Raw genomic sequence first — 57671 nt, forward strand, 5'->3', positions numbered from 1 at the left:
AAGGTCGCGTCGCTGATGCCATGCTCGCGACAGATGTCTCGGACCTTCAGTCCCTGCTCCTGTTTGTTGAGGATAGAGATGATTTGGGATTCGCTGAATCGTGATTTTTTCATAATAGAAAGTAGTGAATTTTCTCTACTTTCAAACGGTCAACTTTCAGGGAAGCTTACAACTCCTGTCAAAATATTTCCTTATTACTATCGATTGGTCTGGTCCTACCCCAGCTTTCATTTCTCCCCAACTTTTATCTTCTCGAAATTCCGAAGAAAATCTTATTGTGTAGTTGTCCTTATCATTAATAACTGAAATTAGATACAAATTTGGACCAACCTCCCAACGCTCTATCTCTAAGCATTTACTATTTCCTCCAATTTTATTTCTCGAAATAGTATTAAAGTTATTTACATAATCAATCGCATCATTTTTAGTATGCTTAAATCCATCCTCCTTCAAAGCAAAAATAAAATTTTCAATTAATTCTGCCTTGCTTAATACTTCCTCAAGAGAAGGTTCCATAATTGTATCTTTTTCATCATCAAGACTGTCTTCAATATTATCTACCAAACTTCCAACTTGATGATAAATATCTTCCAACTCACTTCGATCTGTAACCTTACCGATTTCCGATGCCTGGTATTCTACTTCTGACCTATAATCATTTACTAAACTCTGAGCATTCAAATATTTAAAATGGGTAGCACTGGAAATTAAAATAATGATAATAAAAAATACTCTCATGACGAATTATATCTCTTAAGTATTTAATGATATAGTAGATAAATTCTCTGATATAAATCTCAATAATTATTTTTATCGAACTCAATCACTACAAAATAACTCATTAAATAAGGTGAGAGATAACAACCATTTGTTATTCAACGGGTAAAAAAAACGGACTATAAACTACTCGTTTATAACAATGTTTGTAACATAAAAAATAAACCCTTGCAAGCCAATGACTTATAGGGATTGGAGTGGGTAATGCAGGATTCGAACCTGCGACCCCCAGCTTGTCGAGCTGGTGCTCTAAACCAACTGAGCTAATTACCCGAGAGCGTCTAATATAGTGATCTTTGCCGTGATATAGCAAGCCTGTCGAAAAACTATTTTGGGAGACTGGCGCCGGTGCTCTTTTCATTCTTTTTGCTTTCAGCTGTAGAGCAGGTTTTGTATTTTTACATTTATATAAAATATTCGATAAAATAAATATGGCTCAGCGAAGAGAAGCACGAAAGGCAGTACTGCAGGCATTGTATGCCAATGAAATAGGTAAAGGGCAGTGGACCCACATCATTCAGTCCGTTTTAAAACCAAAGCTTAGTGACACAGACACGTTCAAGTTTGCGGAACGATTGTTTTTAAAAGTCGTTAATAATCAGGAGACTGTGGATGAGGTTATTCAAACTCATATCAACAACTGGAGTATTGATCGATTGAATACCATTGATCTGCAGATCCTTCGTCTGGCTATTGCCGAATTTTTATACTTTGAGCAGATTCCGACGAAGGTGACTATCAATGAAGCGATCGAAATCGCTAAGAAGTTTTCTACCCAAAAATCCGGCAATTTCGTGAACGGCATTCTTGACTCCGCATTAGATCAGCTCAAGAAGGATGAGCGTATCCGGAAAAAGGGCAGAGGTCTTATCGAAACCTCTCTCTGAATCAAAAGAGATTTGAAAGTGTGAGCAAAGAAAAATATATAGCAATTGGAGATATCCATGGGTGTGCTGCAACCATGAAGGCGCTTATAGAGGAGTTGAGTCCTTTTTATGATCGCACATTCGTTTTTGTGGGAGACTATATCGACCGGGGACCGGATTCCCGGGGAGTGGTTGATTTTTTGCTTGAATTCCGGGAAAAAGTAAATTGTATCTTCCTGCGGGGCAATCACGAGCAGATGATGCTGGATGCCCTGGGAGGCGGTGACAGACAGCTGTGGCTGATGAACGGGGGACGCACTACGATCCATTCGTACGACCACGATGGCCAGCAGGTTGAGTTTCCGAAGGAGCATATGCAATTCTATAGAGATACAATACTCTATTATGATACAGAAGATTATTTTTTTGTTCATGCGGGAATTTCCCCGGCAAAGACTATAAAAGAGTCGCTGAAAGACAAAAATGAGATGCAGGATTTTTTGTGGATTCGGTCTCACCTGAAAGCGATTGAAAAACCGTGGGAAAAGACCGTGGTATTCGGACATACCCCCCGACCTCAACCAATCAGGAAAACTAAAATGATCGGTATCGATACCGGTTGTGTATACAATCGCAACGGCTACCGGAAACTTACCGCGGTAAAATTACCGGAAGAGGAGTTTATTGTACAACCCCGAGTGGATTAATATTCATTTTAATTAATATCTATAACTAACTTATATACATGAGTTTACGATGTGGAATTGTCGGATTACCCAATGTTGGTAAATCTACGCTTTTTAATGCCTTAAGTGATGCCGGTGCTGATGCCGCAAATTTTCCTTTTTGTACTATTGATCCCAATGTGGGAGTGGTACCGGTGCCCGACGAGCGCCTTGACACGTTGTTTGAGATAGTGGGTTCCAAAGAAAAATTGCCTACCAGCGTGGAATTTGTGGATATTGCGGGTCTGGTAAAAGGAGCATCCGAGGGAAAAGGCAAAGGAAACGCTTTTCTTTCCCATATCAGGGAAGTGGATCTCATTGTGCATGTCGTGCGCTGCTTTGATGATGAAAATGTTGTTCATGTGGAAGGCGACGTAAATCCGACAAGAGATGTTCACATCATTGAAGACGAGCTCATCTTAAAAGATCTCGAGTCGGTAGAAAAGCGAGTCGAAAGCCTTAAGAAAGAGGCCAAGAGCGGGGAAAAAAAAGTTATCCAAAAACTTGAGATAGTTCAGGAGCTGAAAGAACATTTGGAAAACGGGCACGCAGCGCGAACGTTTGAGGCCGATGAAGAAAAACAAAAGGCGTATCGCGAGCTTTCCCTGCTTTCTGATAAACCGGTCTTATATGCCTGTAATGTGTCTGAAGAGGATCTGGACGGAGGTAATAAATGGGTTGAGGAGGTTCGCGGTATTGCGGATCGATTTGACGATGAAGTGGTCACTTTCTGTGCCAAGATAGAAGAAGAAATAGCCCAGCTTGACGAAAGCGAGAAGCAGATGTTTCTGGAAGAGTTGGGAGTCGAAAGTGCCGGACTGGAACGGTTGATTCGCGCAGCATACAAAGAACTCGGACTTATCACCTATTTTACTGTGGGTCCCAAAGAAACGCGTGCGTGGACCGTCAGAGAAGGAGCTACGGCGCCGGAAGCAGCGGGTGTTATTCACAGCGATTTCGAGCGCGGATTTATTCGTGCTGAAACGGTCAGCTATGAAACATATAAAGAGCTGGGTTCAGAAAAAGCGGTAAAAAATGCCGGTGAGATGCGCCAGGAAGGCAAAGACTATATCGTTCAGGATGGGGATGTTATGCTTTTTCGCTTTAATGTGTAGCCTGCGACTTTCAACATTCTTTAACACGCTAACACATAACTTTTCAAAGTTTTCGTATTCTCTAGTGCATGGGACTATCTCTAATAAAATGGAGTCCACCCGCCATAGGCCCCGAAGCTGTTTACAGCGGAAGTTTTCCCCAACTTTCAACTGTTAATTATGGGCCTCTTTTATGATCCGGTAGTATCTTTTTCGGTTGAGAAAGTAACATCATCGGGCGGAACGTTAGCGGGTACGATACGATCAGGAACGACCCATGCCCCGGGATATTTTTGTTTGATAAGTCTCGTAAAGTCAGCGGCACGGCTTTTGCTCTGGAAGTCCCCGACGTGCACCCTGTAGTATGGCTGTTTAAAAAAAACGTATGCCTCGGGACGGTATCCGAAGGCTTCCGACTCAACCCATTCCAGAAACTGGTTTGACATCGTGTCGGCTTCCTGTACATCGCGGGTAGAGATTAACTGAATCCGGTACCCCTGGTAAGGATTTCCGCTGACAGCTGAATTTGAAGAAGCTTCCTGTTTAAAGAGATTAGGCACCTCTATTTGGTCCGATTCCTCCAGGTCTGCCAGCGTACTCCGGGTTTCATCGAGCAGCTGCTGCAGTGCTCTCGCTTCTTCCGTTGCCAGCACTTCATCCGGAGATTCGGGTTCAGCCGGTCCTCTTTCTGTCACGTCACGAACCGTAGAGCAGCTACTGAAGATAAATGCAATGGACAGTAGTGAAATGATTGTAATATATAGGGATAAATTCTTCATAGGTTAAAATCCAACGGGATGCCAGGTGGTTTTTATTTCCTGAAAGTCAGTAATAAAATAGGGAGATTTTGATTCTTTATCCTCCCAATTATCGACTGATTTCCGGATAATGTGCTTGAGATTTAAAGCGCCATGTTCATCCATTTGTTTCCGCTGTTCCCGATCGATATCGGGATCAGTTACAAAAAAGGCGTTTACATCCATGTGCGAGGTCATGTGCTTAAGCAGCTCTTTGCGAAAACCGGTCAAAATATTGACTACCCCGGCCGGCACGTCAGAGGAATGAAGCACTTCTGCGAAGCTGATGGCGCTGAGTGGATATTTTTCCGAGGAGAGTACCACACAGCTGTTTCCGCCGACAATTACGGGTGCAATGACCGAAATAAGTCCCAGTAGCGGCTGCTCCCCGGGCGCCCATATCGTGACCACCCCCGTGGGCTCGGGCAGGGAAAAATTAAAGTGAGAGCTGGCTACCGGGTTGATGCTCCCGAATACCTGCTGGTACTTGTCAGACCAGCCCGCATAATAGATAAGGCGGTCAATGGAAGCTTCGACTTCGGACCGGGCATCACTGGTTTTGTATCCAATGGTTTCCAGCTCTTCGATAAACTGGGCTTTTCGGGTTTCGAGCATCTCCGCAATACGGTAGAGAATTTGTCCCCGGTTGTACGCCGATCGGTTGCTCCATCCATCAAAAGCATCACGGGCTGCTAACACGGCATCACGGACGTCCTTGCGCGAACACTGGCAGGCATTGGCAAGAATATCCCCGTTGCCGTCGTATACTTTGTAATAACGGCCGGATTCCGTACGCGGGAATGTTCCGTCGATATAGGTTTTGTACGTTTTTGAGACTTCAACACGATCTGACATGAGTATGCTGCTTTTGGGTACCGGGGTTTGATTTCAGTATAATGTTTTAGGTGGTAGAATCGTCAATAGTATCAGTGTAATTAGTTTTATCGGGGGTTGAGTTTTACGTAGGGATAGAGTCCATGCAATCCGCCTTCGCGGCCCTTGCCGCTTTCCTTGTATCCGCCGAAGGGGGAAGTGGGGTCGAACTGGTTATACGTATTTGCCCATACCACGCCGTTGCGGATCCTGCTGCCGACTTTAAATATCTTTGAACCTTTGTCGGTCCACACGCCGCCGGCCAGTCCATAGGGGGTATTGTTTGCTTTTGCAATGCCCTCGTCGGCCGTTCGGAACGTCTGGATGGTCAGAACGGGACCGAATATTTCCTCCCGTACAATGCGGTTTGATTGTCCGACATTCGTGAAGAGGGTAGGCCGACAGTAATAGCCTTTTTCGGGGAGATCGCATGAGCTCTGGTACAGTTCCGCTCCTTCCTGAACGCCCAGTTCCAGGTATTCGTTGATTTTATTGTATTGCTGTTCGGAGTTGATGGCTCCGATATCCGTATTCTTGTCCAGCGGGTCGCCCACTATGAGCGTTTCCATGCGGTCCCGAAGCTTCCGGACGAGGTGGTCGGCAATCCCCTCCTGGACCAGCAATCGCGAACCCGCACAGCACACGTGTCCCTGATTAAAGAAAATCGCATTGATAATACCCTCTACCGCCTGGTCGAGTGGGGCATCCTCGAAGATGATATTTGGTCCCTTGCCCCCCAGTTCGAGGGTATACTTCTTATCCGTTCCCGCCAGCGACTCCATGATTATTTTACCGACTTTGGTCGATCCGGTAAAGGCGATTTTATCAATATCATCATGATTGACTATCAGCGAGCCGGTTTGTCCCGCTCCGGTAACGATATTGACGACGCCCTCCGGCAGGCCCGCATCCCGGCAGAGCTCTGCAAATTTAAGCGCCGTCAGGGAGGTGGTTTCGGCCGGCTTTAGCACAACCGTATTTCCAGTTGCCAGAGCGGGGGCCACTTTCCAGGCCAGCATCAGCAGGGGAAAATTCCAGGGGATAATTTGTCCCGCCACCCCCAGTGGTTCCGCCTTTCTGCCCGGGAAAGCGTATTCCAGCTTATCGGCCCAGCCGGCATAATAGAAAAAGTGGGCGGCCGCAAGCGGGATGTCCACATCCCGGGATTCCCGGATGGGCTTTCCCCCGTCCATCGATTCAATGACGGCGAACTCGCGGGACCGCTCCTGGATCATGCGGGCCAGCCGGAATATATATTTGCCCCGCTCCGCTGCCTCCAGGGGAGACCATCGTTTTTCATAGGCTTTTCGGGCGGCCTGTACGGCTTCATCCACATCCTGCTGGGTGGCTTCGGCTATGGATGCCAATGGCTCTTCGGTCGCAGGATTAATGGAAGTCATGTACCGTCCCTTCTCGGGTTCCCGGAACGCTCCGTCAATAAAAAGTTCATATTGATCCTTTATTTCTACCGCAGCAGTACTTTGGGGTGCTTCGTCATATTTCCAGGGGCCATCAAAGTTCAGTTTGGAAGTGGGAGCGGATGGTTTGAAGGATTCTTCTTTTTGTTCTGCTTCATCGACCGTTTGTTGTTCGTCAGCCATTGCTACATGAGGTTGGTGTTAGTGAGAATTCAGGATAATTATTTGGCTTGAAGCCTTTTTGGGCGGGGACAACGGACAAGCATACGAAAAATTTCCTGTCGCATGCTCCATTAATCAATCCATGTCCCTCAGTCATTACTAAAATAATAGCTGCTCTGATAAACGCCGGTTTTCTGTTTGACGATTTGCAAAAGCAGGTCATTCGCAAGAGAGCTGGCCCCAAAGCGGAAGTAATCGGGCGTCAGCCAGTCGGCGCCCAGCGTTTCATTCACCAGTACAAGATACTGGATAGCCTGTTTGGCTTTGCGGATGCCCCCCGCCGGTTTCATGCCCACCATGCGGTCGGTTTTGTAATAAAAATCACGGATCGCCTCCAGCATGACCAGGGTTACGGGCTGGGTGGCTGCCGGTTTCACTTTTCCGGTAGAGGTTTTGATGAAATCCGCGCCCGCCCGTATGGCGAGGTCACTTGCCCTTCGGACATTCTCGTAGGTTTGCAGCTCGCCGGTTTCCAGTATCACTTTCAGGTGCGCATCACCGGCCGCTTCTCTGACGGCGGCAATTTCATCAAAAACATAGTGGTAATTTCCTTTGAGGAACTCCCCGCGGGAGATGACCATATCCACTTCGTCTGCACCGTCCCCGACGACCTGTTTGGTTTCTTCGATTTTGGCATCGAGGGTGGCAGTGCCGCTGGGAAAGGCGGTTGCCACGCCGGCCACATGGATCTCTGTGCCCCGAAGCGCTTTTTCCGCGACACTCACCATGTTCGGGTAAACACACACGGCTGCAACCGTGGGCAGATCAGGCATATCCGCATGGGGCTCTTTGGCTTTGTGACACAACTGGATGACTTTTCCCGGCGTATCGCTGCCTTCGAGCGTCGTCAGATCAATCATACTCAGGGCCATTTCAAGGGCCGCAACTTTAGATTCTTTTTTGATGCTGCGGCTGTTGAGGCGCGCCACTCGCTGGTTGACGGCCACTTCATCTATGGGAACAATGTCCGGGTACGGGATATCCCGTGAGTGAGAGGAACTATTCATATGCCGGAAAGACTTCGCAGGTTATTGTTCGGATTCGTGTATCAATTATGGGGGGACCTTGGACAAAATGCCAGGAAGGCCTGTCTGCTCACATCCTGGCGGAAGGGAGGGCTTGTATTCCCGCCCCAACGGTACTTCCGCCACCGGTTTTATTGACCGTCTGCCCGCATCCCGGTGATCCGGGCTGCGGAGGGATCCCCTGAGAGTAAAAAGGTAAGGAATCCTGAGAAGTTCCCCTAACTCGTTCCTTCTTTGGTTACCACCAGGAATCTGTTGATTTAATTTATTTTTTAGCCTTAATTTAATAAGGGATCTATCAATTCATTTAACAAAAGTAGAGGGATTGTATTATGGATATGGCGAATATTAATTTTCTGGCCGTTATTGTAGCAACGCTTTCGGCTTTCATGGTGGGAGCACTGTGGTATGGACCGCTGTTCGGGCAGGCATGGCTTTCGGCTGTAGGAATGACGGAGGATGATGTCGAAAAAGGAAATAAAGCCAAACTATTTGGCCTGGCTTTTCTCTTTGAACTCATCATGGCCTTTAACCTGGCGATGTTTTTAACCGGATCGCCGGAAGCCGCAGAACAGATGACGGCCGGAACGGGGGCTTTTTATGGATTCTTAACCGGATTTGGCTGGATATTTTTTGCGTTGGCGGTTAACAGCCTGTATGAAGGAAAGTCGTGGACCTATATTTTTATCAACGGAGGGTATTGGACCGTAACTTTTACCGTGATGGGACTGATCTTGGGTGCCTGGATCTGAATACGTTTAGTTAATCCCGCGCTTCGGGCTTTGAATTTATGCTGAGGATCGGTATCGTTGCCAATATGTTCAGGGATAATCATTTCTGCCTGATCTTTTCGTATTTTAGTGCTTTAATGACTACCTTTTGGGCTATTTCAAATTAAGATTATCTGATGCATATGAAGTATATCGGAGCGCATGTAAGTGCAGCCGGCGGCGTGGAAAATGCCCCGGAGCGAGCACATGAAATCGGAGCGACGGCTTTCGCCCTATTTACGAAGAATCAGCTTCGATGGGAGGGCCCCCCGCTCACCCGGGAAAACATCGAGGGATTTAAGAAAAATTGCGAAAAATATGGTTATTCCATGGATCAGGTGATGCCCCACGACAGCTACCTGATTAATCTGGGTCATCCGGACCGGAACAAACTCCAAAAGTCACGCAACGCCTTTCTCGATGAGATGCAGCGGTGCGAGCAGTTGGGGATCCGCTTGCTCAACTTTCACCCGGGCAGCCATCTCAATAAGATCAGCGTGGAGGGGTGCCTTAAGCGCAATGCCGAATCGATAAATTGGACCCTGGATCGGACGGAAGGCGTGACCGCTGTTATTGAAACAACGGCGGGACAGGGGACCAATACGGGCTTTTGTTTTGAGCATTTGGCAGCTATTATCGAGGAGGTGGAGGACCAGAGCCGGGTAGGCGTTTGTATCGATACCTGTCACGCCTACGCTGCGGGCTACGATTTGTCAACGGAAGAGGGTTTCCGGCGCACCTTTGAAAAATTCGAAGAGACCGTAGGACTTGAATACCTGAAAGGGATCCATCTCAACGACTCAAAAAAGGAGCTGGGCAGCCGGGTTGACCGGCATGATAATATAGGGGAGGGAAAGATTGGGCTGGGAGGGTTTAAAATGATTATGCAGGATCAGCGTCTGAGTGATATCCCGATGATCCTGGAGACCCCGAATACCGAGCGCTGGCCGGAAGAAATTGAGATGCTTCGGACATTTGCCCGTCCATAACGCTCACGGTTCGACTTTCTTCATTAGTCGGAGTTCTCTTCGGTAAGGTAAATGCCATCCTCACGGATATCGATGATATCTTCACGATACAGCAACCCAATAGCTTTTTTGAACGTTTTCTTACTCATCTTTAACCGCTCTCTGATCTCACCGGGATCGCTCTTGTCATGCAGGTCCAGACAGCCGCCCGATTTTTTGAGGCGATGCAGTATGAGGTCGGCCCGTGACTGCACTTTATCATATCCGATGGGACGAAGGGTAACATCAATTTTATGGTCTGCTCGGATCTGCTTGATATAGCCGGTCGTTTTATCCCCGTGGGAGACCTCGTCAAAAAACTCGTTGTGGTATATGAGTCCCCGGTGCTTCCCGTTGATTGCTACATTATATCCCAGATCTGTTTTGTCCAGGATCCAAAGATCAACTTTTTCCATCTCTTCCACGCTGAGCGTTGTGTTATCCAAAAAGCGGTCGATCTTCATGCTGGCGACCAGCCGGTCGGTTTCTTCATCCAGGTACAGGTAGACCAGGCAGGAGTTCCCCTCCCGCAGCTTAATCGTCTGTTCACTGTGGGGCAGAAAGAGATCTTTATCGAGTCCCCAGTCCAAAAAAGCCCCATGCCGGGTTATATCCTTTACGGTTAGGAGTGCTATCCGGTTCAGGGTTATCTTCGGATCCTGCATGGTGGCTGTGATTCGTTCTTCCCCATCCTTGTAAATAAAGACCCGGGCGTTTTCTCCCTTCTGAAGCTCCCGGGAAGCCAGGTTTCCGGGGAGCAGTACTTCAGCTCCCTTATCTTCCTTGAGGATATAGCCGTGATCAGTTTCACGGGCCACGCTTAGTGTCTGATACGTTCCTAATGTTAGCATATAAATAAATAGATTGTAAAACAGTTTGTATTAAATACCGATGTGTTTGGAAAATATATCCAAAATATAAAGCCTGTTCGCACTTTAACAGGTGAGAAAGACTGAAAATGTGTACCTTTGGCAGACCCGATGTAATGAAGAACAGGAGCCGGACGGGATACACAATTCAGGGTAAACGATAAAACATGCTATCTGTCATCGGCTTTAAAGAGGATGGTCACCAATAAAACACTGTCCGTCTTGGCATAGAGCGCATGCGGTTGATTATGGCTCAGATAAAGCCAGTCGTTTTCCGTTAATTCTCTTGCTTCCCCTTCCACCTGGAAGATAACATGTCCCTTTAGACACTGTACGGATACTTCACCTTCCACGCTGTGCTCCATAATGTCTTTCCCTCGTGGCAAGACCATACGGATAACCTCCATATCATCCGTCTTGACCAGTGCAAAAGTAGAATCTCCCGGCATACCATCTCTCAGTGTACTCAAATTAATTACTTCGCCCGATTGTACATGACCCTGGTTCATAATTTTTTCCTCCGGTAGTTATGCAATGCGATTTGTTATGGATGACTGGGTAAGTTAACATTGCCAGAGCAATTTTCAAGATGTTGACCGGCTGATTTTTGTAACGGTATTTCCAACCGTCAACTCTGCCTGCCCCGCAGGATGGAAGGGCATGCAAGACGTACAATTCCCGCCCGAAAGAAATATTGTAATGAGCTACATCAAATTAACGGTGGGAATCGTCGGTGAATCAAAGCATTCCTAAATAAAAATCCCCTCCCAACCGGTTCAGATGTGCGGAGGGTCGGGAGGGGGGAGGTCTTAAGCACGTTCAAGGGTCCTGGAACTTCAAAGCTACTATAAAAAAGAGGGCGCCCTGAATTTAGTAGATTTGTCTCGTAAACCTATAACTAAATCCAGAGACATCCTCTCGGCTAAATTTAGCATGGTCAACAGAGCATCAGGCTCTGTGTTGCATACTTCAGACTCAAGGCCTTCTGAAACCCCCGAAGAATAGCGAAATGACGAATAGCACTAAAAAAATATAGAATAATATTTGTGCAATATCGGCTGCGCCCTCTGCGACGCCTCCAAACCCGAAAATGGCTGCTATTATTGCGATAATTAAAAATGTTACGGCCCATCTAAGCATAAGTTATCCTCGTTTATTCGTTTATTATTTAGTAATACGAGCTATCAGGAGGCCTATGATCAGGACAACAAGTGATATGATCATGGGCACCGGATCCCCTTTTGATACGGCGATATCGAGTCCAAAAACTCCAAAAGATTCGGAATTGTTGATATAGGTGATACCCGTATAAATGAGGGCGATTAATCCCCCCACAGAGATTATATATCCTAATAGTTTCATATATGATGGTGGTTTTTGATAAAAATATTCTAATGCATTTGGATTATTCTGAGAGCGGAAGGAGCACGTCCCTGGCTCACCCTTTAACCACTCCACAGTCAATAGTATCTTTGTGAGGTATGTGAATTAATATTGGTCGGTCACATATCCATGCCGGAGGAGGTAATTTGTCCGCGGATTTCCCCGGGCTTGTTTTCGGTGGAATGTACATTAATATAGAGGCTGTCTGCCATTAGCGCCGACCGGTGATCATCTTCCAGCAGGTAGGATGCATCCCAGGAGCCAGAGGTTTTATCATTTCCCACCTCAGGTTCAAGCGTTATAATTGGGTCGCCGTTCTCACCTTCCGCTCCTTTATGGATGTGTGAAGCCGTGTATTCGGAGCCCAGATCAGAAAATTCGCCTTCGACATGAATACTGTCGCCTTTTAACGTAACCGTGGCACTGCCACTGGCGTCGGTTGTAACTTCCGGCACTTCGTTCGAGCCCTCGAGAGAAACCTCGAATGACTGTTCCTGACCCCTGTTAGTATCATAGTCCTCATTATAAGCCCGATCCGGCTGAGATTGGGGTGTTTCGTTCATCTCAGTATTTTCCATATCTGGATCGCTGTCTCTATCGCCACAACCCGTTATTAGACCGATACTCAGGGTGAAGATGAGAATTCCCATTACATAAGCTTTAATTGACTGGTGATGTTTCATATTAACACCTCTGTGAATTAACATTAACCTTTGTACTGTTATCGTTTCCTGTCGGCTTTTCTTTTACCGGATGTGATGCTGTTATCCGGACCCGGGACAGAGTTATACGGTATAGGATATGCTACCGGATTCAGCGCCATAATGGCCAATCGAACTCCTGAATCTGAATGTTAAAGTTTAGGATTAACCGTCCTGCGCTCATAACCGTAATAATCATACACTGAGTTTAAAAACTCATCGGTGGGCTGCATCGGCCAGTTATCTTTGTCAAAACCGGGCGCCTCTTTCAGGGTTTCTTTATCGATATCTATTTTAATAAGCTCTTCTTCTTTTTCACTGAAAATGAGAGCTTCCATAGGGATAGCGAAATAGTCGTCGCCCATGCCCATGAATCCCCCGAACGAAAGAACGGTGTAGAGAACCTGACCGTTTTCCAGGTCAATCATAAGATCTTTGATATTGCCGATATCTTCGCCCTGGAGATTTTGTACATTAGTGCCGGTAATGGAAGTTGCCGATAGATTGCGCGGTTTCATATATATTTAGATTACGTTTGAGTTTATGTTTTTTCGATGAATATCTTTTCATCGATCAAGTACCTCTTCTGCTATAACCAATCTGCTGAATAGGCAGAGGAACACAAATAGTGATTCGTGTGATCTTTCTGTAGTAGCTTTTACTACCTTCGGGATAAGTCTTACAATCGGTATTAGCAGGTTGTCGTACAGAAATGTCCGCTTGGACCTCTCTTGCAGAAGAACTTGCAAAACCAGCCTTCTGCCCGGTCCTGCTGTTGCCGGTCCAATGAAGTTTTCCAGGGTGGGCAGAAGGCTTCGATTATAACCTTCCTCCGGCTTGAACTCGAAAACTCCTTGTTTTCAAGCCCTCATTTAGTGTATACCGGGTATTAAATTTTAAAACCGAGAGAAAGACGGTTTTCTGGACGGTAGATTAGATATAGCTGAAAAGTCGTTATAGTTGCCACAAAAAGACCACAAAGCGTACTACAATATCTCTCTGTGAGAGCATATACATTACTTTTTAATTCTAATAATAGCATTAAATCGTTATGCCGAAAGACAGCTCAAATCGAATAAAAGATGAAGAAAAATATGAAGAGCTCAGGGATCAAGGCATGAGCAAGGAGAAAGCGGCCCGTATCGCCAATGCCGACGATGCCTCCGAAAAGGGCGGTAAACATCAAAAGTACGAGAAGTGGACCAAAGATGAATTATACGACAAAGCCGAAGAAGTAGGAATCGAAGGCCGCTCTAAGATGGACAAGGAGGAGCTGATCAAGGCGCTTAGGAATCATTGAGTAGAGGGCTTGTATTAACAATATTGCGTTTAATTCCCATAGATAAATATTCTAACCCTTAATTATTTTTCCCTAACTTTAATCTAAAAAATAACACTATGTCTATAGCAAAAGTAATAGAGATCTTAGCTGAAGGAGAAACCATAGAAGAAGCCTTTGAAAATGCCGTGGCCGAAGCCTCGCAAACTGTTGATTCAATACAGTCCGTATGGATGAAGGACATACAGGCCAAGGTAGAAGACGAAGAGATCCAGTTTTATCGTGTTACGGCAAAGGTCACCTTTGCAATAAATAAATCATAATTTCTTTATCAGCTTATAAAGGTTTGTCATTTGAGTCGGCATAAATATTACTCCTGTTTGCCGGATGTTCGAGCACATTCCTGCGGATATGCTATGCTGTCTGCTGGACATATAGACGAATTTCCCGATCTGGAATACGGATTAAATATTTCCTGTGATTACGAGAACATATATCCTGAAAGCATTGAAAGTAGGGCTTCACCTGTGCTCTTTTTTATATATGACCTCGTACACGTTTAACGATGTAGCTAAATTTGGAACATGGTTATCATATAATGATTTACGCTGTGAATAATGCGGTTCTCATACATTTAACCTGTATGGTAAAGGCCGCATTCTTCCTGCCAAAGTAATTTATTTACATACTGTAGGCATACCTGTGACAGGAGGTAAGCCTGTGGGAGGCTGAAAAAAATATAAACACAAGCAAAGCGTGTACCGGATCTGAAATGTAGATAAGGACGAATGTATCATAAAAAATGTTATTGTTTCTATAAACAGATTTTTGTAGAGTCATAGAAGGTTAATATCCGGCCGCCCGCAAAACAGGTAGCTTTTTTAAGAAAAGAATTGATAAGCACCCCGAGGGTGAGAAGAGCAGGGTTTGTATTTGAATACAGTGCATGTAATGTATAACAATCATGGCAAAAGCTATTATGAGTACCGTTTGTATTTAACTTTGGGTCATTAGCATCAGGTGATGCTTATTATGAGTGATAACTCGCATATATGGTTAGAAAACGGGGGGGAGATGGGGATACGCCTCCGTAAAAAGAAATGGGATAAGACTCCTCTGGGCCGCACAGAACAATGGCCCTCGTCGTTGCGGGAAGTAGTCACCGTAATAATGGGAACACAATTGCCAGCTATGATTTTCTGGGGAAAAAATCTAAGTCTGGTCTATAATGACGGTTGCATCCCGTTGTTGGGAGGAAGATCTGATCTGCTTGGGCGGCCGTTTCTTAAAAATGGTCCCGATATTAGCGAGAGAGTTGAACCGTATGTAAAAAAAGCTCTTTCGGGAGAATCCTGCCGTATGCATGATGTAGCATTATCATCCGTATCAGATAAGCAACCGGATCAGGTCTGGATTGATCTCTATTTCAGTCCCCTGCGAGACGACAGCACCGAGATTAAAGGGGTCTTATGTTTCTGTGTTAACAAGACTGAGGAGGTAAGGCGCCAACAGGCCCTGAGTAAATCGAAAGAACGTTACCAGTCACTTTTCAACTCGCTGGATGAAGGTTTTTGCGTAATCAAAATACTGTTTGATGAACACAAAAGGCCGGTTGACTATATTTTTTTGGAAACCAATCCAGCTTTTGAGAAACAGTCCGGTATCGAGAACGCAACCGGGAAAAGAAGGCGCGAAATATATCCGGAGCTTGATAAAGACTGGTATGAAATTCTCGGTAATGTTGCCTTAAAGCAGGAGTCGATTCGTTTTCAAAGGACTGCCAAAGCCTCCGATCATTTCTATGATGTATATGCCTTTCCCCTGGATGGGGCAGAAAGTGAAAAAGTAGCTATTCTATTCCGGAATATTTCAAAGCGCAGAGACACTGAACAGGCGCTGCATGAGTCCGAGAAGCACCTGCGGTTAGCTACGAAGGCTGCCGACATGCATTTATGTGAGGTTGACTTAAGTAAAGGGACGCTCAAGTGGACCAATAACATAGAGCATAATGTTGGTTTTCCTATGCCTGAGTCGCTGGCTGAAGCCCGGGATTTATTACATCCCGGGGATGAGGATGAAGTAATGGAGGTATTTGAGCAGGTAATAGCACACCAAAGCGATTTTGAAATTGAATATAGAGTTATTGATCCGACAACGGATAAAGAAATATGGGTATACTCTGCCGGTGCGACTGTAGCTGATGCAAGCGGCGAATACACCCGTATCGTTGGGGTGACAAAGAACATTACAGAGCGAAAAATTGCCGAGCTGCGGGAGCGATTTCTTACCAGGTTGGGTAATAAATTGCAGAAAGTCGGCGACCCGGACAAGATTATGGAAACAACGGTCGAACTGCTTGGCAAGCACCTTAACGTCGATCGTTGTACGTATGCAGAAGTAGAGGCAGATGAAAATCATCTCCTCATCATGGGGAATTACACCCGCAACGGGATGCCGGAAATGGGAAGTGAAGGAGTGATGTCTGCCTTTGGAGAGAAAGCTCTTTATTTGATGCGCAGTAACAGGTCTTTTATTGTTAATAACATAAGAAAGGATGACAGGATTACTTCAGAGGATGAAGTTGCTTACCGGCAGAATCAGATTGAATCGTTGATTGCTGTCCCTTTGCATAAAGACGGAAAATTTGTAGCCAAAGTGGCTGCCCACCAGCGAAATCCAAGAGAATGGATGCCTGGGGAGGTTGAAGTGGTAAAAGCGGTTACCCAGGATTGTTGGGAAGCTGTAGAACGGGCCCGGCTTACTCGTAAACTCCAAAGAATGAATAAAACACTCGAAGAACGGGTAGAAAAACGGACAAAAGCATTAAAAGTCTATCAAAATCAACTGCGTTCACTGGCATCGGAGTTGAATAAAGCTGAAGAACGTGAGCGGCAGCGTTTAGCTTCGGAGTTGCATAATAATCTGGGACAAATGCTTGCTATAGGTAAAATGCGACTTGATACGCTGAGTACCATACATTTGCCCGAAGAAACGATCGATGAGATAACAGGATTGACAGAGCTCCTGAACGATGCCCTTAATTATACGCGTGAATTGATGTCGGACCTAAAACCTCCACCGGCTCTCGATAAAGAGAATTTTAACGAAGTTTTGATCTGGGTAGCCAATAAGATGGAGAAACACGGGCTGGAGGTGAACCTTGAAATAGGAGATGATCCGAGACCACTCAGCGAAGAAGTCCGAACTACCCTTCGCCGCTGTGTACGAGAATTATTTTTTAATGTTATTAAGCATGCCGGTGTAAATGAAGCCCGTGTAATTACATCCTACCATGAGAAGGAGATTCAGGTTACTGTGGAAGATGAAGGCCGGGGATTTCGCATGGAGGAGGAGAATCCAACCCCTACGGAAGAAGGAGGCTTTGGCCTTTTTAATATCCGGGAACGAATGAATTGGCTGGGAGGGAGGCTTAAGATTATCTCCACACCGGGAGAGGGCACGACCGCTACGCTCTATGCTCCTTTAAAAGAAGAATTTAAATTTGCAGCTACAGGTGATAAGGCTAAAGAGGTAAGTACCGGTCCGGCCAAAGCAGGTGCTCAAAAGGAATTATGGAAAAAAATAAAAGTGCTTCTGGTTGATGATCACGAAATGATGCGGAAAGGACTTAGAAAACTGATTGAAGAGCAGAAGGATCTCACCATAGTAGCAGAAGCATCAGGAGGCGGGGAGGCCGTAGCATTAGCAACACAACATGCTCCGGATGTGATCGTCATGGATGTAAACCTCCCCGATATGGATGGTATCGAAGCCACCCAGAAAATTGCTGTTGCAAGTCCGGATATAGCTGTCATTGGATTATCACTTTATGACAATGAAGAGGTGGCGAGGGATATGAAAAATGCCGGAGCCTCTTCGTACCTGACCAAAACAGAGGCTTTTGAGTCTTTATGTGCAACCATACGGAAAGTTGTCTAAGGTAGGGAGAAATAAGAAGGGAAGCGGATAGATATATACTCCTTCAAACATTCAGGCCCATATTCAGGAAAAAGTTTAAGTCGGTAATTATGGTTGCTTGTCATTATAAAGCATTAAAGCTGATCAAATAGTCCTATGTTAAAACTAAAATGAAGTTAGGTGAAGTAGTCACGATGAAATCTGACAGTTTAGTTAGGGTATGAGTATCGAATCGTAACTTATTTCAACATCGTTTTTAACTTATCCATACTCTTGCCAAGGCCTTTTGCCTTTTGTTGAAAATAATCCCAGCTGTCGTCTTTTTGGGATAGTCGCCGGAAAGTATTTTTAATATGATAGGACTGAGAGGTTAAATTGTCCCTGTCGAGTTCTCCCCAGTCCAGCGGTGTGGCCACAGGAGCTCCCTCCAGAGTTCTTAGCGAAAAAGGAGAGATGGAAGTCTGTCCGTACGCATTACGTAAATAATCAACAAATAACCGTCCCTCTCGCTTTTTCTTACGCGTTGCCACGGTAAAAGTGTCAGGTTGTTCCCGAGCCATATATTCGGCCACATCTCTGGCGAATGAGCGAATTTCATCAAATCCTTTTTTCACCCGAAGAGGACAGAGCACATGCAGTCCCTCTGAGCCTGTTGTCATCACAAAAGCGTTTAACCCGAGCTGCTTTTCCAGAAGAGATCGCAGGAATTTTGCTCCTTCGAGAACCAAATCAAAATTACCTTGAGGCGGATCGAGATCAAATACCAGCTTATTCGGCCTATTGAGGTCTGTTGTGGTGCTTAACCAGGGATGAAAGCTGATGGTCCCCTGGTTAACCAAATAGATCAGCGTGGCTTTATTGTTGCAAATGACTTGTTGAATTTCCCCTCCTTCTTTTTTCGTGACTTCTATAGACTCAATCCAGTCGGGAAAATAGTCCGGCGCTTCTTTTTGGTAAAATCCGTCTTCGTTAATACCATCGGGAAAGCGACTGAGGGTAAGAGGGCGGTCTCTCAGAAAGGGCAGAAGGTAATCTGCAATTTTATCGTAGTAATCGATTAAATCGCCTTTGGTTATATTATTTTCAGGAAAGAATACTTTGCCTCGCTTTTTAATATCGATGCTATATGGACCGTATTGCATAACTGTCAGTTTTTTTCTTTTTGTACATCCGTTGGTTCTTTATCCGGGCGCAGCCCCAAAAAGCGGGGATGACGCAACCTATTATCATTAGTCCATTCGGTAAATCCCACCTCGGCTACCAGCTTTGGCGTCACCCAATGGACATCCGTATCTTTTATATCATCCTGTTTATAAGGATTTGTTTTTCGTTCCAGCCTTCATCATCAAAATAATCTTCGGTAAGTGTCGCCAGCATAGGTTTTTTCCATTCGGGGAAAGAAGCAGCACGTATTTTTTCCTGTTGATTATCAGGCAATTTTTCTAAGAGTTTATTCATCTTCTTTATTGTCATTGCGAATTTGCTGCATGGTGCGTCCCGTTTTAACAGACTTATTTTCCGTGCTGGTAGGGTTGCGCCGCGCATCCGCCTTCTCATCATCCATCTTGATTAGCAGCCAGTTGCCGTCCATATTGTTACTGCTGGGTTTGAAGAGGGCATATCCCCCCTTGATTTTTTCTCCCTCCAGCTCAACTCCAATGTTTCCGGTTTTATAACTCTCATTCATGGGTACCGTGTGATCGTCCTCCATATGAATGTTTCGGTAGGTGCCTCTGTCCCATACCATTACCGTGCCGGCACCATACTGACCTTCGGGAATCACTCCTTCAAAATCAGCATAATCCATGGGATGATCTTCGGTGGGAATAGCCAGCCGTTTCTGGGAAGGATCGGTGGAGGGACCCTTGGGAAGGACCCAGGACTTTAAAACCCCTTCAATCTCAAGGCGAAAATCGTAGTGCAAATTGCTGGCATCATGCTTGTGAATCACAAATATCGGTCCGTTACCCGAAGATTTGTCTCTCCCCGGGGAAGAAGGCTCCGGCGTTTCATCCATATTTCTTTTTTCTTCATACGATTGGTCCTTGCTCATGGCGATAACCTTGAATTAAGGTAAAGTTTGAGTTTGCTACCGATTGACATCTTCCATTATAATTGCTAAAAGATGGCTGAAAGCATATAGCTGTTCACATGGTTTAGCTGTGGTGAAATTTGTTACATCAGCTTTTTAGAGGTTATTTTTTTCATATCAAGGGTGATATAATGAGTAATCACTATATTACTCGGATTAGCGAGGGGAAATCAGTCTCTACCAGTCATTTCATTTAAAGAAAGGGCATGCCAAGTAAATTGTCCCCGTAATATATTCAGTATAATAAGTTCTGTATGAAAAAAGTAAAGCCCCGGCATCAGCTGGAACCGATGGAGATACCGGGGCTCCCTCTCTCTTATATCATATGTCGTATCAGATATACGGGAAGGTTTGAGAAAGTGTATGTTCGTTAACGGCGTCATGGATTCCTGTAAACCCCTATGGCTACAGTCTTTTGATGAGCCGTTTTACCTCTTGTTTGGATTTTCCCAGCTTCCGCTGTATTCGGCCGATCAACTTTTCTTCCTCTCCTTGTTCATAGATGAGATCATCATCAGAGAGAGAGGAATACTGTTTTTTAAGTATTTCCTTTTTCTTGGTCCATGGTTTTGGATTCTTTGTTGATCTATTCATGAGTGTCACATTTTATACGTTATTATTTTCCCTGTGGTGATGTCCTGACCCTAAGAGCTCCTGGAGCTGTTTATTATATGTTGCATCAAATTTTTCGAAGCATATTCCGTGTCTCTTCCCGGGAAGTACCCAGTCGCCGGTGAATACGATCAATCAACTCGTCTTCTTCGCCTATCACATAGGTAAGATCGTCGTCCGTTAATTCTTCATACCTGGTTTGGAGTTTCTTTTTCTTTTCTTTCCAGTTTTGGTACAAGTTTAACTTATTCATACTATTTTATTTAGTTTATCAATCTTTTATAATCCAGTAACCAAAAAATGCGCGTATTTTTTTAAAAGCTGAGCAGTCCTGAGGTTGGGATTTCTGGATGTGTGTGTGCTTTTAAATCATACGTAGCGAATTATTTTTTGGGCAATTTCCCTTGGCACGTTCAGTCGCTGCTGAATCCGTCCAACGAGTTCCTCTTCCTCGCCCTCCGCATAGCTTAGGTCATCATCCGTCAAGACCGAAAACTTTTGTTTTAAGCGGTCTCTTTTTTGATGCCAGTTTCCATTGATATTCAGATTGTCTGTGGTCGTTTTGTTGGGTTTCATGGTGTATAGTTTTGGGCTGTTTTCGGTTTATTTTATTTCTTTGAATAATCCGGATTGCTGGCTTTTTCCACCAACACCCGCTGTATTTTTCCTCTTATGCTTTCGATCAATTCCTCTGAGGTCATATCGGGGGCAACCTGGTTATCGCTATTGTTTTTTGCTTTTTTGTCCTTGTCTTTTGCCTGATTATCGTCCATAGGATCTTCCTGATTTTATTTTAGCTATTTGAGTGTGCCTGCGGATTTACGCTTCTTCGGCAATGGTGTTGAGTATTGGTCTGCATTTTTTTCTTCATTCAGAGACTGTGTGAGCCGGTCATCGTGCTTGAGCATTTGTGAGAGTGAAGAGACGTACCATAAGCTGAAGAACAAACAAGCTTTCAAGATCTTTGAGCTGTTCCATAGCAGCTGTAAGAGTTAATTCAAATATTTACGGCATTGCTCTTCGCATTTGCGGCACGCCCGGGCGCACTGCCGGCAATGGTCATGATCATGCTTCTCGCACTCCTCAGCACAATCGGCGCAAATTTGCTCGCAGAGTTCAATAATGGGTTGCATGTAATCGGAATCCCTGACGACCAGGCAGAGCGTCGTTGCACAGATATCAGCGCAGTCCCGGTCTATTCTTATACAATCGACCATTTCAGAGAGATTATCTTCATCCAGACAGGCGTCTGCACAGTTTTCACACGCGGTTATACATTTCTGAAGAGATTCAATAAGTAAATTATTTCTATCATCCATAACAGTTATTTCCGATTAAATAGAGTCTGTATTCTTAACTAATGCTACTTTCTTTCGCCTGTTAAATAGTACTGAAGCTCGATATTGACCTAAATAGAATATCCTGTGATATTCCTGTAATGAGTTTTGCTACAGTGGGTTTTAGAGAATTGCCCGGATATTCTGCAATTGCATTAGATTATAAATGCCGATATTTCAGTGCTTGCCGGAGACTGAGCCGGAGGTTGTACTATGCAACCGTTTTAAAAATAGACACTATGTATGCAAGAACAGTGGCCAGTGGAGAAGGCGGGGTGTCTCTCTGTAGAGACGAGGCAATCTCAATAATTTTCTTTTCTCACCGCCAGCAAGGGAGTCTGTTTAAAGACATCGGCGGACCTCTCTCTATTTTTTAATGATTTAATGAAACATCCTGTTATGCGGGTACTAAAACTTATAGATAGCATATACGCAGTCCGTCTGCCGAAGGTCATTTATAATGTTGCTCTTTTATTTATGAAATAATATGGGGATATTTCTACTCTGTTTTAAATGGATGAGAGAGGTTTTATTATGGAATCTAAACGTAATGAGAGTACTGATGAGCTCTTAACCGTAGGATTAGGTGCTTCTGCCGGAGGATTGGAGGCGCTAAAGCAATTCTTTCAAAGTCTCCCGGGGGAGACCGGGATAGCTTTTATTGTCGTCATGCATCTTTCTCCGGATCGCGAAAGTAATATTGCGGATTTGTTGCAGGCACACACCTCGCTGCATGTCTCAGAAGTAAACAGGCATGAGAAAATAAAGCCGGATCATGTGTATGTTATTTCTCCAGATAAAATACTAACAGTTGAGGAAGGTTACCTCGAATTGTCTGAGCCGGACCGGGAAAGAAAGGGGCATGCGACCGTAGACCTGCTGTTTCGTTCGCTGGCCGGATCAAAAGGAAAAAAATCGGCCGGTATTATCCTGTCCGGGAGCGGATCGGACGGGGCCGTGGGCATCAAGAAAATAAGGGAGCAGGGGGGATTAACGATAGCCCAGAAACCCGGCGAAGCCTCTTTCAGCGCAATGCCGCAGAGCGCAATCGACACGGGCGTGGTTGATTTAGTACTGCCCGTAAAGGAAATTCCAGAAAAGCTGCTGGCTTACAAGGAAAGCTTATCCAGAACTGATTTCCTGCGAAAAGAGGAGCGGAAAGATGGGCTCCAGGTGATTTATAAAAAGCTCAGATCTGCAATCGGTCACGACTTCAGTTATTATAAACAAGCTACTCTCCTGCGCCGTATCGAACGGCGTATGCATCTCACCAACTGTTTTACGTTTGAGGAATATGTTGATTACCTGGATGAACAACCAAAGGAGATAGAAAATCTATTCGGGGATCTGTTAATCAGCGTGACAAGATTTTTCCGGGACGCTGAGGTCTTCGAAAATCTTAAGGAAAATGTGATTCCAGGCCTGTTTGAGGAAAAAGGCCCGGAAGACCAGGTCCGTGTGTGGGTCCCCGGATGCGCAACGGGTGAGGAAGCCTACTCGATAGCTATTTTGTTGCAGGAATATGTGCGGCAGAGCGAGCATGCCCCGGAAATTCGGATTTTTGCCTCAGATATTAACAGGGACGCCTTGATGTATGGCCGCGGGGGCGTATATCCGGAATCCATCGAGGTCGATGTACCGGACTCACTGCTCGATCGCTATTTTGTAAAAACAGAACACAAATATCAGCTGCGACCAGTGATTACTGACATGGTTCTGTTCGCACACCAGGATTTGCTTACCGATCCACCATTTTCAAACCTCGACCTGTTGGCCTGCCGCAACTTGTTAATTTATCTCAAGCGAGAAATTCAGACGGAGGTATTCAACCTGTTTAATTATGTATTGCGTCCCGGCGGTGTTCTTTTTTTAGGGCAGTCTGACTCCGATCTCAAAGCTGCGGGACTGTTTGACGTGGTAGATAAAAAGCATAGGATATACCGGAAACCCGTGTCCCCGGACTCGCAGGCAAATGTACCGAAGTTGCCTTTAAAGTACCAAAAGAACCGTCACAGAGTGCAGCGATCCCGAAGTAAATTTCCGCAGAAAAAAAAGAGCATCAAAGAATTTCATCAGAATTTGCTGATGCGGTTGTATGCTCCCCAGAGTGTGATTGTCAATGATGTATATGAGGTAATTCATGCCACCGAGGGGATCCAGAAGTACCTTGAGTATGGAGGCGGGGAACCGAGTGCAAATATCCTGGATATGATTATCCCCGAATTGCGGGAAGTGGTAAGAGCTCTTTTATACGAATTAGAACACGGCAATAACGCTACCAAGCGAAAAACAACCGCTTTTGGGCCGGAAGAGGAACGCAGGAGCATTGAGATAATAGTACACCGTTTCGACAGCTCTGAATTTCCGGATCGTTTTATACATGTTGTCTTTAAAGAATTAAAACCTGCCGAAGATCTTAACACTGACAGCGATGTTGTTGACTCCCCGGAAATAGCAGAAGAGGAAGTTGAAGTCATAGAGCGATTGGAAAAGGAGTTGCGAGACAATAGAGAGCGGCTTCACCGGACAGTGGAAGAATATGAAACCGCCAACGAAGAACTGAGGTCATCGAACGAAGAGTTACAGTCAATGAACGAAGAGCTTCACTCTGCCACTGAGGAACTGGAGACGAGCCAGAATGAACTTAAATCTGTGAACCGTGAGCTGGAAAGCAAGGTCGAAAAACTAAGACAGGCCAATAATGATCTGAAAAACCTGATGAAAGTTGCAGAAGTGGTAATCCTTTTTGTGGACGATGAGTTTCGGGTTCAACGGTTTACGGAAAGCGCATTCGATGTTTTCAATCTAATACCCAGCGATACAGGCCGTCCAATCAAACACGTAACTCACCAGCTCAATTATAATAAGCTTGGGGAAGATCTGGAATACGTGTACAACACCAGGGAAGAGATAGAAAAACTGGTGACCAGCGTCAATAACCACACCTATATGATGCGTCTGTGTCCCTATCGTTCTGTCGAAAATAAAGTTGAAGGCGTGGCGCTTTCCTTTATGGATGTCACCAAGCTCAAAGAGGCTGAGGAAAAATTACAGCAACAGAAGCTCCAGGAATCACTTGCGCGGATGGGGACGTATGCGCTGGGGGTAGACGATCTGGAGTCTATTATAGATCGGGCTCTCCAACAGATCTGTTTGGCGTTAGATGCAGATTATGCGTTGCTGCTTACCTGGCACCCGGATGAGAACACCCTGAAGCTGACTCAGGCTACCGGCTATGAACCGGGTGAGGAGGGCATTACAGAAATGGAAGCCGATCCGAAATGGGATGCGGGGTATGCCTTTCAAAAGGAGAGCCCGACAGTGATTTCCGACTACCAAAATGAACAGCGCGTTAGATTAATCCCCCTGCTCGCCCATCTGGATATTCAGAGCGGTTTGGCTGTCAGGGTGACCGAATCCGATGAAGTTTGCGGAGTATTGGGCATTTACTTCAAAAACAAGCGCACCTTCTCGAGGGATGAGCTTAATTTTGTACAGATTGCCTCGAATATCATTGGCATGTCCAGCGAACGATCAAAGAATAAACAATCGCTGGAAGAAGCAAATAAACGTCTCAAAGAGGAAGTACAGCGTTGTAATGAGTATCAAAAAGAAATACTGCAAACCAATATCGCGGAGCGCTGGAACCTGGGAGGCTATCTGCATGACAACCTGGCTCAGACTCTGGCATCAATTAAAATTACCGCCAGCAGAATCGGAGCCGAAATAGCGGATAGTGATCTCAACTTGTCCGCAGAGATAGATTCCATATTGGAAAATATCGACGAAGGTATCGGCAGCATCAGGAATCTGACCCATGAAATCATCCCCATTGATATAGAGGAAGGCGGAGTAAAGCGGGCCCTCAGGCTGCTGGTTCGGCAGCTCAGGAAAACGCATGGCGTGAGCTGCAGTCTGGAAACCGGGGATATTATCGAGAGTATAAATGATAAAAAAGTGGCAACAAATCTTTATCATATTATCCAGGAAGCGGTAAAAAATGCAGCTATCCATGGTGAGGCAGACAACGTGGAGATAAAGGTTTTAAGGGAGAAGGACCAGTTGAAACTGCAAATTACGGATGACGGCATCGGCTTATCAAAAGCAAAAAGCGATGGTGACGGTGGGAGCGGCACTAATATCATGCGGCACCGGATTGAAATAATAGGGGGTTCGTTTAACAGGGAAGAGATTGCCGAGGCGGATCACTCAGGTACCCGTGTACTCTGTAAACTGCCTTTAGAGTGTTTGAATGAGACCGATAATGAGCGCTGATAGGAATATATACGTTATCTGCGTTGCTGGAGCTTTTCAAGCAATTCTTTTCTGTCCAATTTTTCGTAATTGTCTTTTTCTTCCTGCCTTTTTGCTGTAAATCCTGAAGCGGCCATTCCTCCAGCTTAAGCTTTGTGGGGGCGCTATTTTCTTCCTTCTCTTTTTCTCTGAACCCGTCATTTATGAATTCTTCCTACGCTTCCTCGTCTTTCGCTGTTCTTCGGTTATCTTGCATAACACTTACATATGAATGCTTAAAGTCTTTTGAGCTGTTTAATTACTATATGTACTTTGCCGTCAGATTTCATACCGGCCTGTTTCTGCCTTCATACCGTTGACGAGCCAAACACGCTAACAATAGCATCGTTTGTACATCAGGCCGTTTGCTGGCCTATGAGGAACAGCAGGTTTTGCTATTAAGTGGGAATGGCAAGAAAACATGAGCTATTTATGAATAAAAAACCCTCAACTATCATTGAACTGTTAGATCAAATTGAGAAAGCGGCGAAGAACGACAAAGAGCAAGTTTCACTGAATGAAATTCTGGATACCGTGGGGCACCGTTCATTCGGTCCCTTATTGCTGTTAGCCGGCCTGGTTACGCTCGCCCCCATTATAGGGGATATACCGGGAGTCCCTGCCATTATGGGTGTATTTGTATTGCTGGCAGCGGGACAGTTACTGTTGCGGGAGCAACATATTTGGCTACCGCGGTGGCTGCTTGAGCAATCTATACATAAAGATAAAATATTCAGGGGTATTCAATGGATGCGCAAACCCGCCCGGTTTCTGGATCGCTGGTTACGCACCCGCCTCACATTATTTATACAGGGGACCGCAGTCTACATAATTGCGGTGGTATGTATCTGTATTGCTGCTGTTATGCCCGCCATGGAAGTCATACCCTTCAGTGCCAATGTTGCCGGCGCGGCTCTCACCGCTTTTGGATTGTCACTGATAACGAAAGACGGACTTATGGCACTGATCGCCTTTATATTTTCGGCAGGTACTTTTGGTTTGGCCCTATATCATTTCATTTGATTTTAAAGAATGTGACCGGATCCAGCTGTTGTACTCTCTCGCTTTGCAATGCCTGGTGGATATAGGAATCCGTATACTCGGAGCTTAACCCCTAAAACTGTCCCTCTATATGGATACTGTCGCCCTCTAAGGTTAAGGTAACGGAACCGTTACCCTCCGTATCCTCTTTCGCCTGGTTGGATGCTTGAAGAGCAGCCTCAAAGATCGGGCTTTCTCGATAGGTGGTGTCTTTACGTTCTTCAATCAATTCCCGTTGCTGCTCCTGTTGCTGTTGCAGTCTTTCGCGTTCTGCTTTGTTAGCGCCATTATTTTGACATACCGCTGCCAGGTAAATACTGATAAAAAGTATGATACCAGGTATTCTGAAGCGCTTTATATAATTTTTCTTTTTCATGTTCCTTTTCATGCTGAGTTAAACTTTAAAATTACTTATGATATACTCTCAATAATTTAAATAAGTCATTGTTGTAAAAAGAGTTACAGTTTTTTTGAAAAAATACTTAAAACAAGTTTGGTTCCGAAGGAGTCACATTAGCTACATCTATTATATTTATAGTTTCCATAAATAATGAATCTATTGGAATAGTGGCTTTTTGGATCTTCTTGTGGCTGGTTTTGCTATATTTGAGAAAAAGGAGGGTATAATAAATATGGGTATAAAGATGTGATTGAAAACGCATCCGGGGGATGAGCGACTTTTTTGCCGGGCCCGGGGATTGTTGAGTATGGGTATATAGATTATAGATGGTAACGGGTGTTGATCATTCTCGCCTTTACTATTAAAAGCAAAATTTTACTACAGCAAATGAGCCAAAATTGCTACAAATGAGTAAGTCTTCAGGATTTATTTTCATGATTTCATGCTTCTACTTGTTGAGAATATATGAGTATATAGAGGTTAACAGAGTCAAGAGGAACGGCCAATGGCAATAGGAAAAGACAAAGAAAAGAAATCCCGGTTGGATACCTGGTCGATGGGTATTGAAGAGGTAAAAGTAGATTTAAAACGAGCCTTGTTCGGCGGTGGAATTTCGGTTGTCATTATTCTGGCGGGAAGCTGGCTGGTGGGAGAGGCGAGTGGATCAGAGGCATATCAGCTATTCAAATCCACTCTTCCCGCCACCCGTTCTTTTTTCGGCACGTTATTGCTTGGGCTTGGAAACATCCTTGCATTGATGCTTACATTGCTTAGTCTCAGTAAAAGCCTGGAGATAAACATCAAATGGACACATTACCAACGGGTCAAGCAAATTGCCCTGACGGCTACCGTTACTCTTGTAACCACTACCGTACTGTACCTTTTATTGAATATTCCCCTTTTCGAATCCGATTCCGCTTCCATTCGGTGGTTCACCTACATTTATTATATAACGCTGATCACTTCTTCGATTGTCGGGGGTGCTTTTATAACGATCATACTGCTCCTGTATAATACCGTCAGAGACATGATTGGGATCCTGCACCCGGATCGTTCCCATCAATTGCACCACACGGAAGAAGAATGAAATATCATTACCTTTCCAAACACCGCCGGCTATTTGATGCACTTTTACGAAACGCAGTCGCACCTGCTTGAATGTACTCCAAACTTGATAGCAGACGAGGAATCTGCGCTACAATTTGCAGAGGACGAAAAATCATCTGATTAACAGACAATTCTAATTATTTACTTTGATATTATGGATTACAGCTGGATTAATACTACCTGGACCGCGGTGCTGATGGCTTCACTCTCCGCCATTGGAATCTATGTTTCGCTTATACTTTTTACCCGGATAGGGGGACTCCGTTCATTTTCGAAGATGTCGAGTTTTGACTTTGCTATTACGGTAGCTATTGGTTCCGTGATCGCCAGCACTATTTTATCCGACAGCCCACCGCTGTTTCTGGCGATTGCTGCCCTTGCTTCCTTGTATATTTTACAAATAGTGGTTGCCGGTTTACGGGGACGTTCTTCACTGGTGGATAAAATCGTGAATAATGAACCGCTGCTTCTCATGAGAGGAGCAAAAATCCTGGAAGAAAACTTAAAGGAAGCGAAAGTTACCCATGCCGACCTGCGTGCCAAGTTACGGGAGGCAAATGCCACACAACTCAGCCAGATCAAAGCCGTTGTGATGGAATCTACCGGTGATATAGCGGTGCTTCACCATGAAGACCCCGACCATGAGGTGGATGATATATTATTACGGGAAGTACGGGGATGGGACGAAAATTGATTACCTTGTCGATTAGTGTGTTTCCGCTGGAGAAATATACTCAACATGACTAAAAAGCGGAGAATATCTTGAGACCTGTTTACAGGAAACTTTTGCTGCTTACGGGACTATAAATAAAACCCCTCGTCTGGATATCTGCACAGGGAGAGGGGGGCGTCCGGATAGCAAATTCAAATTAAGGTTCCATTATGAGTACTCTTATAACATCAGATAATTGGGATGAAATAAAGAACAAACTTATTGAAAATCATTCTATATTAACGGATAAGAACCTTACCTATGAAGAAGGTAAAGAAGAAAAACTGCTTGCCACACTCCAGCGAAAACTGGGAAAATCAAAAAAGGAAGTATCAGCGATGATCCGTGGCTACACTAAACATTAAAATAAAGGATAATAAATACACGATCGCTGAAATTATTTTACTGATATCTATTGTTTAGGTTAAGTAGGTATTTAACTTGTTATTATCATCAATCAAATCCTTAATATTATGGGAACAGACAATAAAGAAAAAGTGATTTTAGCTACGCTAACGGGAGTCGCGAGTGGTGTCATATTAGGACTGCTTTTTGCACCTGAGAAAGGGGAGGAGACGAGGAAGAAGATCGCTGAAAAGCGTGAGGAATATCTTAAGGATATAAAAAATGAGATAGAAGAACTGCGCCAAAGTCTTAATAAGGGACTTGAAGCCGGAAAAGAAGAAGTAAGTGAAATCGGACAGGAGGTTAAAAAGAAAAGAGATGATATACTCGGAAAGGCAAAGAAGTTTACTTCTTATGACGAGTGGACGAAAGATGAACTCTATGAAAAAGCAAAAAGACTTGAAATTGACGGGTATTCAACAATGAATAAAAGCGAGCTGATAGAAGCGCTGCGAAATCATTGATTTCCTGTCAGCCCACAGGGGTATGCGACTATTAATCCCTCAGGATTTCTGTAATCCCGGGGGATTTCTATTTTAAAGCTTGTTTATTTGATACGGGGTGTGTATTATAATACACACGAAACATTCACTAACAGCCAGCTTTTGCTTACAAAATCTTTTTGGGATAGAATAGGGGTGGGCCTTTCCGGCCTGTGTGCCATCCACTGTTTGCTGGTACCCATTTTTGTATCCCTGTTACCGCTTTACCCGGTAGCCGAGTACATTCATGAGTGGACGCACCCCGTTTTACTTATGCTGATCATTCCCGCTGTATATTTTTCAATCAGACCTGGATATGAATATAACTTTATAACTGCCTTGCTTTTATCCGGATTATCTATACTTTTTCTTACATGGGGATTGCATGATTGGTTGAGTCAAAAAGAAGAAACCTGGGTTACGTTTTTGGGAAGTATGTTGCTTATAGGTGGACACTGGTTGAATTATAAAAGTCACTCCGCAAGAGCCTGCTCGGTAGCTGAAGAGTACTGATTAAATTATTTTCGGAGGACTTTAAAAGATCCTTATCCAGTAAAAAAGTTATGTCTGACAAGTCGATTGTTTACACCAGCCTTTTTCTGTTTTGCCTACTTACTTTTTTGGCCATTCTTCAATCCAACTGGAAAATTATAGGCATATCCTGGATCGCATTCGGCGCAATGGCGCTGGCCATACCGATGGGGATCCAGGCTGCCGGGCAGCGCAAACTGAATTACCTTATTGCCGGCTATGGACTGGCAAGCGGGGCCATGATAACCAGTGCCGCTATATTCTTGGTTCCCACTGCTATCAATCATCACCCTGTTTATGGCGGGTTGGGAATTGCAGCGGGTATTATAGCCGGCTTCGCTATTCACACCCTCAATCATGGACTCACGCACACCAGGACTTCGATTGATCCGGTAGTACTGGAGTTGACGTCGCATGCCCTGTCAGCGGGACTGATTATCGGGATGGTTTATGCTGCTATGCCGGAACTCGGAGTGCTGCTTGGTATTGCTATTGTCTCTCATAAGGGTCCTGCCGGCTACGCCGCATCCCGGAGACTTACCATACAGGGGAAATCGGCCCTGCCGGTATTGTTACCTGCAGCAGCAATCGGACTTACGGCACTGCCGGTGAGCCTGTTAAATCTTCCGGGGCATCATATTATAAATGCACTTATTTTTGGATTTGCCACCGGGGTTTTTTTCCATGTGGCTATTGATTTTCTACCCGAATGCGAGGTAGGAGGGAAGATTCACCAGGAGACAGACCTGGAACATGATGAGCACCATAAACTGGACCAATACCGTCGCCGGGCGGTTCTCTATACTTTTTTGGGGGGACTGATTGTTTTTTTGGCATGGTATGCAGCCTATTAAATAACAAAATTCTGGTTGGCGATTAATCCGGATTTCACATTACTCAAACGTACTGCAATGAAACGCCTGAATTTTACATTGGACAACGAAACGGTGGAACTGCTTGGGGAACTCTCCGAGAAATATTACAGAGGCAATAAATCGCAGACTGTGCGTGCGGCCCTTGAAAGTCTGGCCGTTCATGCCGGACACGAAGGCTGGGTGATTACCGGCTATACCCCCAAGGAGCTGGACGATAATATTAGTTGTCATACTTGTGGTGAAGCGCATGAAAAGGGGGAAGTACTCTACCGGCCGGTTTTTGAAAGGGGAAGCAGCCCTGCTGCACTATCCAGTATTCCCGCCGAAAGCTGGCTCGACTGCCCGAGGTGTGCAGAAGAGAAATTCAGTTAAAGGCATTTAGCTATTAGAAGCCTATGAAAAACCGGGAATTTTGCTCAAGATCAAAGTCAGAGAAAGGTTGGAATCCAATATATGCCCATACGTGAGAATTTCAACCGACCGATAATGCCGGCATTGGCCGAAAGAACGGTTTTGCGAAAGCTTTTATTAATACAGGTCGTATCAGGGCTGTTACCCGGATCCATACCTTTGGGGATGCGTACAGGCTTTATCCGTACTTCCCTGTAATAGCTGATCGTCACCCTCTTTCCACTCACCCGAAGATTCGCTTGAACAAACTGAAATCAGGCGTGAATTTTTCCGTTCCTTTGGTCCCCAGCAAAAAACCGACGGGTTTTAAGCTCTCGATATTCTCACAAACAATTTTCAGCATAGCCAGGTAGGGGATCACCATAAACATACCCGGCAGTCCCCAGATCATTCCGCCTGCGATGAGTGAAAGAATAGTTACCAGCGGATTAATTTGTACATAAGACCCGGTAATATTGGGCGTGAGAATATTATTCTCAATAAATTGAATCACAAAAAACTGTCCGATCACTCCCAGTGCAAGACCGGGTGTTTGAGTCGTTAAAACGAAAAGAAAGGCGACCAAATAGCCGAGTACCGTACCCAGATAGGGAATCAGGTTAAAAAGTGCAGCTATAAAGCCCAGCAAAAGGGCGTATTCTACTCCTATCAGGTAAAATCCAAGGCTGTTCAACCCCACCAGGATAAAACATACAATAAACAGCCCCTTCAGGTATTTAGGTACGATTTTAGCAGCCTGATCAATAATATTCTGTGCAACTTTTTCTTGTTGCTCCGGGATCAGCATGGAGACAAATGTTCGAAATTTATCACGGTAAAACAGAAGCAGGAAAGTATAAACCGGCAGAAGTCCGATCGTTAAGATGGTATTGGCCGTCCCCGTAAAGAATTCAGATAGATATGCTCCCGATCCACGGATACTTTCAATGATAGAGTCCAGCTGCTCGGCTGTAACCCCGAAGGTGCGTCCCAGTGCCCAGCGGAACCGGGTAATATTCGTATCCATCTGTTCTTTTATTCGGGGCAGATCTTCTGAAAAGGTAATCACCAGCAGGGTGATGCCATAAATAATACCCGTCAACAAAGCAAACGAGCCGATAATCAGCAGAAGATTTGTGGCAATCCTGGGGATATTCCATTGCTCCATTTTTTGAGCGGTGGGAAACAGGAGATAGGCAAATAAAATGGAAAGAAGAAGCGGAACCAAAAGCTGGCGGGCGACCAGTAATGCGGCTATGACAGCAAATAACAACAGGAGCCGTATGAGATAGCGAAGTGCAATGGGGTATTTTTCCATGAGTATGATTCTTTAAAATATCGTACGGCCGACATGATTGAACGCCCGGTCGGTAAGAGCATAAATTTACAGGATATGTTCGAATTCTTCTAACAAAAGCTCCTGCAGCCGCGGCTTATTTTTCGAAGTGATGCGGCTTGCCAGATCCAAGGCACATCCCCAGGAAAGCGTTGCACCCGCACCACCGTGACCATAGTTATGATAGACCGTTTTGCCGTACATTGTTTCGTGATCGAGACGCAAACCTTCCTCTTTATTTCGTACGTATCGGTAACCGATGAAAGGATACAGCTCGTCAGAGGGACGGAGCGACTGGTGATAGGTTGTTTCCAGAATATCTTTGTTTATATCAATAATAGCTGAGGGTATGGCGAGGCCGCCAATCTGATAACTTTCAGCATTTTTTTTTGAGAATTCTGTGGTTGGGCTGCTCAGGTAACCGGTTTCGCGGCTTCCACCTAACATCCAGCCGTCTTCGCGGGGGTAGCAATAGACATCACAGGCTTCCCCCGAAGGATCGGAATAGACAGAAGCTTTCGGCGTATAGTTGTAGGAAATGATATTACCGCCGGCCCCTATGATCAGCGGAGCTCCCGGCTTGTGCAGTAAATGTCCCCGCATGACAAGCTGCTCATCCAGCGGATCGTCGAACAGCTCCAGGCTGCCCGTCCCGCTGCAGTTGACCAGAATATCCGCCGGCAGGGTGGGGAGGTCTTCGGTTCTCACTGTACGCCGGTTAATGTGGCCGCCCGATTGTTTATAGCATGCGGTCAAAGCGGGAAAGTACCGGGGCCAGTCGGCAAAAATACAGTTGAAGGCCCAGCCGTACAGGTTTTGCGAGCAGGACCGGCGTGGAATTTCCTGCGGGGAGAGTTCCATTACGGGATGGAAGTCAAGCATCCAGTTGCGGTATTCGGGCTCATCCTGTTCAAACTCAAAAATTTCAAAATGCCGGTGGATCGATAGACCGGAAAAGAACCGTTTACGGAGTTCGTAGAAAAATGATTGTGAGGTACGAAAGAGCTCTTTCAGCTGGTCGGAATAAAAGGAATGGGGAATGACCGAAGCGGCCGGGAACAGGCTGGCAAATTCGGGATGAGCATTTTTATCTGAAATTTGTCCGGCTTCTTTATCCGTATAGATCACTGTTTCATAACCCAGAAGCTGCAGCGTAAGCGCGGTCGTCAATCCCGATACCCCGCTGCCGATGACAATAATTTTATCGAAATTCATAGGGGAGTAAATTTATATATGCAGAAACCTTTGCAAAATTGTTGTCTTTCCCATGGCTTTATGTTCGCAATTTCAACCTCCCATAGATGGTATATCTATATACTGCGGTTTTAATATCGCTTAGGGTTTAGTAATGAACCAATCCCTCTGATTTTCAAATTCCTCGCCTAACGAGCTAGTGGTTTGCATTTCAGTCTGTACCATTCGCATTGTCATTCCATGGTAAATGATCGAGGTCCATATTTCCGCCGCTAATGATGACGCCCACCCTTTTTTGTTCGATATCGATCCGGTTAAAAACAGCGGCCACCGGTACGGCCGAAGAGGGTTCGATGATCATTTTCATCCGCTCCCATACAAAACGCATTGCATCGAGAATCTCCTGTTCATTAACGGTGATGATATCATCCACATGTTGTTGAATACAGCGAAAGGTCAGTTCACTAAGCGATGTTCGCAGTCCGTCCGCCACGGTTTCGGTGCTCTGCACAGGGTGCAGCATACCGGTGTTAAAGGACAGGCAGGCATCGTTGGCTACTTCAGGTTCAACGCCTATTATGGTGGTCTCCGGGGACAATGCCGATGCAGCAATAGCGCTGCCGCTAATGAGTCCACCGCCCCCAATGGGAACCAGCATCATATCCAGCTCCGGCTGTTCCTGCAGCAATTCCAGCGCTGCAGTTCCCTGACCCATAATAATATGGGGGTTGTCATAGGGATGGATAAAGTCGGCTCCCGTCTGTTGAACCACCTCTTCAAGGGTCGTTTCCCGTGCTTCCTGGGTAGCTTCGCAAAAAGTAATATCAGCCCCGTACTCCCGGACCGCATTTACTTTCACCCGGGGAGCATTCTCCGGCATCACAATATGAGCAGGGATATTCCTGACCCGGGCTGCCAGGGCCACCGCTTGCGCGTGATTGCCGGACGAATGGGTTGCAACGCCTTGGGGATTACCCGCAGGTAATAATTCTGCGACGGCATGGGTGGCCCCCCGGTATTTGAAAGCCCCGGTTTTCTGGAAATTTTCGCACTTAAAAAAAACGGCTCCACCGGCGCGGTCATTTACTTTTTCACTGCTTAACACCGGCGTTCGATGAGTATAGGAACCAATGTTTTGGTAAGCATGCCGGATGTCTGAAAATGATGGAATAGCCATGGGTGGGACCGATTGGTTGCGTTCTTTTTTCATTAACTATATCGTTTGTAATCATGAGTCGTTTTTTCTCAATTCGAAAATAACAAAATTTGATAATGAATGGCATGTTTTTGGGCAGAAGGGGATATAAAATTCAATACCGTCTTTTGGTACAACAGTATCGTGATTTTGCACAAGCCGGGATCACATTTACAAAAAAATATCACCGACATAGGTATGGTGACGGTTCACCGGTGCCGGGATGATCGGCTATATCTTTAACGGGTGTTCAAAGGAGGATGGTTTTCTTATAAAAAGGGGAATATACTATTGCAATCTCATTCGTAGAGGCATATGCTATTTTTTCCGATTTGGTGTGTAAATAAGGAGAAATTTACTGCAAAAATTTATTATAATTTAAAAAAAATTGAATAAGTGTATAAAATACCAGATAATACAGGTAGCAATAGTTCAACGGATATGGGAATAAGTTGCACAGTATCAGCAAATATGGGTAGGTAAATGGGAAGAATCAGAGGATATCGTTCATTTCTTAAAACCTGTTTACGCACAGGGAGCAATTAGTCAGTGCAAAAAATTACCCTCCAGAGAACAAATAACATACAGCGTTAACGTTAACTTAAGAAAGGATTATGATGGATATTAAAGCGATACGGAAAACAGTCGCATGGCCGGACAGCACTTCGGTTTTTAAAAGGTTTGTTTTCAGGTACAGGTCTTTATTTTGTAACGGCATGCTGGTGATGGCATTTCTACTGCTGGGACTGTTAACTTCAGTTCAGGCCCAGAAGGCAACGGTTTCCGGAACCGTTGTCGACGGGGAGGGGGAACCACTGCCAGGCGTTAATATCAGTATTCAGGGGACCACCCAGGGGACGACTACCGGTTCTGACGGCCAGTATGAATTAGACGTTCCCTCCCTCGAAGAGACGCTGATATTTTCTTTTATCGGTTTTCAGCGGCAGGACGTGAAAATCAACGGGAGAGAGACGATTGATGTGCAACTGGTTCCGGAAACCTACTCGGGCGGGGAACTCGTGGTTGTGGGATACGGGACCCGGGAACGGGAAACCCTGACAGGATCCGTGAGTGCCGTCGGGGGAGAGGAACTTCAAAAAACCCCGGTGACGAATGTCTCTAATTCCATAGGGGGACGCCTGCCGGGAGTTGTAACGGTCACCAGCAGTGGTGAGCCGGGATACGACGGTTCTACGATCCGTATCCGGGGACAGCAGACCCTGGGTAATAACAATCCCCTGATTGTCATCGACGGGGTTCCCAGTGACGCCGGTGCCCTCGACCGGCTGAATCCCCGCGATATTGAGGATATGAGTGTGCTTAAGGATGCTTCGGCAGCCATTTACGGATCACAGGCCGCCAACGGGGTCATCCTGGTTCAAACAAAGCGGGGAAGTGCGGGCGACGGTCCCCAGCTGACTATCGACTTCAACCAGGGATTCAACCAGCCTACCCGTATTCCGGATATGGCCGATGCCCCCACCTACCTTCAGATGCTCAATGAAATTAACATGTATGACGGTGAGGATCCCCGGTATACCCAAGAGCATATACAAAACCACCGAACCATCGGGGAACAGGACCCCTGGCTGTATCATGACACCGACTGGTTTGATGAGGCCCTGAAAGCGGTCTCCTATCAAACCCGTGCTGACATTGCCATGGCCGGTGGCAGCGAAAGCATGCAGTACCGGCTTTCCCTGGGTGCGCTAACCGAAGACGGCTACTATCAAAACAGTGCTACGCGGTATAACCAGTATAACTTCAGAAGCAATATCGATGGCCAGGTCAATGAGCATATAAACCTGCAGTTTGACGTGAGCGGACGCTTTGAAGATCGTAATTTTCCGACCCAGCCGGCGGGCGCTACGTTCCGCATGCTGATGCGGGGGAAACCCCACCTTCCGGCGTACTGGCCCAACGGACAGCCGGGTCCCGATATTGAGAACGGTCAAAACCCGGTGGTAACGGGGACCGATGCTACGGGATATGACCAGGACGACCGGTATTATCTCAATACCAACCTGGTAGCTGATATTGATATTCCCGGGGTAGAGGGATTGGGGGTTCGGGGGACCTTTTCCTATAACAAGGAAATGGCGGAGCGCAAAGTATGGCTCACTCCGTGGACCTTGTACAGCTTTGACGCTACGGCCTACGAATCCCAGGGCGGGGACCCTGCGCAGTATTTGACGGGGGCTTCAAGACCCAGCGGGCAGGAACCGCAGCTGGATCAGATGAGCGGGGACAGCTCCAGCGTGCTGGTCAACGCGGTGTTGGAATACCAGCGAGATTTTGAAAATCACTCCTTCGGCATAATCGGGGGAATAGAGCATCGCAGGAGCACCAACGCCTGGTTTGACGCATTCCGCCGCAATTATATCTCTCCTGCTATTGATCAGCTGTTTGCCGGGGGAGAAGAACTGCGTTCCAATGACGGAAGCGGGTATAACGAAGCATGGTTGAGCTATTTCAGCCGTATTAATTACGACTATCAAAGCAAGTATTTGATCGAGCTGGTGGGCCGGTACGACGGCTCGTATAAATTTCCCAAGGGCGATCGCTTCGGTTTTTTTCCGGCGGTGTCTGTAGGGTGGAGGTTAACAGAGGAGGAATTTTTTAGAAATAACGTAGGATTCTTTGATAATCTCAAAATCCGGGCGTCGTGGGGACAAACCGGTAATGATCGCGTTGATCCTTACCAGTATCTTGCCAGCTATGGGTTCGGTGACGGGTACATTTTTGGCGGGGGAACGGAAGTCCCGAGTTTGTACCAAACGCGTACGCCCAATCCGGCCATTACGTGGGAGGTTGCCAATCAGTTTGATATCGGCCTTGAAGCGGCCATACTGGATAACCGGTTTTCGTTCGAGATCGATTATTTTGATTACCTGAGAACCGATATTCTGACCCAGCGAAATGCTTCCGTACCCCAGACCTCGGGACTTACGCTCCCGGAAGAAAATATCGGCGAAGTCTCAAGCTACGGCGTGGACGGTTCGATCGCATGGAGAGATCAGGTAAACGAAGATTTCATTTATGATATAGCCCTGAATGCCGGGTGGTCGACCAATGAAATCAAATACTGGGATGAACCCCCGGGGGCACCGGAATGGCAGCGGTCTACCGGGGCAAAGATGGAAACTGATTTGTATTATGTGTCCGACGGCATTTTTCAGGACCAGGCAGAGGTAGAAAACAGCCCGACGTTTAATGACGATGTACGACCCGGGGACATCATTTTCAAAGACGTCGACGGGGATGGAGAAATTACGGCTGACGACCGTGTCCGCGTAGAAAGGAATGATATCCCGGAATGGACGGGGGGCGTTACCTTCTCGGGCAGTTATAAACAATTTGACTTCACGGCCTTCTTCCAGGGAGCCGCAGGCGCTTCACAGTATATCCAAACCGAGTCCGGCGAATTTGGAAACTATTTTGCCGAATTTGCGGAGAAGCGGTGGCGGCCAGATCCTGAGAATCCGATGCAAATGCATCCGGACCAGGATTATGCAGAAGGGCCCCGAGCTTTTAATCGTGTGGAAGAGTATTGGATAGCTAATCAGAACACTTATTTCTTCAGAAAAACGGATTACCTGCGCCTTAAGACGTTGGAGGTCGGCTATAATATGCCGGCGGATTTGACCAGCAGCATAGGAATCCGGAATATGCGTATCTACCTGAACGGATTTAATCTGTTTACATGGGATTCCTTTAATCTGATGGATCCGGAGTCCGATAATGACAGTGGCGCCTACTATCCGCAAAAAAGGGTGTTTAACGCCGGAATTTCCCTGACATTTTAAGCACTAAATATTTTCTGATTATTATGAAAAACTTAAGTTATATATCAACCTTATTTTGCCTGATCCTGGTGACTGCAACGGCCTGCGACATGCAGAGCGTATTGGATGAGGAGCCGGTAGATCAGATCTCCGAGGAAGCGATCTGGGACGACCCGGCCCTCATCGAGGCCTATATCAACGATATTTATCTCGGTATGGGCCATGGCCTGTATGAAGTCATGCTTTCATCGGCTGCTGATGAAACACACTTTACTCATGGCTACGGGGTCCCGCAAATCGTAGAATCAAATGTGTCCCCGAGCGACCGGGGGAGTTTCGGAAGCCGTGATGATTATAACCACTGGGACTGGGAGGATCTCTATTTTCGCATTCAGCAGGTGAATACCTTGCTGGCAGAAATAGAAGATTCCGCTATCGAGGACCAGGCTGTCATCGATTCCTACATCGGGCAGGCTCATTTCCTGCGCGCCTACTTTTACCATAACCTGTTGCGTATCTACGGCGGGGTTCCGATTCTTACCGAACCTGCATCTTTAAATGATGAGGATTTGACTCCTCCGCGCAACAGTTTTGCCGAAACGGTCGACTTTATTGTTGCAGAAGCTGATTCGGCTGCCGCATTGCTTCCGCCTGAACAGACGGGAGAAGATTTAGGCCGCGCCAGTGCAGCGGCAGCATTGGCTCTTAAATCACGAATCCTGCTATATGCCGCCAGTGACCTGGCCCATGAAAATCCCGGCGGCGTGGAGGTGACCGGCTATACCGGTGGAGCAGACCAGCAGCAGATGTGGCGGGAAGCCAAAGAGGCCGCCCGGGCGGTCATGGATCTGGGGATCTATAGCCTCTATCTACCTGAGCCCGAAAACCAGGAAGCAGCTGCACAAAATTATTACCAGCTGTTTCTTACGGAAGCTCCGGAAAACCCTGAAACCATCATGGAACGGTATTTCCTGGAAACACGGGACGACGGGCACAATCCCGGCCTGGATAACGGTCCCAACGGCTACTACAACTGGGCGGGAAATACACCGGTGCAAAACCTGGTAGATGATTACCAGATGGAGGACGGTTCTGAATTTGACTGGAATAATCCTGATCATGCTTCAGATCCATATGAAGACCGGGATCCCCGTTTTGAAGCATCCATCCTTTATGATGGTGCCGAATGGATGGAACGACCCGATGACGCTTCCGCCGCCTTTGATGCGGACGGGGTTATTCAAACCGTTATGGAGCTTGATTTGGGCGATGCCACGGTAGCAGGGGTTGATACCCGGGGCGGGCCTATAGAAGACTGGAACGGTACATACACCGGTTACTACCTCAAAAAGTTTATCCGGGATGATATGCACCACGGACAAAATAACAAACAGGAGGGGTCGTGGATTTTCTTCCGGTATACCGAGATCTTATTAAATTATGCGGAGGCTTCTATTGAATTAGGCGAATACGGGGATGCCCGCAGGGAACTCAATAAAATCAGAACCCGTGCCGGCATGCCGACTTATACTTCAATCGCCGGGGAGGAGCTGATGGAGGAATACCGGAATGAACGGCGGATTGAGATGGCTTTTGAAGAGCAACGCTATTTTGATGTCCGACGGTGGATGATCGCTCCGGAAGTGATGGATGAAGATGCCCGGCGCATCTATATTACGGCTGACGCAGAAGAGCAGTCCGATCGCAGTACGTATTCGAATTACGAGTACGAAGTACGAACGGTGGGACCCGGGAGCCGATCCTGGGATGATAAGATGTATTTCCAGCCCATACCCTTTGAGGAGATGAACCGGAACGATGAGCTGGAGCAAAACCCGGGGTATTAACTATGGAGTTAACTATGTATTTGAGGTATCGAAAACAAGGGGGGGGTTTTGTTCAATACCAACCCCCGAGCGATGTCAAAACCACTGTGTATAGATTACACATGAGGATGTCAAAATCGCGAAAATGTAAAGATTGGGCAAAACAACGATTTTGCAAAGGCCTCTGTCAAAACATGAGGCTCCATTAATAACTTCACTATCCGTTTATGGAAGATAATTCGCTCTTCTTGTTATTTCATCCGGTACGGTGAAATTTCATTAGTGGCTCTAAAGAGTAAACCTTTTGTTTAGTCTATGTGGATGAAGGGACGCTGTTTCCGATATCTTCGCTACGCACATCCGGAAACAGGGCAGGGATAGACAGAGGTAAAATAATCTTTGTGAAATCAGATGCATATTAGCTTCATCGGGAACTCAACCTTATCCCTTTTGCCCCCGTTTTGGATAAAAGATGTTTTTAAATAGATTATTTCTTTTATTCATTAGCGGGGACATAAGCAGGTAGTGTGAATCCGTTCTGTGGTTGATTGACGTGAAGGTCTCTTGACTTAGCCATGCTTTAAGGTCATGGGACACGGGAAGGCAATTTTAAAACCAACCGCAGATGGCATCAGGATTAATTGTAGGGTAGATGGCAACTTCATTATTATAGGATGTAACCTTCATAATCAGGAAAAAAGCAGGTAACGATGGACCGAAAAAAATTCTTACAGCGAAGCGCGATGGCGGGGGCTTCGGCGCTGGCGGCCGGGCCGGCGGCACTGGGGCGAAGCAGGAGCCGGGCGGTGCAGCCGGACTCCCGGCAGGATACCTTTAATTTGAACTACGCGCCTCATTTCGGCATGTTTCGCCACCACGGGGGCGAGGACCTGATTGACCAGATAAAATTTATGTCGGATGCCGGATTCACCGCCTTCGAGGACAACGGGCTGATGGGACGATCGCCGGCCACTCAGGAGCGAATAGGGGAGGAACTGGCCCGCCAGGGCATGCAGATGGGCGTTTTTGTTATAGACAAGGGAGGCAACGCGGCGAATTCCTTTACGGCGGGCAAGCCCGAGCATACCGAGATTTTCGTGGAGGCCTGCCGGCAAGCGGTTGAAGTGGCCAAGCGCGTGGACGCCACGTGGATGACGGTGGTTCCGGGCAATTTTACCCGGGAGCTGCCGATCGGTATCCAGACCAGTCATGTGATTGACACGCTCCGCCGCGGGGCCGAAGTGCTGGAGCCCCACGGGTTGGTGATGGTGCTGGAGCCGCTGAGCGATACCCCGGACCTTTTCCTTCGTACTTCGGATCAAACCCACATGATATGCCGGGCTGTCGACAGTCCCTCCTGCAAGATCCTCTACGATATTTACCACATGCAGAAGAACGAGGGCCGGCTGATCACCAACATCGACCGGTGCTGGGACGAGATTGCCTATTTCCAGCAGGGGGATGTCCCGGGCCGAAACGAACCGGGCACCGGCGAAATCAACTACCGGAACGTTTTTGCCCACATTTACCAAAAAGGTTTTGACGGCATCCTTGGGATGGAACACGGCAACGCGAAGGAGGGCAAGGAAGGCGAGGCGGCCGTTATCGAGGCCTACCGGTCGGCCGACAATTTTCGTTGACGGGACCGCGCAGCTGCTGCACTATATAAAGCGCCGGGAAGGTCCGGGCGTTTGACGATATAATGATTAATTAATATAACGGGAAGAAACATAATGAGTACAATAACCGACAAGCAGACAGATAACAACCAACAACAGAAGATATCACGCAAAGATTTTGTGAAGGCTTCTTCGCTGGCGGCCGGGGGACTGATGGTGGGGAGCTTGCCTTTTAGCGGGCGAGCGCAACAAGCAGGGGCGGCGACCCTGAAAGTAGCGCTGGTGGGCTGCGGGGGACGCGGTACGGGTGCTGCGCGGCAGGCGCTGAGCACCGGGGAGGGCGTGCAGCTGGTGGCCATGGCCGACGCCTTCCGCGACCGGCTCGATGACAGCTTCGAGACACTGACCAACGTTTTTGCCGAAGAAGCCCCCGAGAAGATCAACGTGCCGGAGGAACACAAATTTACCGGTTTCGATGGCTACAGGGAGGCAATCGGCCTGGCCGATGTGGTGATCCTGGCAACCCCTCCGGGCTTCCGTCCCTACCACTTTGAGGCGGCGATCGATGCGGGCAAGCATGTCTTTATGGAAAAGCCGCTGGCAACCGATGCCCCGGGCGTACGCAAGGTCCTGGAAGTGGGCGAAAGGGCCGACCAGAAGGGCCTCAATGTGGTGGTGGGACTGCAGCGGCACTACCAGAACAGCTACCGCGAGGCGATACAAAGAATTGACGACGGGGCGGTCGGGGATATCCTGTCGGGACAGGTGTACTGGAACAGCGCGGGCGTATGGGTGCGGCCGCGGGAGCCCCACCAGAACGAGATGGAATACCAGATGCGGAACTGGTACTATTTTGTGTGGCTGTGCGGTGATCATATTATGGAGCAGCATATTCACAATATAGACGTGGCCAACTGGTTTATCGGGGAATATCCGTCCAGCGCCCAGGGCATGGGGGGACGAGAGGTCCGCACGGGCCGTGAGCACGGGCAGATTTTCGATCATCACTTTGTGGAGTTCACCTACCCGAGCGGGGCGGTTGTGGCCAGCCAGTGCCGCCACCAGCCGGATACGATGAACCGGGTGGCCGAATTCTTCCAGGCTACCGGGGGCACGATCGATACGTCCGGGGACCGGGCCGTGTTGAAAAGCCGGGACGGGCAGACCCTTTATGAGCATAATGCGGACGAAGACCCTAACCCGTACCAACAGGAACACAATGAGTTGTTTGCAGCGATCCGCAACGGGGAGCAGATCAATGATACCGAAAATGGAGCCAAAAGTACGCTGACGGCGCTGATGGGCCGGATGGCGACTTATTCGGGAAAAGTGATCGGCTGGGAGGAAGCGCTGAATTCGGAGCTGAGCGTAATGCCCGAGGAATTCAGCTGGGAGGCCGCCCCGCCGGTGGTGCCCGATGAGAGCGGATTCTACCCGGTACCCGTGCCCGGACAGACGGAAGTGCTGTAGGTAAGCGCGGAAGAACCGAAAAGGCGATGTCCCCAATCAGGGATATTGCCTTTTTTATTCGTACAAGGGCCTGTCCACCCGGCTGATGACAGGTGATAAAGCAGGACAGAAAGTATATGATTGCAGCCAAAACACTGGTAAATAATACCGGAATTTTCTGGATAATCGCGCTTCTCTTTACGGGCTGTACAACCTCTGAAGATTTGGAGTGGCACCGGGAAGAGGGCTACCGGTGGGCGGAATTGACTCCGGGTTTTTTTGGGAGCACTGGTTTCCAGAAACTGGATTCCACCGATACCGGTATCCGGTTTCGGAATTCCGTGAGCCGGGAACGCATTGAAGAAAACCGTAACTTTTTAAATGGTTCAGGCGTTTCCACCGCTGATGTGGACGGAGATGGCTGGGTGGACATTTACCTGGCCCGGCTCGAAGGTCCCAATAAGCTGTACCGGAACCGGGGAAACTTTGAATTTGAGGACATAACTGAGAAAGCTAATCTTGCGCATGAGGGGTATCACTCTACCGGGGTCGTCTTCGCAGATGTCAATGGTGATTCCCATCCCGATCTTTTGGTTACTTCCCTGGCTAAAAGGAACGAACTCTATCTTAATGATGGAGAGGGACATTTTACGCTAAAGGAAGACAGCGGACTGGGCCCGTCAGAAGGCAGCAATACCATGGCGCTGGCCGATATAGATAACGACGGTGATTTGGACCTGTATATTACGAATTACAAACTGAGGACCGTCCGTGATATCTACCCGGCAGAGGAGTTGTCCACCGAAAATACGGTACGCAGGGAGGGCGACTCACTGGTGGTGATCCCGCCGTTTGACAAGTATTATGGCATTATTGAAACTGAAGGACAATCGTACCGCAATGAATACGGGGCCAAAGATGAACTGTATATAAACCAGGGAGGGAGTTCGTTTCGGAAGGCGGTTAATGACAAAGATTATTTTTTAGCGGCCGATGGAAGCCAGGAGGGACTTTCGAGGGACTGGGGACTGACGGCGAAGTTTCAGGATGTGAATGGGGACGGTTATTCCGATTTATATGTTGCCAATGACTTTTGGACGCCCGACCGCATGTGGATGAACCAGGGAAACGGGACGTTTCGGAGCGTAGATCGTAATGCGATCCGCAACATGAGCTTTTCTGCCATGGGCGTTGACTTCTCTGATATCAACAGGGATGGAGCGGTTGATATTTTTGTCTCTGAAATGTTGAGCAGTAGCCACCAGCGGCGCTTGCGCCAGCTATCCGAGCATTTGGATCCAATAGAGGGACGTCCCCAGTACAACCGTAATTCGCTTTATCTGAATCGCGGAGATCTTACGTTTGCTGAAATTTCGAGTTACAGCAACGTCACGGCTACCGAGTGGTCGTGGGCAACCAATTTTTTGGATATCGACCTGGATGGTTATGAAGATCTGATTATCACGACGGGCTATGCCTATGATTACCAGGATATTGATACCCAGATACAGCTCAACAGTCGGAGCGGTTCCCCCGGGAGCATGCAGCGTAGAAACGATATTATAACCTACCCGCGGCTGGCTTTGCCCAACCAGATGCTTCGGAATAACCGGGATCTTACCTTTTCCGATAAAAGTGTGGACTGGGGATTTTCTGAAGATGATATTTCGCTGGGCCTGGCCCTTGCTGATCTGGATAACGACGGGGACGCCGATTTTGTGATCAACCGGTTTAACCAGGCGGCGCTTGTCTACCGGAATGAGACGAATGCGCCTCGTATAGCGGTGCAGCTAAGCGGAGAGGCGCCCAACACCGGCGGGATCGGGGCGAAGGTCACCCTGACAGGTGCATCCGTGGATCAGCAAAAAGAAATGAGCGCGGGCGGCAGCTATGTTTCCGGTCCCCAGCCGATGCTTTTTTTTGCAGCTGAGTCCGGGGACAAGCTCCATGGGCTGACCGTTCAATGGCCTGACGGCTCGACCACTCACATTGACAGCGTGAAGGCCAACAGGGTGTATGATATCGAACAATCCTTGTCCCGGGCAAATGTTAAAAGTCCCTCGAAAGAAAAAGAAACGGAGTCGGCTACTTCATTATTCCAGGAGGTATCGGATGAAATAGGATACATTCACCATGAGGATCCCTATACCGATGTCAATGTGCAGCCGCTTTTGCCGGTTCTGCTGAGCAGGCAGGGCCCGGGCATCGCCTGGATTGATTACGAAGGGGATGGAGACGATGATCTGTTTATAGCTTCTGGCAAAGGGGGACGGACGGGCATCTTTGAAAATACAGGTGAGGGAGAGTTTGAACCGCTTGTACCGGATGGTCCGCGTTCCACCGCCCCGGGTGATCAAACGACGATTTTAGGCTGGCATACCCGGAAAGGACTACATCTCATAACAGGCAGCGCCAATTTTGAGCAGGGTGATCCCCGTGTCCCTTCTGCGCTGTCCTATATCGTAAATGGGGGTAATGCCCCGGATATGGTGCAGAAAATCCCGGGTATTTTGTCCACTACAGGACCGCTGGCTGCTTCCGATTATGATGGGGACGGGGATGTGGATCTTTTTGTAGGAGGACGTTTTAAACCGGGGGAATATCCGAGGGATGCTTCTTCGAGACTCTTTCGAAATGAAAAGGGACGGTTTGTGCCGGATCGGGTAAATTCAAAAAAGCTTGATGAAACAGGATTGGTGTCGGGGGCCGTGTTTACGGATTACGACGGGGACGGGGATCAGGACCTGCTGCTTAGCCGCGCCTGGGACTCCATACTGTTGCTGGAAAATCAGAATGGACTGTTTGTCGATATAAGCTCGGAAGCCGGACTACAGAAGTTCAAAGGCTGGTGGAACGGGGTGGCGACCGGGGACTTTAATAATGACGGGCGTCCCGATATCGTTGCCGGGAATATCGGTAGCAACAGCGTTTATCAACCTGACGAAGAATACCCGTTGAAACTGTACTACAGCGACTTTGACATGGATGGCACCCTGGATATCATTGACAGCTACTACAATACCACGCTGCAGGCGTACGTGCCTCGGCGAAAACTGTATGATTTCGATTCCATGCCGTCGGTATTGGGAAGGATTAATTCTCATAAGCAATTTGCCCGCTCATCCGTAGGCGAGATAACAGGCCAGGATGTGGCTACCATCCCCTCCAGGGAAATAAACACCGTCGAGCAGATGCTATTTATAAATACAAAGGAAGGCTTTGAGGCGGCTCCGTTGCCTGTCACGGCTCAATTTTCTGCGGCTTTCCATACCGGAATTGCTGACTTTAACAGTGACGGGAACGAGGACCTGTTTCTGAGTCAAAATAACTTTGCCTTCCCGGATAACATTCCCCGGCTGGATGCGGGACGGGGCCTGTTGCTGCTGGGAGACGGCGACGGGTCATTTGAGGTGGTAAGGGGACGGGAAAGCGGTATCATGATCTATGGCCAGCAGCGAGGCGCTGCCGTAAGCGATTTTAATGGCGACGGGCGTCCCGATTTAGCGGTAACCCAAAATGAGGGCCCGGTTAAGCTCTACAGGAACCGCGGGTCGAAACCGGGCATTCGAATCCGGCTCGCCGGTCCCCCTGAAAACAGGGACGCCATCGGCTCCGGGATGAGAGTACGATATGAGGATGGCAGCAGGGGACCCCTGAGAGAAGTACAGGCGGGGACGGGCTACTGGTCGCAGCACAGCACGACCCCCGTTATGGGTGCGGCGGGAAAAGCGGTGGCATTGGAGATATACTGGTTTGACGGAGAGACGGATACGGTGGATATATCTTCCGGCGCCGGGAGCGAAAAAGAATATATTATTCGTTATTAAAAAAGCACATATGGTTGTTATTAGCTTGTGTTTCTCCCAAATATTTATGGTAAATGGATGGGACCTGTTGATCTATCGATAAAAAAGATTTATATATCATATATAATATATTATTGCTGTGTTTATGAATAACTCATTTCGTTCTCAATCTGTGGTGGATCACCCTGCCGTACCGGCTCAAAGAGTATGCCTGTACTTGCTCCTTGTGATGGTCGTTGTCGGCTTCGGCTGTTCATCCCCCCGTCCGATAACAGGCGGAAAGGAAGCCGATAAGCCGGAAGAGCCCGTGAAGCCCACGGCGCCGGAAGAACCGGAAGTCCCCCCGTACCACCCACCCGCAATGGCAGAGGAGATAAGTCCCTACCTGACTTATTCAATCGAAACACCGTATGCGGATATCCCCGATACGCCCCGTGAATTCCGGGGCGCGTGGATTGCTACCGTCGATAATATTGACTGGCCTTCCGAACCCGGTCTTCCCGTCAAACAGCAAAAAATGGAGCTCACAGCGATGATGGACCGCGCAAAATCGTTACGCATGAATGCGATTATCCTACAGGTGCGTCCCGCTGCCGACGCCTTCTATCATTCCCCTTTTGAACCCTGGTCGGTGTACCTCACCGGACAGCAGGGTAAAGCTCCGGAGCCCTTTTACGATCCGCTGCAATTTGCGGTTAAAGAGGCCCACCGGCGCGGGTTGGAAATACATGCCTGGTTTAATCCTTTTCGGGCGTATCATCCTTCCGCTGACGGGGAAGGGGGACTGGCTCCGAATCATATTAAAAATCTGCATCCCGAGATGGTGGTCCGCTATGGGAGTTATTACTGGCTCGATCCCGGACAGGAGCGTGTTCAGCAGTATTCTATCAATATTATTACGGATGTCGTCCGGAGATATGATATTGACGGCGTGCACCTGGACGATTATTTTTATCCCTACCCGCTGCGTAAAAGCAATGGCGAGCACCTCACCTTTCCGGATGCGAGATCCTACGGCCAGCAGGGACAACGGAGGAGGATAGAGGACCGCAGTGAGTGGCGCCGGCAAAACGTCAATAATTTTATCCAGCGATTAAACACGGAAATCAAGCTCATTGATCCGCATGTCCGCTTCGGAATTTCTCCTTTTGGGATTTGGCGCCCGGGCTATCCCCGGCAGATTAAGGGTTTTGACGCCTTTAACAGGATTTATGCCGATGCCCGCAAGTGGCTGCAGGAGGGATGGGTTGATTACCTTGCTCCACAGCTATATTGGCCCATTGAAAAGCAGTCACAGAGTTTTCCGGTCTTGCTGGAATGGTGGCACCAGCAAAATGAGAAACAGCGCCATCTCTGGCCGGGTATTTATACAAGTAAACTGAACGCGCGGGCTGATGCATGGACAGTACAGGAAATTGAACGACAGATTGAAATTACAAACCATCACCGGGGAGCGACCGGCAGCATTCACTTTAGCATGAAGGCTCTTATGGAGAACAGGGACGGGAGGGATGCACTCTCCGGGTTATATCCGGAGGAAGCGCTGATACCTGCTACGCCCTGGCTGGACGATCACCCGCCGCCACGTCCCACCGCCGAGGTACTGGAATTAAGCGATCGCTATGTCATACAGGTAGAACCGAAGAGAGATAGGGGAAAAGAAACGGCTGTAGATATGGATCCCAGGCACTGGGTCGTAAAGCAGCGTTATGGCGACCAGTGGGAGACCAGTATCCACCCGGGATGGAAGGAACGGATTACGCTGCCTCCGTCAAATGGACACAGGCCCTTTACCGGTGCCGCGATCACTTTGGTCGATGAGCTCGGGAATGAAAGTGAACCTTATTTGGTCAGGGAAGTAAAAATTGTTACAGAGTGACCTGATCTGAACAAAAAGGGTGCCCATCATTCACCTATAGAAACCTTTGAAAAACCAGGAATTTTGTTCAGGGTCAGGGCCCCAGGAAGGTTGCCCTCGCAGCATATAGGCCATAGGTGAGAATTTCAAGCGACCGACAATGCCGACATTGGCCAAAAGACGGTTTTGCAAAGGTTTCCTGTAATCATGACCAGGCGCGGCCTACTTCGGAATAGGGCATGCAGGCGTTGTAGTGTCCGGGGACAATATTGGATTTGAGTTCTTCGGAGGCTCCGATTTCAGAGGTGTAATAGCCGACGACTGTGAACTCCTTCATCATAGGGAAGAACGGCTTAAGGTCCGAATCGGGCACGGGGTTGGGATTATCCTTTGCCTCCTGCTCCAGTTCTTCCATAAGAGTGATCTTATCCGCCTCCCCCAAATCAACAAAATTATTATCAAACCGGTTGTTACTCCGTTCGTCCACCTTGTCAAGCCCCTCAAGAAAATGCTCTTTTTCTTCTTCCGTGTTCCAGTTCGTGAGCATATGATCTATGTACTGATTCACCCTGGCAGCTTTGGCTCCGGGAGTATCGGTAGCCGGTATAATACGCTCCGCAAGCTGAGTCACCAATTCATTCTGGGCATCGGATAATGTTTGAGGCGTGAAGCTGCCGGTGCCGCTCCCGTTTTCAGCCGTACAGCCTCCCACAATCCCGGCGACGGTTGACAGGGAAAGAGCTCCTCCACTTAGAAAGGCGAGTTGTTTGATGGCTTCGCGTCTGTCCATAATGTATGTTAAGTCGTTAGTCCTGAGTCGCGAACTTCGAGGTTCTGCTCACCGGCCACAACGCAGGACGGTTAGATAATGATTACAGGTTTCTTTTATTCAGTTCATTAACCGCATAGTCAACTGCGCGGGCTGTTAATGCCATGTAGGTGAGTGAGGGATTCTGACAGGCGGCTGATGTCATACAGGCGCCGTCCGTTACGAAGAGGTTCGGCACATCGTGCGTCTGGTTATGGGCGTTTAAAACCGAAGTTTTGGGATCGCGTCCCATTCGTGCCGTTCCCATTTCATGGATGCCTTCACCCACCAGGTATTCCCCAAAGTAGGGGCTGACATCCTTTCCGCCGGCCGCTTCCAGCATCTCAACGGCGGTTTCAGCCATATCTTCCCGCATATTCTCTTCATTTTCCCTGATCGAAGCATGAATTTCAAGCTGTGGGATGCCCCAGTCATTTTCCTTATCGGCACTTAATTTAACGAAGTTGTCTTCGTAGGGCAGTATTTCTCCGAAAGCCGTCATGCCGAAACTCCAGGGACCCGGGTCTCTGAGTTTCTGCTTAAACTCTTCGCCAAATCCCTCCATGCCGGTACCGCGTCCCCAGCTGGGACGCGATGCACGACCCTGGAAACCGTAGCCGCGGACAAAATCTTCCTGTTCGGTTTGCTCGTTGATATTTCGAAATCGGGGAATATAGATGCCATTGGGACGGTTACCGTGATAATAGCGATCCTCATATCCTTCGAACGTCCCGGAGGCCCCCACACGGAAATGATGGTCCATCAGGTAGTGTCCCAAAACCCCGCTTGAGTTGGCAATACCGTTCGGAAAAGCGTCGGATGTCGAGTTGAGCATAATCTGGGTACTCCCGAGGGCAGAGGCGTTCAGAAAGATCACCCTGGCATAAAACTCTTTGGATTCATTGGTAAGGCGGTCAATAACGCGCACGCCCTTGGCGCGATTGGTTTCCCTGTCATAGATAATGCTGTGGACAATGCTGTTGGGACGCAGCGTGAGATTCCCCGTGTTACGTGCCGCGGGCAGGGTACTGCTCTGGCTGGAAAAGTAGGCGCCAACACTGCACCCCCGTGAACAGGGCCCGCAATAGTGACAGGCCCCGCGTCCCTTGTGAGGCTCAGTCAGCACGGCGCACCGGCCAATCGTCAAATGCCGGTACTCGAAATTATTTTCAATTTTTTCCTTGACCTCTTCTTCAACGCAGTTGAGATCCATGGCCGGCAAAAAATTACTGTCCGGCAGGTGCTCCAGTCCCTCTTCCTGTCCGCTGATGCCAACAAACTCTTCCACATAATCGTACCAGGGTTCGATGTCTTCATAGCGGATAGGCCAGTCCACGCCGATTCCCTCCCGGGCGTTGGCTTCGAAATCGAGATCGCTCCACCGGTAGGTTTGCCGTCCCCACGTCAGTGAACGTCCCCCTACCTGGTAGCCCCGAACCCATAAAAAAGGATTCTCATCATCGGTCTGGTAGGGATGTTTTTTGTCGTTTACGAAAAAGTGGTAATTGTACTCATTAATCACATCCGACCGGAGCTGCATGGGATACTCCTCCTCAAAAAGCTTCCGGTTGCCCTGTCCCCTGAATTCAGCCTCCCAGGGAGGCATGTGCTCAGTTATATAATCTTCACCGTGCTTTACATCGCGGCCTCGTTCAAGCACTAAGGTTTTAAGTCCTTTTTCCGTCAGCTCTTTTGCAGCCCAGCCCCCTGAAATACCAGAGCCTACAACAATGGCATCATACTCTTCCGGGGGATTTGAGATATTGTAGTCCGTGTTTTCCATGATCCTCTGTTCAATTATATATCTTGCTAAGCTAACATAGATGAGTGAAAGGAGATATGCAAGAAACTTGCATATCTTTAATCTGTTTTTCCCGCCGGTTATTTTTTTGCAATTTAATTTTCAAAAGTGCTTATTAAAAAACAGATATCACAAATTTTAAAGAAGTCATAAAACAGATAATTGCTATGGATATAGACCGAAAGATTCGATACGGAATGGTCGGCGGCGGACCGGGCGCCTTCATTGGAGAAGTTCACCGTATGGCGGCGGCCCTGGACGGTAAAATGAAGTTAGTTGCCGGGGCTTTTTCATCGAAACCTGAGAAATCCCGGAAAATGGGCAAAAAGCTTCATTTGAAAAAAAACAGGGTGTACGACTCTTATGAGGTGATGGCAGAGAAAGAGGCCTCGCTGCCTGCAGATGAGCGCATTGATGCTGTAAGTATTACCACTCCCAATCATATGCATTACCCGGTAGCTAAAGCTTTTATCGAAGCCGGTATACATGTAATCTGCGATAAGCCGATGACAAATACGATCGAGGAGGCGGAGGAGTTATGCCGGTTGGTCGACAAGCATAACGTGGTTTTTGCCCTGACCCACAACTATACCGGCTACCCGATGGTTAAGGAAGCAAAGAAGATGGTGGCCGACGGAAAACTTGGGACGCTTCGCAAAGTGGTCGTTGAATACCCGCAGGGGTGGCTTTCTGATACCGGGGATGACGAAATCTGGAGACTGGATCCCGAGAAAGCGGGCATTTCATCGGCCGTGGGCGATATCGGTACTCACGCTGAGAACCTGGTAGCGTATATTACCGGCTTGCATCTGAAAGAACTCTACGCGGATATCCACAGTTTCGGAGAGGGACGGGAGCTGGAAGACGATGCCAGCATGCTTGTTCATTACGAAGATGGATTGCGGGGCATTTTATATGTTTCCCAGATTTCCGTGGGCGACGAAAATGATCTGAATATCCGTTTGTACGGAGATAAAGCAGCATTGGAGTGGTACCAGGAGGATCCCAATTACCTGCACGTTAAATATCCGGATGGACCGGAAGAGATTTATAAACGGGGCAATCCCTATCTTTCGAAGGCAGCCGAGGCCGGTAACCGAATACCACCCGGACATCCGGAAGGATTTATCGAAGCGTTTGCCAATATCTATTCCAATGTCGCGGACGTCATCGGAGCCCGACTGGGCGGCAGGGAGCCCGAGGCTTTATCCCTGGACTTTCCCACGGTGCAGGATGGCGCACGCGGGGTCCACTTTATCCATAAAGCCATAGAGAGCGGCAAAAACAGGTCCTGGGTCGATATGTCTTACGAGCCGCCTGTCAGCTCGTAGCTGGAATTATTTCAGGGGCACAAATGAAAACGAAAGGCGGTTGATCCGGGAATCAGCCGTCTTTTTTTTTGCCAGGAATCCCGGTCTATGAAGGCCGGACGGATTCATCTTTTTGGGGTTTTGGGTGAACATACGCCGGTTCTTCGGACGGAGAGAATGAGAATCAGACAGGAATAGATTAGTTTGACACAGCCAGCATCCCCAGCAGTTTTTCAGCCTCGCCAGCGTGATTACTGTCTCCATATTGATCCACAACGATCCGGGCATACTTCTCAGCTGCTTCGGGGTTACCGGCGTCATGGTAGACTTGGGCTGCCTCAAGGTAGTTATAAGGCGTTGTGGAATCATTTTCGTCCCACTCTGCCGCTTTAACATATAACTCGGCAGCTTTTTCATAATTACCGGCATCCGTCGTCACTACAGCGTGGAAGGAGATGGGACCAACGCCTAAAATACCATCAGGGATATCATACTCTTCCATATAAGAAATGGCTTGCTGTACGTTCCCGAGATTATACTCGCAAACGGCAGCGTAATACCGCGCAAGGTTGGCGGCATCCGTTCGCGGATAATTATTGATGATCTGCTGAAAACCGACCGTAAAATCAGCATCCGAGCCGCTCAGCGCTCGCTCGTAATCGGAATTCAGGTAAGCGGTGGTAGCGTCAGACATAAGCTGTTGCGCCTCTTCTGCCTGCGCCGAAGCATAGTAGTAATAGCCTATGCCACCGCCGACAATGACAATGACAGCCACAATGGCTCCGATGACGGTGGATTTTCTTTGGTCATAGAAGTTTTGGGCTTTGGAGAAGGTTTCCAGCAGCGGATCGGATTCTAAATCTTCTTGTACTTGTTTCCTGGACATGATCTATTGTTGTTAATCTTATTGAAAGCTTTATAAAACCGTTATTTCAGCCAATTTCTGTGTTTATGTGTCACATACGCCTTAATATACGGGTGTTTTTGAATTCGCTCTGGCTTTGATACCGCTATTGATCAACATTCCTGGTTATCCAAAGCCCTTTTATTTCAGTCGGTAAAAATATGATTGTTTTGGGTGATAGCAAAATTTAAAGTGGATGCAGCTTGCCGTGAGAAAGTTTGTAAACCAGATCGGAACGCTCCGCAATATTTTTTTCGTGGGTGATTAATAAAATACTGAGTTCCCTTTCTTCTCTCAGGTTAAATAAAAAATCCAGCAGAATTTCGGTATTGCGTTCATCCAGGTTTCCGGTGGGTTCGTCCGCTAAAATGAGTTCGGGATCATTCAACAGGGCGCGGGCCATGGCCACCCGCTGCTGTTCGCCGCCTGAAAGTTGAGCGGGACGGTGTTCCCCGCGTTCGAGAATCCCGAAATCGCGGAGCAGTCCCTCCGCCTTTTCTTTGGTTTCCTGCTGGGCATCCCCCCGGATCAGCCCGGGCATCATGATGTTTTCAAGGGCCGTGAATTCCGGGAGCAGGTGATGGAACTGGAAAACAAATCCCAGTTGTCTGTTGCGAAAGCCTGCGAGTTCCTCTCGTCGCATCCCATAAATAGAGCGGCCTTCCCAGGAGACGGTCCCGCCATCCGGCTCATCCAGTCCCCCCAATATATGGAGGAGCGTGCTCTTGCCGCAGCCGCTGGCGCCGACCACCGTGACGATGGAACCCTTGTCAATGGCGACGGAAGCCCCGTCAAGCACGGTCAGGGGTTTGTGACCATGCTCATCATCAAACGTCTTCGTGATATTCTGTGCTTCTAAAATGGGCATCGATATGGTTTATTGCTCCGTCTTGCTTGTATTAAAAGAAGGATAGACGATCGGCTCAATGTGATGGCAGTCCCCGGTCTGAGTATCAACTTTGGCCGTGATTGCACAGAGATGATTATTACCGTCGGCTAACTTGTACCGGTGAGGCGTCCCCAGCATAAACCGCTTCATAGAGGTATTCTTATCCATGCCCAAAACTGAATCAAAGGAGCCGGTCATACCCACATCACTGATATATCCCGTACCCCTGGGGAACAGACGCGCATCATTGGTCGGGATGTGCGTATGTGTGCCTACGAATACGGAAATTTCGCCATCCAGATGCCAGGCCAGCGCCAACTTTTCGGCGGTGGCTTCGGCGTGAAAATCCACAAAAATAAGATCCGTCTGTTCTTTCATTCGTTCAATAACCCAGTCGGCCGTGGAGAAAGGATCATCGATGGGATTCATAAACGTGCGGCCCTGCAGATTTAAAACGCCAATCTTCTGATTAATCTCCGGAATGTCATAAATCCCAAAGCCGTACCCGGGGTTGCCGGTGGGATAGTTCATGGGACGGAGGATATTTCCATCTTCCTTCATATAGTCGAAAACTTTCCATTTGGCAAAGGAGTGATTTCCGCCGGTAATAACGTGGACTCCCAAATCATAAAGCCGCCGGATAATGGAGCGGTTGATCCCCTTTCCTTTGTGAGAGTTTTCGCCATTGGCAATAACGAAATCCGCTTCGTGCTTTTTTATCAGACTGGGTAAAATTGTTTCGAGGAGACTGAGACCGGGTTCTCCGACGATGTCGCCTACAAAAAGAATATTCACTAAGTTTTTGGACATGCTGAGTTGTTAAGGCGAAAAAGCTTCTTAATTAAACTGTAAAGGTAAGGAATAAAACGCCTTTCTCAGAAAAAAATATCAGGATGTTATTTCATCCACAAAGTCATCGAGTGATTCATTGACTTCTTTCATTACTTTTTCTTCTTGCTGGTTGAGCTCTCTGTTTTGTTTTCGCTCCTCAAATAGTTCCTCAGCGATAGCAAGAGCGGCAAGCGACATGACGGTCGTATCGGGTTGTTTGTTGAGTTCCTGCTTGTACTGGCGAAACTTGTCATCCACATAGCGCGCAATACGCTTAATGGTCTCCTCTTCCGAATCCTCAACTTTCAGCGGGTATTGTTTACCTAAGATCGTGACTTTAACTGATTTCATCTGTTATCCTCAAGGTGATTGTCAATTTTTGAAATCAATCCCAATACCTGATGGCGTATGGCAAGCCGCTCCGATTCTGATACCTCGGAGAAGATATCGGTCTGACCTTCTTCAATTTCACGAAGCTTTGATTTGAGCTGGCTGTTTTCCTCTTCCAGTTCTTCAATTTGTCCCTTCAAAGATCTTACCTCTGTCCGGATGCGATCGAGTAACTGGAGAAACTCTTTTTTGTATGGACTATTTTCTGATAACACTATCGAAAATTATGATCGAAGTTTAGCGGAATATTGTTTTTCAAGGGCCTTTACAACTTTATTAATTATAGGCTCTACTTCGTTGATAGTCAATGTTTTGTTTTTATCCAGAAAAGAAAGTCGGAATGCAAGGCTTTTTTTCTTTTTTCCCAGTGATTCCCCTTCGAAAACATCAAATATCTGTAGGTCCCGCAGCGAAGGGCCAGCTGTTTCCCTGATCGATTTAAGCAGGTCCCCGGCCCGAACGGATTGATCCACGATGACGGCAAAGTCAAATTCAAAAGAGGGAAATTTGGAAACGGCTTCGTAGGGCTGTTTCCCGATTTTCCGGCGGATCCTGAAGATTTGCGTCAGCGAAAATTCTGCGATAACGGCCGGAAGAGTAATATCGAAATGACTAAGCATTTCATCGGAGACGCTATAAAGCTTACCGATAGTGTCATCCTGAACGTTA

General features: G+C 47.3%; 56 protein-coding genes, 1 tRNA gene and 1 pseudogene (1 of these 58 running past the window's edge). 24 read left to right on the forward strand and 34 right to left on the reverse strand.

Annotation, left to right across the window (positions count from 1 at the left end):
- The 3 genes from BUB16_RS09565 to BUB16_RS09575 all read right to left on the reverse strand — a co-directional run.
- A partial coding sequence (locus tag BUB16_RS09565) for a transposase (RefSeq protein WP_139240256.1) occupies nucleotides 1-113 on the reverse strand: 113 nt, incomplete at its 3' end.
- Between the two features lie 43 nt (nucleotides 114-156).
- Nucleotides 157-738 (reverse strand): hypothetical protein, encoded by a 582-nt coding sequence (locus tag BUB16_RS09570; RefSeq protein WP_073062962.1) that lies wholly within the window; start codon nucleotides 736-738, stop codon nucleotides 157-159.
- A 237-nt stretch (nucleotides 739-975) separates the two neighbouring features.
- Nucleotides 976-1050: transfer RNA gene (locus BUB16_RS09575), tRNA-Val, on the reverse strand.
- 158 nt (nucleotides 1051-1208) lie between these two features.
- Between BUB16_RS09575 and nusB the strand changes: the two genes are divergently transcribed.
- Genes nusB through ychF form a run of 3 tightly spaced genes read left to right on the forward strand, consistent with a single transcriptional unit; the run spans nucleotide 1209 to nucleotide 3483 of the window.
- Entirely contained in the window at nucleotides 1209-1664 is a 456-nt protein-coding gene (nusB, locus tag BUB16_RS09580; RefSeq protein WP_073062965.1) for a transcription antitermination factor NusB, read from the forward strand.
- A gap of 20 nt (nucleotides 1665-1684) precedes the next feature.
- Nucleotides 1685-2350, forward strand: coding sequence for a metallophosphoesterase family protein (locus BUB16_RS09585; RefSeq protein ID WP_211483139.1), 666 nt, complete (start codon nucleotides 1685-1687; stop codon nucleotides 2348-2350).
- Between the two features lie 38 nt (nucleotides 2351-2388).
- Nucleotides 2389-3483 (forward strand): redox-regulated ATPase YchF, encoded by a 1095-nt coding sequence (ychF, locus tag BUB16_RS09590; protein ID WP_073062970.1) that lies wholly within the window; start codon nucleotides 2389-2391, stop codon nucleotides 3481-3483.
- Between the two features lie 170 nt (nucleotides 3484-3653).
- Here the strand turns inward: ychF and BUB16_RS09595 are convergent, their stop codons facing one another.
- The 4 genes from BUB16_RS09595 to deoC form a co-directional block, all read right to left on the reverse strand.
- Nucleotides 3654-4241, reverse strand: a complete 588-nt coding sequence (locus tag BUB16_RS09595) for an SPOR domain-containing protein (protein ID WP_073062972.1) — start codon at nucleotides 4239-4241, stop codon at nucleotides 3654-3656.
- Between the two features lie 3 nt (nucleotides 4242-4244).
- On the reverse strand, nucleotides 4245-5114 hold the full coding sequence (locus tag BUB16_RS09600) for an aldehyde dehydrogenase family protein (protein WP_073062974.1): 870 nt from the start codon (nucleotides 5112-5114) through the stop codon (nucleotides 4245-4247).
- An 86-nt stretch (nucleotides 5115-5200) separates the two neighbouring features.
- The gene (locus BUB16_RS09605; protein WP_084088171.1) at nucleotides 5201-6733 is read right to left on the reverse strand and encodes an aldehyde dehydrogenase family protein; all 1533 of its coding nucleotides are present in this window, start codon (nucleotides 6731-6733) and stop codon (nucleotides 5201-5203) included.
- A 128-nt stretch (nucleotides 6734-6861) separates the two neighbouring features.
- Nucleotides 6862-7779: a deoxyribose-phosphate aldolase gene (gene deoC / locus BUB16_RS09610; RefSeq protein WP_073062975.1), complete on the reverse strand. Its 918-nt coding sequence runs from the start codon at nucleotides 7777-7779 to the stop codon at nucleotides 6862-6864.
- 350 nt (nucleotides 7780-8129) lie between these two features.
- On the opposite strand from deoC, the gene BUB16_RS09615 reads away from it, so the two are divergent.
- Nucleotides 8130-8549, forward strand: coding sequence for a DUF1761 domain-containing protein (locus tag BUB16_RS09615; protein WP_073062977.1), 420 nt, complete (start codon nucleotides 8130-8132; stop codon nucleotides 8547-8549).
- A gap of 161 nt (nucleotides 8550-8710) precedes the next feature.
- A complete protein-coding gene (gene nfo, locus BUB16_RS09620; protein ID WP_073063428.1) occupies nucleotides 8711-9556 on the forward strand; it encodes a deoxyribonuclease IV in 846 nt (281 codons plus the stop codon).
- 23 nt (nucleotides 9557-9579) lie between these two features.
- On the opposite strand, the gene BUB16_RS09625 is transcribed toward nfo, so the two are convergent.
- The 6 genes from BUB16_RS09625 to BUB16_RS09650 form a co-directional block, all read right to left on the reverse strand.
- Nucleotides 9580-10425, reverse strand: a complete 846-nt coding sequence (locus BUB16_RS09625; protein ID WP_073062979.1) for a CvfB family protein — start codon at nucleotides 10423-10425, stop codon at nucleotides 9580-9582.
- 188 nt (nucleotides 10426-10613) lie between these two features.
- Nucleotides 10614-10952 carry a cupin domain-containing protein gene (locus tag BUB16_RS09630; protein ID WP_073062981.1) on the reverse strand — a complete coding sequence of 113 codons (339 nt, stop codon included), beginning with the start codon at nucleotides 10950-10952 and terminating at the stop codon, nucleotides 10614-10616.
- A gap of 466 nt (nucleotides 10953-11418) precedes the next feature.
- Complete coding sequence (locus BUB16_RS09635) at nucleotides 11419-11583, reverse strand: DUF1328 domain-containing protein (RefSeq protein WP_073062983.1); 165 nt, start codon at nucleotides 11581-11583, stop codon at nucleotides 11419-11421.
- Between the two features lie 24 nt (nucleotides 11584-11607).
- A complete protein-coding gene (locus BUB16_RS09640) occupies nucleotides 11608-11805 on the reverse strand; it encodes a hypothetical protein (protein ID WP_073062985.1) in 198 nt (65 codons plus the stop codon).
- A gap of 140 nt (nucleotides 11806-11945) precedes the next feature.
- Nucleotides 11946-12509, reverse strand: coding sequence for a CHRD domain-containing protein (locus tag BUB16_RS09645; RefSeq protein WP_170864347.1), 564 nt, complete (start codon nucleotides 12507-12509; stop codon nucleotides 11946-11948).
- A gap of 170 nt (nucleotides 12510-12679) precedes the next feature.
- Nucleotides 12680-13045 carry a PRC-barrel domain-containing protein gene (locus BUB16_RS09650; RefSeq protein WP_073062991.1) on the reverse strand — a complete coding sequence of 122 codons (366 nt, stop codon included), beginning with the start codon at nucleotides 13043-13045 and terminating at the stop codon, nucleotides 12680-12682.
- A gap of 533 nt (nucleotides 13046-13578) precedes the next feature.
- Here BUB16_RS09650 and BUB16_RS09655 point away from each other — a divergent pair.
- The 3 genes from BUB16_RS09655 (at nucleotide 13579) to BUB16_RS09665 (ending at nucleotide 17745) form a co-directional block, all read left to right on the forward strand.
- A complete protein-coding gene (locus BUB16_RS09655) occupies nucleotides 13579-13827 on the forward strand; it encodes a DUF7218 family protein (RefSeq protein ID WP_073062994.1) in 249 nt (82 codons plus the stop codon).
- 98 nt (nucleotides 13828-13925) lie between these two features.
- Nucleotides 13926-14129 (forward strand): dodecin family protein, encoded by a 204-nt coding sequence (locus BUB16_RS09660; protein WP_073062997.1) that lies wholly within the window; start codon nucleotides 13926-13928, stop codon nucleotides 14127-14129.
- Nucleotides 14130-14838: 709 nt separating this feature from the next.
- Entirely contained in the window at nucleotides 14839-17745 is a 2907-nt protein-coding gene (locus tag BUB16_RS09665; protein ID WP_170864348.1) for a response regulator, read from the forward strand.
- A gap of 218 nt (nucleotides 17746-17963) precedes the next feature.
- Here the strand turns inward: BUB16_RS09665 and ligD are convergent, their stop codons facing one another.
- The 9 genes and pseudogenes from ligD to BUB16_RS09700 form a co-directional block, all read right to left on the reverse strand.
- Nucleotides 17964-18866 (reverse strand): non-homologous end-joining DNA ligase, encoded by a 903-nt coding sequence (gene ligD / locus BUB16_RS09670; protein ID WP_073063003.1) that lies wholly within the window; start codon nucleotides 18864-18866, stop codon nucleotides 17964-17966.
- 5 nt (nucleotides 18867-18871) lie between these two features.
- Nucleotides 18872-19009: pseudogene (locus BUB16_RS09675) on the reverse strand (ATP dependent DNA ligase); the annotation flags it as partial.
- 11 nt (nucleotides 19010-19020) lie between these two features.
- Entirely contained in the window at nucleotides 19021-19182 is a 162-nt protein-coding gene (locus tag BUB16_RS21485) for a hypothetical protein (RefSeq protein WP_170864349.1), read from the reverse strand.
- Nucleotides 19175-19777, reverse strand: a complete 603-nt coding sequence (locus BUB16_RS09680) for a DNA polymerase ligase N-terminal domain-containing protein (protein ID WP_073063006.1) — start codon at nucleotides 19775-19777, stop codon at nucleotides 19175-19177. Before BUB16_RS09680 ends, BUB16_RS21485 begins: the two co-directional genes overlap by 8 nt.
- 444 nt (nucleotides 19778-20221) lie before the next feature.
- Complete coding sequence (locus BUB16_RS09685) at nucleotides 20222-20410, reverse strand: CsbD family protein (RefSeq protein ID WP_073063009.1); 189 nt, start codon at nucleotides 20408-20410, stop codon at nucleotides 20222-20224.
- 85 nt (nucleotides 20411-20495) lie between these two features.
- Nucleotides 20496-20681 carry a CsbD family protein gene (locus tag BUB16_RS09690; RefSeq protein ID WP_073063012.1) on the reverse strand — a complete coding sequence of 62 codons (186 nt, stop codon included), beginning with the start codon at nucleotides 20679-20681 and terminating at the stop codon, nucleotides 20496-20498.
- Nucleotides 20682-20797: 116 nt separating this feature from the next.
- A complete protein-coding gene (locus BUB16_RS09695; protein ID WP_073063015.1) occupies nucleotides 20798-21004 on the reverse strand; it encodes a CsbD family protein in 207 nt (68 codons plus the stop codon).
- Nucleotides 21005-21036: 32 nt separating this feature from the next.
- Complete coding sequence (locus tag BUB16_RS21490) at nucleotides 21037-21201, reverse strand: hypothetical protein (protein ID WP_170864350.1); 165 nt, start codon at nucleotides 21199-21201, stop codon at nucleotides 21037-21039.
- A gap of 219 nt (nucleotides 21202-21420) precedes the next feature.
- The gene (locus BUB16_RS09700) at nucleotides 21421-21747 is read right to left on the reverse strand and encodes a four-helix bundle copper-binding protein (protein WP_073063018.1); all 327 of its coding nucleotides are present in this window, start codon (nucleotides 21745-21747) and stop codon (nucleotides 21421-21423) included.
- 552 nt (nucleotides 21748-22299) lie between these two features.
- Between BUB16_RS09700 and BUB16_RS09705 the strand changes: the two genes are divergently transcribed.
- Both BUB16_RS09705 and BUB16_RS09710 read left to right on the forward strand, forming a co-directional pair.
- A complete protein-coding gene (locus BUB16_RS09705; RefSeq protein ID WP_170864351.1) occupies nucleotides 22300-26040 on the forward strand; it encodes a chemotaxis protein CheB in 3741 nt (1246 codons plus the stop codon).
- A 450-nt stretch (nucleotides 26041-26490) separates the two neighbouring features.
- Nucleotides 26491-27081: an exopolysaccharide biosynthesis protein gene (locus BUB16_RS09710; RefSeq protein WP_073063024.1), complete on the forward strand. Its 591-nt coding sequence runs from the start codon at nucleotides 26491-26493 to the stop codon at nucleotides 27079-27081.
- 91 nt (nucleotides 27082-27172) lie between these two features.
- Here the strand turns inward: BUB16_RS09710 and BUB16_RS09715 are convergent, their stop codons facing one another.
- On the reverse strand, nucleotides 27173-27475 hold the full coding sequence (locus BUB16_RS09715; protein WP_073063027.1) for a hypothetical protein: 303 nt from the start codon (nucleotides 27473-27475) through the stop codon (nucleotides 27173-27175).
- A gap of 529 nt (nucleotides 27476-28004) precedes the next feature.
- Between BUB16_RS09715 and BUB16_RS09720 the strand changes: the two genes are divergently transcribed.
- The 7 genes from BUB16_RS09720 to BUB16_RS09750 all read left to right on the forward strand — a co-directional run bounded on the left by BUB16_RS09720 (nucleotide 28005) and on the right by BUB16_RS09750 (nucleotide 31983).
- Nucleotides 28005-28586 carry a hypothetical protein gene (locus BUB16_RS09720; protein ID WP_084088175.1) on the forward strand — a complete coding sequence of 194 codons (582 nt, stop codon included), beginning with the start codon at nucleotides 28005-28007 and terminating at the stop codon, nucleotides 28584-28586.
- A 174-nt stretch (nucleotides 28587-28760) separates the two neighbouring features.
- Entirely contained in the window at nucleotides 28761-29300 is a 540-nt protein-coding gene (locus tag BUB16_RS09725) for a DUF421 domain-containing protein (RefSeq protein ID WP_073063031.1), read from the forward strand.
- Nucleotides 29301-29488: 188 nt separating this feature from the next.
- On the forward strand, nucleotides 29489-29683 hold the full coding sequence (locus BUB16_RS09730) for a CsbD family protein (RefSeq protein WP_073063034.1): 195 nt from the start codon (nucleotides 29489-29491) through the stop codon (nucleotides 29681-29683).
- Between the two features lie 108 nt (nucleotides 29684-29791).
- Nucleotides 29792-30187, forward strand: a complete 396-nt coding sequence (locus BUB16_RS21780) for a YtxH domain-containing protein (RefSeq protein WP_073063036.1) — start codon at nucleotides 29792-29794, stop codon at nucleotides 30185-30187.
- 174 nt (nucleotides 30188-30361) lie between these two features.
- The gene (locus BUB16_RS22195) at nucleotides 30362-30718 is read left to right on the forward strand and encodes a MerC domain-containing protein (RefSeq protein WP_350354137.1); all 357 of its coding nucleotides are present in this window, start codon (nucleotides 30362-30364) and stop codon (nucleotides 30716-30718) included.
- A gap of 50 nt (nucleotides 30719-30768) precedes the next feature.
- Nucleotides 30769-31590, forward strand: a complete 822-nt coding sequence (locus BUB16_RS09745) for a ZIP family metal transporter (RefSeq protein ID WP_073063041.1) — start codon at nucleotides 30769-30771, stop codon at nucleotides 31588-31590.
- A 57-nt stretch (nucleotides 31591-31647) separates the two neighbouring features.
- On the forward strand, nucleotides 31648-31983 hold the full coding sequence (locus BUB16_RS09750) for a ribbon-helix-helix domain-containing protein (RefSeq protein WP_073063044.1): 336 nt from the start codon (nucleotides 31648-31650) through the stop codon (nucleotides 31981-31983).
- Nucleotides 31984-32245: 262 nt separating this feature from the next.
- Here BUB16_RS09750 and BUB16_RS09760 read toward each other — a convergent pair whose 3' ends face one another.
- The 3 genes from BUB16_RS09760 to BUB16_RS09770 form a co-directional block, all read right to left on the reverse strand.
- Entirely contained in the window at nucleotides 32246-33319 is a 1074-nt protein-coding gene (locus BUB16_RS09760; protein ID WP_073063049.1) for an AI-2E family transporter, read from the reverse strand.
- A 66-nt stretch (nucleotides 33320-33385) separates the two neighbouring features.
- Nucleotides 33386-34552, reverse strand: a complete 1167-nt coding sequence (locus tag BUB16_RS09765) for an FAD-dependent oxidoreductase (RefSeq protein WP_073063052.1) — start codon at nucleotides 34550-34552, stop codon at nucleotides 33386-33388.
- A gap of 190 nt (nucleotides 34553-34742) precedes the next feature.
- Nucleotides 34743-35741, reverse strand: a complete 999-nt coding sequence (locus BUB16_RS09770) for a pyridoxal-phosphate dependent enzyme (RefSeq protein ID WP_244545671.1) — start codon at nucleotides 35739-35741, stop codon at nucleotides 34743-34745.
- A 599-nt stretch (nucleotides 35742-36340) separates the two neighbouring features.
- Between BUB16_RS09770 and BUB16_RS09775 the strand changes: the two genes are divergently transcribed.
- The 6 genes from BUB16_RS09775 to BUB16_RS09800 all read left to right on the forward strand — a co-directional run bounded on the left by BUB16_RS09775 (nucleotide 36341) and on the right by BUB16_RS09800 (nucleotide 50090).
- Entirely contained in the window at nucleotides 36341-39532 is a 3192-nt protein-coding gene (locus BUB16_RS09775; RefSeq protein ID WP_211483140.1) for a SusC/RagA family TonB-linked outer membrane protein, read from the forward strand.
- 23 nt (nucleotides 39533-39555) lie between these two features.
- Nucleotides 39556-41358, forward strand: a complete 1803-nt coding sequence (locus tag BUB16_RS09780; protein ID WP_073063058.1) for a RagB/SusD family nutrient uptake outer membrane protein — start codon at nucleotides 39556-39558, stop codon at nucleotides 41356-41358.
- 689 nt (nucleotides 41359-42047) lie between these two features.
- On the forward strand, nucleotides 42048-42977 hold the full coding sequence (locus BUB16_RS09785) for a hydroxypyruvate isomerase family protein (RefSeq protein WP_073063060.1): 930 nt from the start codon (nucleotides 42048-42050) through the stop codon (nucleotides 42975-42977).
- A gap of 93 nt (nucleotides 42978-43070) precedes the next feature.
- The gene (locus tag BUB16_RS09790) at nucleotides 43071-44426 is read left to right on the forward strand and encodes a Gfo/Idh/MocA family protein (protein WP_073063063.1); all 1356 of its coding nucleotides are present in this window, start codon (nucleotides 43071-43073) and stop codon (nucleotides 44424-44426) included.
- A 116-nt stretch (nucleotides 44427-44542) separates the two neighbouring features.
- Nucleotides 44543-48232: a CRTAC1 family protein gene (locus tag BUB16_RS09795; protein ID WP_073063066.1), complete on the forward strand. Its 3690-nt coding sequence runs from the start codon at nucleotides 44543-44545 to the stop codon at nucleotides 48230-48232.
- A gap of 124 nt (nucleotides 48233-48356) precedes the next feature.
- Complete coding sequence (locus tag BUB16_RS09800; protein ID WP_139240258.1) at nucleotides 48357-50090, forward strand: glycoside hydrolase family 10-like protein; 1734 nt, start codon at nucleotides 48357-48359, stop codon at nucleotides 50088-50090.
- A gap of 184 nt (nucleotides 50091-50274) precedes the next feature.
- Here the strand turns inward: BUB16_RS09800 and BUB16_RS09805 are convergent, their stop codons facing one another.
- Nucleotides 50275-50859, reverse strand: coding sequence for a gluconate 2-dehydrogenase subunit 3 family protein (locus BUB16_RS09805; RefSeq protein WP_073063069.1), 585 nt, complete (start codon nucleotides 50857-50859; stop codon nucleotides 50275-50277).
- Nucleotides 50860-50941: 82 nt separating this feature from the next.
- Nucleotides 50942-52660, reverse strand: coding sequence for a GMC oxidoreductase (locus BUB16_RS09810; protein ID WP_073063072.1), 1719 nt, complete (start codon nucleotides 52658-52660; stop codon nucleotides 50942-50944).
- Nucleotides 52661-52845: 185 nt separating this feature from the next.
- Here BUB16_RS09810 and BUB16_RS09815 point away from each other — a divergent pair, with 185 nt between their 5' ends.
- Complete coding sequence (locus BUB16_RS09815; RefSeq protein ID WP_073063075.1) at nucleotides 52846-54009, forward strand: Gfo/Idh/MocA family protein; 1164 nt, start codon at nucleotides 52846-52848, stop codon at nucleotides 54007-54009.
- A 178-nt stretch (nucleotides 54010-54187) separates the two neighbouring features.
- On the opposite strand, the gene BUB16_RS09820 is transcribed toward BUB16_RS09815, so the two are convergent.
- The 6 genes from BUB16_RS09820 to pheT form a co-directional block, all read right to left on the reverse strand.
- Nucleotides 54188-54874 carry a tetratricopeptide repeat protein gene (locus BUB16_RS09820; protein WP_073063079.1) on the reverse strand — a complete coding sequence of 229 codons (687 nt, stop codon included), beginning with the start codon at nucleotides 54872-54874 and terminating at the stop codon, nucleotides 54188-54190.
- Nucleotides 54875-55079: 205 nt separating this feature from the next.
- Complete coding sequence (locus BUB16_RS09825; RefSeq protein WP_073063082.1) at nucleotides 55080-55760, reverse strand: ABC transporter ATP-binding protein; 681 nt, start codon at nucleotides 55758-55760, stop codon at nucleotides 55080-55082.
- A gap of 9 nt (nucleotides 55761-55769) precedes the next feature.
- Nucleotides 55770-56591: a TIGR00282 family metallophosphoesterase gene (locus BUB16_RS09830; RefSeq protein WP_073063085.1), complete on the reverse strand. Its 822-nt coding sequence runs from the start codon at nucleotides 56589-56591 to the stop codon at nucleotides 55770-55772.
- Nucleotides 56592-56669: 78 nt separating this feature from the next.
- The gene (locus BUB16_RS09835) at nucleotides 56670-56963 is read right to left on the reverse strand and encodes a cell division protein ZapA (RefSeq protein ID WP_073063088.1); all 294 of its coding nucleotides are present in this window, start codon (nucleotides 56961-56963) and stop codon (nucleotides 56670-56672) included.
- Entirely contained in the window at nucleotides 56960-57142 is a 183-nt protein-coding gene (locus BUB16_RS09840; RefSeq protein WP_244545672.1) for a hypothetical protein, read from the reverse strand. The genes BUB16_RS09835 and BUB16_RS09840 overlap by 4 nt, the downstream gene beginning before the upstream one ends.
- 84 nt (nucleotides 57143-57226) lie before the next feature.
- Nucleotides 57227-57671, reverse strand: the 3' end of a protein-coding gene (gene pheT / locus BUB16_RS09845) for a phenylalanine--tRNA ligase subunit beta (protein WP_073063095.1). The gene runs 1964 nt beyond the window's last position; only the last 445 of its 2409 coding nucleotides appear in the window; the start codon falls outside the window, past its right edge; its stop codon occupies nucleotides 57227-57229.

The sequence above is a fragment of the Fodinibius roseus genome (genome assembly GCF_900129315.1).
GTDB lineage: Bacteria > Bacteroidota > Rhodothermia > Balneolales > Balneolaceae > Fodinibius > Fodinibius roseus.

What these genes read in the sequence shown, in the direction of transcription:
- BUB16_RS09570 (WP_073062962.1), bottom strand. Translation starts at nt 738, where the DNA reads ATGAGAGTATTTTTTATTATCATTATTTTAATTTCCAGTGCTACCCAT.
- nusB (WP_073062965.1), top strand. Translation starts at nt 1,209, where the DNA reads ATGGCTCAGCGAAGAGAAGCACGAAAGGCAGTACTGCAGGCATTGTAT.
- ychF (WP_073062970.1), top strand. Translation starts at nt 2,389, where the DNA reads ATGAGTTTACGATGTGGAATTGTCGGATTACCCAATGTTGGTAAATCT.
- BUB16_RS09595 (WP_073062972.1), bottom strand. Translation starts at nt 4,241, where the DNA reads ATGAAGAATTTATCCCTATATATTACAATCATTTCACTACTGTCCATT.
- BUB16_RS09600 (WP_073062974.1), bottom strand. Translation starts at nt 5,114, where the DNA reads ATGTCAGATCGTGTTGAAGTCTCAAAAACGTACAAAACCTATATCGAC.
- BUB16_RS09605 (WP_084088171.1), bottom strand. Translation starts at nt 6,733, where the DNA reads ATGGCTGACGAACAACAAACGGTCGATGAAGCAGAACAAAAAGAAGAA.
- deoC (WP_073062975.1), bottom strand. Translation starts at nt 7,779, where the DNA reads ATGAATAGTTCCTCTCACTCACGGGATATCCCGTACCCGGACATTGTT.
- BUB16_RS09615 (WP_073062977.1), top strand. Translation starts at nt 8,130, where the DNA reads ATGGATATGGCGAATATTAATTTTCTGGCCGTTATTGTAGCAACGCTT.
- nfo (WP_073063428.1), top strand. Translation starts at nt 8,711, where the DNA reads ATGAAGTATATCGGAGCGCATGTAAGTGCAGCCGGCGGCGTGGAAAAT.
- BUB16_RS09625 (WP_073062979.1), bottom strand. Translation starts at nt 10,425, where the DNA reads ATGCTAACATTAGGAACGTATCAGACACTAAGCGTGGCCCGTGAAACT.
- BUB16_RS09630 (WP_073062981.1), bottom strand. Translation starts at nt 10,952, where the DNA reads ATGAACCAGGGTCATGTACAATCGGGCGAAGTAATTAATTTGAGTACA.
- BUB16_RS09635 (WP_073062983.1), bottom strand. Translation starts at nt 11,583, where the DNA reads ATGCTTAGATGGGCCGTAACATTTTTAATTATCGCAATAATAGCAGCC.
- BUB16_RS09640 (WP_073062985.1), bottom strand. Translation starts at nt 11,805, where the DNA reads ATGAAACTATTAGGATATATAATCTCTGTGGGGGGATTAATCGCCCTC.
- BUB16_RS09645 (WP_170864347.1), bottom strand. Translation starts at nt 12,509, where the DNA reads ATGAAACATCACCAGTCAATTAAAGCTTATGTAATGGGAATTCTCATC.
- BUB16_RS09650 (WP_073062991.1), bottom strand. Translation starts at nt 13,045, where the DNA reads ATGAAACCGCGCAATCTATCGGCAACTTCCATTACCGGCACTAATGTA.
- BUB16_RS09655 (WP_073062994.1), top strand. Translation starts at nt 13,579, where the DNA reads ATGCCGAAAGACAGCTCAAATCGAATAAAAGATGAAGAAAAATATGAA.
- BUB16_RS09660 (WP_073062997.1), top strand. Translation starts at nt 13,926, where the DNA reads ATGTCTATAGCAAAAGTAATAGAGATCTTAGCTGAAGGAGAAACCATA.
- BUB16_RS09665 (WP_170864348.1), top strand. Translation starts at nt 14,839, where the DNA reads ATGAGTGATAACTCGCATATATGGTTAGAAAACGGGGGGGAGATGGGG.
- ligD (WP_073063003.1), bottom strand. Translation starts at nt 18,866, where the DNA reads ATGCAATACGGTCCATATAGCATCGATATTAAAAAGCGAGGCAAAGTA.
- BUB16_RS21485 (WP_170864349.1), bottom strand. Translation starts at nt 19,182, where the DNA reads ATGAATAAACTCTTAGAAAAATTGCCTGATAATCAACAGGAAAAAATA.
- BUB16_RS09680 (WP_073063006.1), bottom strand. Translation starts at nt 19,777, where the DNA reads ATGAGCAAGGACCAATCGTATGAAGAAAAAAGAAATATGGATGAAACG.
- BUB16_RS09685 (WP_073063009.1), bottom strand. Translation starts at nt 20,410, where the DNA reads ATGAATAGATCAACAAAGAATCCAAAACCATGGACCAAGAAAAAGGAA.
- BUB16_RS09690 (WP_073063012.1), bottom strand. Translation starts at nt 20,681, where the DNA reads ATGAATAAGTTAAACTTGTACCAAAACTGGAAAGAAAAGAAAAAGAAA.
- BUB16_RS09695 (WP_073063015.1), bottom strand. Translation starts at nt 21,004, where the DNA reads ATGAAACCCAACAAAACGACCACAGACAATCTGAATATCAATGGAAAC.
- BUB16_RS21490 (WP_170864350.1), bottom strand. Translation starts at nt 21,201, where the DNA reads ATGGACGATAATCAGGCAAAAGACAAGGACAAAAAAGCAAAAAACAAT.
- BUB16_RS09700 (WP_073063018.1), bottom strand. Translation starts at nt 21,747, where the DNA reads ATGGATGATAGAAATAATTTACTTATTGAATCTCTTCAGAAATGTATA.
- BUB16_RS09705 (WP_170864351.1), top strand. Translation starts at nt 22,300, where the DNA reads ATGGAATCTAAACGTAATGAGAGTACTGATGAGCTCTTAACCGTAGGA.
- BUB16_RS09710 (WP_073063024.1), top strand. Translation starts at nt 26,491, where the DNA reads ATGAATAAAAAACCCTCAACTATCATTGAACTGTTAGATCAAATTGAG.
- BUB16_RS09715 (WP_073063027.1), bottom strand. Translation starts at nt 27,475, where the DNA reads ATGAAAAAGAAAAATTATATAAAGCGCTTCAGAATACCTGGTATCATA.
- BUB16_RS09720 (WP_084088175.1), top strand. Translation starts at nt 28,005, where the DNA reads ATGGCAATAGGAAAAGACAAAGAAAAGAAATCCCGGTTGGATACCTGG.
- BUB16_RS09725 (WP_073063031.1), top strand. Translation starts at nt 28,761, where the DNA reads ATGGATTACAGCTGGATTAATACTACCTGGACCGCGGTGCTGATGGCT.
- BUB16_RS09730 (WP_073063034.1), top strand. Translation starts at nt 29,489, where the DNA reads ATGAGTACTCTTATAACATCAGATAATTGGGATGAAATAAAGAACAAA.
- BUB16_RS21780 (WP_073063036.1), top strand. Translation starts at nt 29,792, where the DNA reads ATGGGAACAGACAATAAAGAAAAAGTGATTTTAGCTACGCTAACGGGA.
- BUB16_RS09745 (WP_073063041.1), top strand. Translation starts at nt 30,769, where the DNA reads ATGTCTGACAAGTCGATTGTTTACACCAGCCTTTTTCTGTTTTGCCTA.
- BUB16_RS09750 (WP_073063044.1), top strand. Translation starts at nt 31,648, where the DNA reads ATGAAACGCCTGAATTTTACATTGGACAACGAAACGGTGGAACTGCTT.
- BUB16_RS09760 (WP_073063049.1), bottom strand. Translation starts at nt 33,319, where the DNA reads ATGGAAAAATACCCCATTGCACTTCGCTATCTCATACGGCTCCTGTTG.
- BUB16_RS09765 (WP_073063052.1), bottom strand. Translation starts at nt 34,552, where the DNA reads ATGAATTTCGATAAAATTATTGTCATCGGCAGCGGGGTATCGGGATTG.
- BUB16_RS09770 (WP_244545671.1), bottom strand. Translation starts at nt 35,741, where the DNA reads ATGAAAAAAGAACGCAACCAATCGGTCCCACCCATGGCTATTCCATCA.
- BUB16_RS09775 (WP_211483140.1), top strand. Translation starts at nt 36,341, where the DNA reads ATGATGGATATTAAAGCGATACGGAAAACAGTCGCATGGCCGGACAGC.
- BUB16_RS09780 (WP_073063058.1), top strand. Translation starts at nt 39,556, where the DNA reads ATGAAAAACTTAAGTTATATATCAACCTTATTTTGCCTGATCCTGGTG.
- BUB16_RS09785 (WP_073063060.1), top strand. Translation starts at nt 42,048, where the DNA reads ATGGACCGAAAAAAATTCTTACAGCGAAGCGCGATGGCGGGGGCTTCG.
- BUB16_RS09790 (WP_073063063.1), top strand. Translation starts at nt 43,071, where the DNA reads ATGAGTACAATAACCGACAAGCAGACAGATAACAACCAACAACAGAAG.
- BUB16_RS09795 (WP_073063066.1), top strand. Translation starts at nt 44,543, where the DNA reads ATGATTGCAGCCAAAACACTGGTAAATAATACCGGAATTTTCTGGATA.
- BUB16_RS09800 (WP_139240258.1), top strand. Translation starts at nt 48,357, where the DNA reads ATGAATAACTCATTTCGTTCTCAATCTGTGGTGGATCACCCTGCCGTA.
- BUB16_RS09805 (WP_073063069.1), bottom strand. Translation starts at nt 50,859, where the DNA reads ATGGACAGACGCGAAGCCATCAAACAACTCGCCTTTCTAAGTGGAGGA.
- BUB16_RS09810 (WP_073063072.1), bottom strand. Translation starts at nt 52,660, where the DNA reads ATGGAAAACACGGACTACAATATCTCAAATCCCCCGGAAGAGTATGAT.
- BUB16_RS09815 (WP_073063075.1), top strand. Translation starts at nt 52,846, where the DNA reads ATGGATATAGACCGAAAGATTCGATACGGAATGGTCGGCGGCGGACCG.
- BUB16_RS09820 (WP_073063079.1), bottom strand. Translation starts at nt 54,874, where the DNA reads ATGTCCAGGAAACAAGTACAAGAAGATTTAGAATCCGATCCGCTGCTG.
- BUB16_RS09825 (WP_073063082.1), bottom strand. Translation starts at nt 55,760, where the DNA reads ATGCCCATTTTAGAAGCACAGAATATCACGAAGACGTTTGATGATGAG.
- BUB16_RS09830 (WP_073063085.1), bottom strand. Translation starts at nt 56,591, where the DNA reads ATGTCCAAAAACTTAGTGAATATTCTTTTTGTAGGCGACATCGTCGGA.
- BUB16_RS09835 (WP_073063088.1), bottom strand. Translation starts at nt 56,963, where the DNA reads ATGAAATCAGTTAAAGTCACGATCTTAGGTAAACAATACCCGCTGAAA.